The organism is Bradyrhizobium sp. PMVTL-01 (assembly GCF_051861855.1).
Lineage (GTDB): Bacteria > Pseudomonadota > Alphaproteobacteria > Rhizobiales > Xanthobacteraceae > Bradyrhizobium.
Genome location: NZ_CP193982.1, coordinates 2890868 through 2947298 on the forward strand (window position 1 = coordinate 2890868; position 56431 = coordinate 2947298).

The 56431-nt window shown below is 63.8% G+C and carries 52 protein-coding genes and 1 pseudogene (1 of these 53 only partly in view); 31 read left to right on the top strand and 22 right to left on the bottom strand.

Annotated features, from left to right (window positions below):
- Positions 1-14 precede the first annotated feature (14 nt).
- Positions 15-479: a RidA family protein gene (locus ACRQ5Q_RS13180; RefSeq protein WP_439369492.1), complete on the top strand. Its 465-nt coding sequence runs from the start codon at positions 15-17 to the stop codon at positions 477-479.
- 15 nt (positions 480-494) lie between these two features.
- Here the strand turns inward: ACRQ5Q_RS13180 and ACRQ5Q_RS13185 are convergent, their stop codons facing one another.
- Positions 495-1223: a CBS domain-containing protein gene (locus ACRQ5Q_RS13185; RefSeq protein ID WP_439375653.1), complete on the bottom strand. Its 729-nt coding sequence runs from the start codon at positions 1221-1223 to the stop codon at positions 495-497.
- 187 nt (positions 1224-1410) lie between these two features.
- On the opposite strand from ACRQ5Q_RS13185, the gene ACRQ5Q_RS13190 reads away from it, so the two are divergent.
- Positions 1411-3249, top strand: coding sequence for a PHA/PHB synthase family protein (locus tag ACRQ5Q_RS13190; RefSeq protein ID WP_439398164.1), 1839 nt, complete (start codon positions 1411-1413; stop codon positions 3247-3249).
- Here the strand turns inward: ACRQ5Q_RS13190 and ACRQ5Q_RS13195 are convergent.
- Genes ACRQ5Q_RS13195 through ACRQ5Q_RS13205 form a run of 3 tightly spaced genes read right to left on the bottom strand, consistent with a single transcriptional unit; the run spans position 3246 to position 6775 of the window.
- Entirely contained in the window at positions 3246-4220 is a 975-nt protein-coding gene (locus ACRQ5Q_RS13195) for a CHAD domain-containing protein (RefSeq protein WP_439369488.1), read from the bottom strand. The two genes, ACRQ5Q_RS13190 and ACRQ5Q_RS13195, sit on opposite strands and share 4 nt — an antisense overlap.
- A gap of 11 nt (positions 4221-4231) precedes the next feature.
- Positions 4232-5767: an AAA family ATPase gene (locus tag ACRQ5Q_RS13200; protein ID WP_439398166.1), complete on the bottom strand. Its 1536-nt coding sequence runs from the start codon at positions 5765-5767 to the stop codon at positions 4232-4234.
- A gap of 24 nt (positions 5768-5791) precedes the next feature.
- Positions 5792-6775 carry a zinc-dependent alcohol dehydrogenase family protein gene (locus tag ACRQ5Q_RS13205; RefSeq protein WP_439398168.1) on the bottom strand — a complete coding sequence of 328 codons (984 nt, stop codon included), beginning with the start codon at positions 6773-6775 and terminating at the stop codon, positions 5792-5794.
- A 175-nt stretch (positions 6776-6950) separates the two neighbouring features.
- On the opposite strand from ACRQ5Q_RS13205, the gene ACRQ5Q_RS13210 reads away from it, so the two are divergent.
- Together ACRQ5Q_RS13210 and ACRQ5Q_RS13215 are read left to right on the top strand one after the other, a co-directional pair.
- Positions 6951-7790 carry a universal stress protein gene (locus ACRQ5Q_RS13210; RefSeq protein WP_439369484.1) on the top strand — a complete coding sequence of 280 codons (840 nt, stop codon included), beginning with the start codon at positions 6951-6953 and terminating at the stop codon, positions 7788-7790.
- A 69-nt stretch (positions 7791-7859) separates the two neighbouring features.
- On the top strand, positions 7860-10553 hold the full coding sequence (locus ACRQ5Q_RS13215; RefSeq protein WP_439369482.1) for a bifunctional acetate--CoA ligase family protein/GNAT family N-acetyltransferase: 2694 nt from the start codon (positions 7860-7862) through the stop codon (positions 10551-10553).
- A gap of 9 nt (positions 10554-10562) precedes the next feature.
- On the opposite strand, the gene ACRQ5Q_RS13220 is transcribed toward ACRQ5Q_RS13215, so the two are convergent.
- Both ACRQ5Q_RS13220 and ACRQ5Q_RS13225 read right to left on the bottom strand, forming a co-directional pair.
- Positions 10563-11060 (bottom strand): phage holin family protein, encoded by a 498-nt coding sequence (locus ACRQ5Q_RS13220; RefSeq protein WP_439398170.1) that lies wholly within the window; start codon positions 11058-11060, stop codon positions 10563-10565.
- Positions 11061-11336, bottom strand: coding sequence for a hypothetical protein (locus ACRQ5Q_RS13225; protein WP_439369478.1), 276 nt, complete (start codon positions 11334-11336; stop codon positions 11061-11063).
- Between the two features lie 175 nt (positions 11337-11511).
- Here ACRQ5Q_RS13225 and ACRQ5Q_RS13230 point away from each other — a divergent pair, with 175 nt between their 5' ends.
- The 3 genes from ACRQ5Q_RS13230 to ACRQ5Q_RS13240 are packed head-to-tail and all read left to right on the top strand — an operon-like array spanning position 11512 to position 14525.
- On the top strand, positions 11512-12648 hold the full coding sequence (locus tag ACRQ5Q_RS13230; protein ID WP_439398171.1) for an ABC transporter permease: 1137 nt from the start codon (positions 11512-11514) through the stop codon (positions 12646-12648).
- A gap of 2 nt (positions 12649-12650) precedes the next feature.
- Positions 12651-13418: an ABC transporter ATP-binding protein gene (locus ACRQ5Q_RS13235; protein ID WP_439398173.1), complete on the top strand. Its 768-nt coding sequence runs from the start codon at positions 12651-12653 to the stop codon at positions 13416-13418.
- A gap of 3 nt (positions 13419-13421) precedes the next feature.
- Positions 13422-14525, top strand: a complete 1104-nt coding sequence (locus ACRQ5Q_RS13240) for an ABC-type transport auxiliary lipoprotein family protein (RefSeq protein WP_439369472.1) — start codon at positions 13422-13424, stop codon at positions 14523-14525.
- Positions 14526-14531: 6 nt separating this feature from the next.
- On the opposite strand, the gene ACRQ5Q_RS13245 is transcribed toward ACRQ5Q_RS13240, so the two are convergent.
- Positions 14532-14849 (bottom strand): c-type cytochrome, encoded by a 318-nt coding sequence (locus ACRQ5Q_RS13245; protein WP_439369471.1) that lies wholly within the window; start codon positions 14847-14849, stop codon positions 14532-14534.
- 158 nt (positions 14850-15007) lie between these two features.
- Here ACRQ5Q_RS13245 and ACRQ5Q_RS13250 point away from each other — a divergent pair, with 158 nt between their 5' ends.
- The 3 genes from ACRQ5Q_RS13250 (at position 15008) to ACRQ5Q_RS13260 (ending at position 16939) form a co-directional block, all read left to right on the top strand.
- Entirely contained in the window at positions 15008-15721 is a 714-nt protein-coding gene (locus ACRQ5Q_RS13250) for a Crp/Fnr family transcriptional regulator (RefSeq protein ID WP_439398175.1), read from the top strand.
- Positions 15722-15816: 95 nt separating this feature from the next.
- Positions 15817-15942, top strand: coding sequence for a hypothetical protein (locus ACRQ5Q_RS13255; protein ID WP_439398177.1), 126 nt, complete (start codon positions 15817-15819; stop codon positions 15940-15942).
- Positions 15943-16210: 268 nt separating this feature from the next.
- Positions 16211-16939 (top strand): Crp/Fnr family transcriptional regulator, encoded by a 729-nt coding sequence (locus tag ACRQ5Q_RS13260; RefSeq protein ID WP_183239786.1) that lies wholly within the window; start codon positions 16211-16213, stop codon positions 16937-16939.
- Between the two features lie 10 nt (positions 16940-16949).
- Here the strand turns inward: ACRQ5Q_RS13260 and ACRQ5Q_RS13265 are convergent, their stop codons facing one another.
- On the bottom strand, positions 16950-17726 hold the full coding sequence (locus tag ACRQ5Q_RS13265) for a cyclase family protein (protein ID WP_439369467.1): 777 nt from the start codon (positions 17724-17726) through the stop codon (positions 16950-16952).
- Positions 17727-18022: 296 nt separating this feature from the next.
- On the opposite strand from ACRQ5Q_RS13265, the gene ACRQ5Q_RS13270 reads away from it, so the two are divergent.
- The 4 genes from ACRQ5Q_RS13270 to ACRQ5Q_RS13285 all read left to right on the top strand — a co-directional run bounded on the left by ACRQ5Q_RS13270 (position 18023) and on the right by ACRQ5Q_RS13285 (position 21780).
- On the top strand, positions 18023-18994 hold the full coding sequence (locus tag ACRQ5Q_RS13270) for a TRAP transporter substrate-binding protein (protein WP_439369466.1): 972 nt from the start codon (positions 18023-18025) through the stop codon (positions 18992-18994).
- A gap of 66 nt (positions 18995-19060) precedes the next feature.
- The gene (locus tag ACRQ5Q_RS13275; protein WP_439369465.1) at positions 19061-19612 is read left to right on the top strand and encodes a TRAP transporter small permease; all 552 of its coding nucleotides are present in this window, start codon (positions 19061-19063) and stop codon (positions 19610-19612) included.
- Entirely contained in the window at positions 19603-20895 is a 1293-nt protein-coding gene (locus ACRQ5Q_RS13280) for a TRAP transporter large permease (protein WP_439369464.1), read from the top strand. Before ACRQ5Q_RS13275 ends, ACRQ5Q_RS13280 begins: the two co-directional genes overlap by 10 nt.
- 78 nt (positions 20896-20973) lie before the next feature.
- A complete protein-coding gene (locus tag ACRQ5Q_RS13285; RefSeq protein WP_439398179.1) occupies positions 20974-21780 on the top strand; it encodes an SDR family NAD(P)-dependent oxidoreductase in 807 nt (268 codons plus the stop codon).
- Between the two features lie 14 nt (positions 21781-21794).
- On the opposite strand, the gene ACRQ5Q_RS13290 is transcribed toward ACRQ5Q_RS13285, so the two are convergent.
- From ACRQ5Q_RS13290 to ACRQ5Q_RS13305, 4 genes are read right to left on the bottom strand one after another with little or no spacing between them, the layout of a single operon-like run.
- Positions 21795-22493, bottom strand: coding sequence for a molybdate ABC transporter substrate-binding protein (locus ACRQ5Q_RS13290; protein ID WP_439398181.1), 699 nt, complete (start codon positions 22491-22493; stop codon positions 21795-21797).
- Positions 22490-24616: a molybdopterin cofactor-binding domain-containing protein gene (locus tag ACRQ5Q_RS13295; protein WP_439398183.1), complete on the bottom strand. Its 2127-nt coding sequence runs from the start codon at positions 24614-24616 to the stop codon at positions 22490-22492. The genes ACRQ5Q_RS13290 and ACRQ5Q_RS13295 overlap by 4 nt, the downstream gene beginning before the upstream one ends.
- The gene (locus tag ACRQ5Q_RS13300; RefSeq protein ID WP_439398185.1) at positions 24613-25083 is read right to left on the bottom strand and encodes a (2Fe-2S)-binding protein; all 471 of its coding nucleotides are present in this window, start codon (positions 25081-25083) and stop codon (positions 24613-24615) included. The genes ACRQ5Q_RS13295 and ACRQ5Q_RS13300 overlap by 4 nt, the downstream gene beginning before the upstream one ends.
- Positions 25084-25096: 13 nt before the next feature.
- Positions 25097-26071, bottom strand: coding sequence for a Bug family tripartite tricarboxylate transporter substrate binding protein (locus ACRQ5Q_RS13305; RefSeq protein ID WP_439398187.1), 975 nt, complete (start codon positions 26069-26071; stop codon positions 25097-25099).
- 210 nt (positions 26072-26281) lie between these two features.
- On the opposite strand from ACRQ5Q_RS13305, the gene ACRQ5Q_RS13310 reads away from it, so the two are divergent.
- The gene (locus ACRQ5Q_RS13310; protein WP_439398188.1) at positions 26282-28369 is read left to right on the top strand and encodes a molybdopterin oxidoreductase family protein; all 2088 of its coding nucleotides are present in this window, start codon (positions 26282-26284) and stop codon (positions 28367-28369) included.
- 129 nt (positions 28370-28498) lie between these two features.
- Complete coding sequence (locus ACRQ5Q_RS13315) at positions 28499-29281, top strand: enoyl-CoA hydratase/isomerase family protein (RefSeq protein WP_439369456.1); 783 nt, start codon at positions 28499-28501, stop codon at positions 29279-29281.
- Positions 29282-29410: 129 nt separating this feature from the next.
- Here the strand turns inward: ACRQ5Q_RS13315 and ACRQ5Q_RS13320 are convergent, their stop codons facing one another.
- The 3 genes from ACRQ5Q_RS13320 to ACRQ5Q_RS13330 all read right to left on the bottom strand — a co-directional run bounded on the left by ACRQ5Q_RS13320 (position 29411) and on the right by ACRQ5Q_RS13330 (position 33657).
- Entirely contained in the window at positions 29411-29839 is a 429-nt protein-coding gene (locus ACRQ5Q_RS13320) for a GlcG/HbpS family heme-binding protein (RefSeq protein WP_439369455.1), read from the bottom strand.
- Entirely contained in the window at positions 29832-32804 is a 2973-nt protein-coding gene (locus ACRQ5Q_RS13325) for an FAD-binding and (Fe-S)-binding domain-containing protein (protein ID WP_439398190.1), read from the bottom strand. The genes ACRQ5Q_RS13320 and ACRQ5Q_RS13325 overlap by 8 nt, the downstream gene beginning before the upstream one ends.
- A 103-nt stretch (positions 32805-32907) precedes the next feature.
- The gene (locus ACRQ5Q_RS13330; RefSeq protein ID WP_439398192.1) at positions 32908-33657 is read right to left on the bottom strand and encodes a GntR family transcriptional regulator; all 750 of its coding nucleotides are present in this window, start codon (positions 33655-33657) and stop codon (positions 32908-32910) included.
- A gap of 82 nt (positions 33658-33739) precedes the next feature.
- Between ACRQ5Q_RS13330 and ACRQ5Q_RS13335 the strand changes: the two genes are divergently transcribed.
- The 8 genes from ACRQ5Q_RS13335 (at position 33740) to ACRQ5Q_RS13370 (ending at position 42099) form a co-directional block, all read left to right on the top strand.
- A complete protein-coding gene (locus tag ACRQ5Q_RS13335) occupies positions 33740-34993 on the top strand; it encodes a pyridoxal-phosphate-dependent aminotransferase family protein (protein WP_439398194.1) in 1254 nt (417 codons plus the stop codon).
- Positions 34994-35087: 94 nt separating this feature from the next.
- A complete protein-coding gene (locus ACRQ5Q_RS13340; RefSeq protein ID WP_439398196.1) occupies positions 35088-36287 on the top strand; it encodes a pyridoxal-phosphate-dependent aminotransferase family protein in 1200 nt (399 codons plus the stop codon).
- A 105-nt stretch (positions 36288-36392) separates the two neighbouring features.
- A complete protein-coding gene (locus ACRQ5Q_RS13345) occupies positions 36393-37190 on the top strand; it encodes an enoyl-CoA hydratase/isomerase family protein (RefSeq protein ID WP_439398198.1) in 798 nt (265 codons plus the stop codon).
- Positions 37191-37333: 143 nt separating this feature from the next.
- Complete coding sequence (locus ACRQ5Q_RS13350; protein ID WP_439375651.1) at positions 37334-38308, top strand: Bug family tripartite tricarboxylate transporter substrate binding protein; 975 nt, start codon at positions 37334-37336, stop codon at positions 38306-38308.
- Between the two features lie 181 nt (positions 38309-38489).
- Positions 38490-39032 (top strand): tripartite tricarboxylate transporter TctB family protein, encoded by a 543-nt coding sequence (locus ACRQ5Q_RS13355; protein ID WP_439369450.1) that lies wholly within the window; start codon positions 38490-38492, stop codon positions 39030-39032.
- Positions 39033-39044: 12 nt separating this feature from the next.
- Positions 39045-40562, top strand: coding sequence for a tripartite tricarboxylate transporter permease (locus ACRQ5Q_RS13360; RefSeq protein ID WP_439398200.1), 1518 nt, complete (start codon positions 39045-39047; stop codon positions 40560-40562).
- A gap of 258 nt (positions 40563-40820) precedes the next feature.
- Complete coding sequence (locus tag ACRQ5Q_RS13365) at positions 40821-41759, top strand: leishmanolysin-related zinc metalloendopeptidase (protein WP_439398202.1); 939 nt, start codon at positions 40821-40823, stop codon at positions 41757-41759.
- A gap of 58 nt (positions 41760-41817) precedes the next feature.
- Positions 41818-42099: a hypothetical protein gene (locus ACRQ5Q_RS13370; RefSeq protein WP_439398204.1), complete on the top strand. Its 282-nt coding sequence runs from the start codon at positions 41818-41820 to the stop codon at positions 42097-42099.
- A 90-nt stretch (positions 42100-42189) separates the two neighbouring features.
- Here ACRQ5Q_RS13370 and ACRQ5Q_RS13375 read toward each other — a convergent pair.
- From ACRQ5Q_RS13375 to ACRQ5Q_RS13385, 3 genes and pseudogenes are all read right to left on the bottom strand, one after another.
- Positions 42190-42489: pseudogene (locus tag ACRQ5Q_RS13375) on the bottom strand (CoA transferase); the annotation flags it as partial.
- Positions 42490-43242: 753 nt separating this feature from the next.
- Positions 43243-43542: a hypothetical protein gene (locus ACRQ5Q_RS13380; RefSeq protein WP_439398206.1), complete on the bottom strand. Its 300-nt coding sequence runs from the start codon at positions 43540-43542 to the stop codon at positions 43243-43245.
- A gap of 79 nt (positions 43543-43621) precedes the next feature.
- Positions 43622-44029, bottom strand: coding sequence for a hypothetical protein (locus ACRQ5Q_RS13385; protein ID WP_439398208.1), 408 nt, complete (start codon positions 44027-44029; stop codon positions 43622-43624).
- 408 nt (positions 44030-44437) lie between these two features.
- Here ACRQ5Q_RS13385 and ACRQ5Q_RS13390 point away from each other — a divergent pair, with 408 nt between their 5' ends.
- Entirely contained in the window at positions 44438-44764 is a 327-nt protein-coding gene (locus ACRQ5Q_RS13390; RefSeq protein WP_439398210.1) for a hypothetical protein, read from the top strand.
- An 11-nt stretch (positions 44765-44775) separates the two neighbouring features.
- Here ACRQ5Q_RS13390 and ACRQ5Q_RS13395 read toward each other — a convergent pair whose 3' ends face one another.
- A complete protein-coding gene (locus tag ACRQ5Q_RS13395) occupies positions 44776-45969 on the bottom strand; it encodes a CaiB/BaiF CoA transferase family protein (RefSeq protein WP_439398212.1) in 1194 nt (397 codons plus the stop codon).
- A gap of 143 nt (positions 45970-46112) precedes the next feature.
- Positions 46113-46337, bottom strand: a complete 225-nt coding sequence (locus ACRQ5Q_RS13400; protein ID WP_439398214.1) for a hypothetical protein — start codon at positions 46335-46337, stop codon at positions 46113-46115.
- 323 nt (positions 46338-46660) lie between these two features.
- Here ACRQ5Q_RS13400 and ACRQ5Q_RS13405 point away from each other — a divergent pair, with 323 nt between their 5' ends.
- Entirely contained in the window at positions 46661-49267 is a 2607-nt protein-coding gene (locus ACRQ5Q_RS13405; RefSeq protein ID WP_439398216.1) for a M10 family metallopeptidase C-terminal domain-containing protein, read from the top strand.
- A 514-nt stretch (positions 49268-49781) separates the two neighbouring features.
- Positions 49782-50117, top strand: coding sequence for a hypothetical protein (locus ACRQ5Q_RS13410; RefSeq protein ID WP_439398217.1), 336 nt, complete (start codon positions 49782-49784; stop codon positions 50115-50117).
- An 11-nt stretch (positions 50118-50128) separates the two neighbouring features.
- Here ACRQ5Q_RS13410 and ACRQ5Q_RS13415 read toward each other — a convergent pair whose 3' ends face one another.
- The gene (locus tag ACRQ5Q_RS13415) at positions 50129-50413 is read right to left on the bottom strand and encodes a hypothetical protein (RefSeq protein ID WP_439398219.1); all 285 of its coding nucleotides are present in this window, start codon (positions 50411-50413) and stop codon (positions 50129-50131) included.
- A gap of 200 nt (positions 50414-50613) precedes the next feature.
- On the opposite strand from ACRQ5Q_RS13415, the gene ACRQ5Q_RS13420 reads away from it, so the two are divergent.
- Positions 50614-51861, top strand: coding sequence for an acyltransferase family protein (locus ACRQ5Q_RS13420; RefSeq protein ID WP_439398220.1), 1248 nt, complete (start codon positions 50614-50616; stop codon positions 51859-51861).
- A gap of 637 nt (positions 51862-52498) precedes the next feature.
- A protein-coding gene (locus ACRQ5Q_RS13425; protein ID WP_439398222.1) for an IS630 family transposase occupies positions 52499-53447 on the top strand; the annotation gives its coding sequence in 2 pieces (ribosomal slippage) (positions 52499-52834 and positions 52836-53447; 948 coding nt in all).
- A 102-nt stretch (positions 53448-53549) separates the two neighbouring features.
- Here ACRQ5Q_RS13425 and ACRQ5Q_RS13430 read toward each other — a convergent pair.
- On the bottom strand, positions 53550-53804 hold the full coding sequence (locus tag ACRQ5Q_RS13430) for a hypothetical protein (protein ID WP_439398224.1): 255 nt from the start codon (positions 53802-53804) through the stop codon (positions 53550-53552).
- Positions 53805-54119: 315 nt separating this feature from the next.
- Between ACRQ5Q_RS13430 and ACRQ5Q_RS13435 the strand changes: the two genes are divergently transcribed.
- Positions 54120-54293, top strand: coding sequence for a hypothetical protein (locus ACRQ5Q_RS13435; protein ID WP_439398225.1), 174 nt, complete (start codon positions 54120-54122; stop codon positions 54291-54293).
- Between the two features lie 746 nt (positions 54294-55039).
- A protein-coding gene (locus tag ACRQ5Q_RS13440) for an oligosaccharide flippase family protein (protein ID WP_439398227.1) crosses the window boundary here: on the top strand, positions 55040-56431 show its 5' portion. 108 nt of this gene lie beyond the right edge of the window; the window shows 1392 of its 1500 coding nt (coding positions 1-1392); the start codon lies at positions 55040-55042; the stop codon falls past the right edge of the window.

The window sequence follows — 56431 nt, forward strand, 5'->3', positions numbered from 1 at the left end:
AGAAGGATAGAGAATTGTCCGTGACGCCTCCGAAAGGTCCGCAGCTCGCAGTGCTGCCGACCGCAACCGAGGACGACACTCGCCGGGGCGCGCAGGTGCTCCAGCCGTCCGGCTGGCCGATGCCGAAGGGCTATGCCAATGGCATGGCTGCCGAGGGGCGAATTGTCGTTACCGGTGGCGTGATAGGCTGGGATGCCGACGAGCGGCTCGCCGATGGATTCGTCGCGCAGGTCCACCAGGCCCTGAGCAACATCGCCGCGATCCTGAATGAGGGCGGCGCGCGCCCCGAACACCTCGTGCGGCTGACCTGGTACGTCGTCGACATCGACGAATATCTGGCGAACCTGAAGGAACTCGGCAGGGTGTACCGCACCGTCTTCGGCGCGCATTATCCGGCGATGGCCCTGGTGCAGGTCGTGCGGCTCGTCGAGAAGGCGGCTCGAGTCGAGATCGAGGCCACCGCCGTCATTCCTCGCTGAGTCGCGTCTACTGCTTCAGCTCGCCTTGGCGAGATCGCGGTCTTCAGGCGAGTTCAGATACACGCCTGACATGGTGTCGACCCAGCATAGATGGTCGTGCACTTTCTTGACGCCCTCGACGTTCTCCGCCGCGACCACCGCGGCCTGCCGTACGCGCTCTTCGGTGATGACGCCGCTGAGGTGAACGATACCGTCGCGGACGACGACGTTGAGGCCGAACGGGCACCAGTCGTTCTTCTCCATGGTATCGATGATGCGGCTGCGAACGTGATCGTCATCGGCCGTTGGATCCGGCACGTCGCGGGCGAGCCCCGCAACGGCCTGCAACAGGTTGGCGCGGGACACGATCCCGACGACCATATCGCCGCGCACCACCGGCAGGCGCTTCACGTTGTTCCGCTCCATGAGATCGACGATCTCCGCAAGCGCCGTGTCTTCGGTGATGGTCACGGGCGAGGGGGTCATCACCTCGGAAACCTTACGGCCGTGTTCCTGGACGAAGTCGCTGGCCGACGTTCCCGGACCCAGGATGAACCGCAACCAGCGCCCCCGCTTGCGCCCGGTGCCGATTTCGCCGCGGCGGATGAAATCTCCTTCCGAAACGACGCCGACCAGCCTGCCGGCGTCGTCCACCACCGTGAGGCCGCTGACGTGCCGCTTCAGCATGATGTTCGCCGCCTCGACGATGCCAGTGTCGGGGGTGACCGAGATGACCGACCGGGTCATGATCTGATGGGCGCGCATGGCAAACTCCGCTGGCATGTCGAATTCGATGCGCAAACCTAGTCCGTCCATCGAGGTGCGGTTTGACCCAGGTCAAGCGCACAAGGTCGTTGTCCGGGTCGGGGATTTGATGCAGCTCAACGCGGACCGGAAGTGCCGCCGTATCCTGCCGCAGGCGTAGAACAGCGGCCCGCAGGAACATTCAGCCATGAGCGTCGTGAAGATATTTCCACGGGCCGAAGAGCCGCTGCAAGTTCCCCTCGCCAAGCCGGTAGCAGAGGGTTCTGGCGCGATTGCCAAAAGGGCCTTAGGGACGCCGTTTACCTGCGATTGCCCGCGGGCATCAGATTCGTATCCGCTTGATCGCGCCTTTCATGCCTTGCTGGCACGATTCACCGGCGGGATTTCGCCCGTGGCCTTGTCGCTCGCCTGGCTCGATTGGAGCACGCATCTTGCCGCGGCGCCGCAGCACCAGATGGAGCTTTCCCGCAGCATTCTGCGCGATACCGGGCGATTCCTGGAAGCCGTCGCGCACGCGACGTCGCGAGAGCCGTGGTCCGTCGTCCGACCGCAGGGAAGGGACCGCCGCTTCAGGGATCGGCAATGGGAAGCCGCGCCGTTCAATCTGCTTGCGCAGGCCTTTCTGCTTACGGAGCGCTGGTGGCACGATGCGACGACCGGCATACGCGGCGTGTCCCCCGCAAATGAAGCCATCGTCGAATTCTCGATGCGCCAGATGCTCGACATGCTGGCGCCTTCGAACTTCGCGGCCACCAACCCGCAGGTTCTGGAAAAGGCGTTCCAGAGCGGCGGAGAGAATTTCGTGTTTGGCTGGCAAAACTGGTGCAGCGATCTGATGCGCCTGCTCTCCGTATCGAACCCGGTTGGCGACGATCAGTTTGTCGTCGGCAAGACGGTGGCGGCCTCGCCCGGCAAGGTCGTCTATCGGAACGATCTGATCGAGCTGATCCAATACCATCCGACGACCACGCAAGTGCGGCCGGAGCCCATCCTCATGGTGCCGGCCTGGATCATGAAGTATTACATCCTCGATCTGTCGCCGCAGAATTCCCTGGTCAAATATCTGACTGCTCAAGGTTTCACCGTGTTCGCGATCTCCTGGCGCAATCCGGATGAGAACGACCGCGATGTGGCCTTCGACGACTATCGCAAGCTGGGCGTGATGGCCGCACTGGACAAGATCGGTCAGATCCTGCCGGGCCGGAAGATCCATGCGCTCGGCTACTGTCTGGGGGGCACTTTGCTGTCGATCGCCGCTGCCGCCATGGGACGCGACGGCGATGGCCGTCTCGCCACCATCACGCTCCTCGCCGCGCAAACCGATTTCACGGAGGCAGGCGAATTGACGCTCTTCATCAACGAGAGCCAGGTTGCCTTCCTGGAAGACATGATGTGGCAGCGCGGCTATCTCGACACGACACAGATGGCCGGCGCGTTCCAGCTCTTGCGCTCCAACGAGCTGATCTGGTCGCGGCTGTCGCGCGACTATCTGATGGGCGAGGGCTCACCGTCGAGCGACCTGATGGCGTGGAACGCCGATGCCACGCGGCTGCCCTATCGCATGCACTCGGAGTATCTGCGCAAGCTGTTCCTGGATAACGATCTGGCCGAAGGTCGTTATCGCGTCGAATGCAGGAGCGTCTCGCTGTCCGACATTCACACGCCGATGTTCGTGGTCGGCACGCTCACGGACCATGTCGCACCGTGGCGATCGGTCTACAAGATTCACTACCAGGTCGATGCCGACGTGACGTTCGTCTTGGCCAGCGGCGGTCACAATGCCGGTGTGGTCGCGCCTCCTGACGAGTCCTGGCACAACTACCAGGTCAAGACCAAGGCCGCGGACGCGCCCTATGTCGGTCCGGAGGAGTGGCTGAAGCTGGCGCCCCATGTCGAGGGATCGTGGTGGCCGGAATGGACCGAATGGCTGGCGGCGCGCTCGGGGGCGCCTTGCGACCCACCGTCGATCGGGGGCGGAGACATTGACGGCCTGCCCGACGCGCCGGGCGACTACGTTCACACTTAATCGTCAGGCGTAGAATTCGGCGCAAGATCTGACGAGCGGAACGGCTTTGCCTTGTCCAGTTTCCGGTACGCTTTCGAGGCGGTCCGCAACAGCTTCTTTTCCCGTTTGGGGTCGAGGAAACGAATGCCGGCCTCGGGGCCGGCGCCGTTCAACGAGGCGGCCAGCGCCTGCCCACGCGCGTCGTCGTTCAATTGTCCAAGAGATCTTTGCGCCTTCCTCAATTGCTTGAGGATCGATTTCTGCTTCGTCAAGGATTCGTCAGCGAAAAGGTCCGCGAGCGACTCGACAGAATAGGTCATCCGCTTGTTGAGAAGCCGCAGCTTGTGACGCTTTTCGACGTCGAGCTTGCGCAGCTTCCGGGCCTTCCTGAGCAGCGTCGCCTCCCACTCGGTCAGGCGGGCCGTCGCATGGTCGGCAAGCGGGCACCGGCGCAACCTGACTGCCTCCTTGCTGCGCCGGGTCGACCAGGGGCCGCTCTCGATCCAGGCCGAGGTCTGCTCGATCAGGCGCCGAAAGCGCGCGGACTGCAGCGCGCGCGCGAGCAAGCGGTGGCTCTCGGCGCGTTTCTCGTCCCAGTGCTGGAGCTCGGCGGCCACGGCGAGCTTTTCGCCGCTTTCGGCGACGACCCGCTCGATCGCGACATCGAGGTCCCGGACCATGCCGAGCTGGCTATTCAGCCATTTCAGCTCGGCCCAGACGTTCGGTCGCAGCGCGTCATCGACCATCGGTGAGAAGAAGCGGATGGCCGTGCGCAGATGAGTCAGCGCGATGCGGATCTGATGCAGCGCGTCGGGATCGCCGCGACACGTGCCGTCGTGCTGGGCAAGGACGGCATCGAGGTTACGGCGGGCGATGATGCGGAAGGCGGTATCGCAGGCCATGCCGGGGCTGAGGCGGCCGGGCAGGACATTGCGCCGCGTCGCCCGCTTGGCGGGCGCGGTCGCCGTCGAACTCGTGGTGGGTCCCGACATCCTTGCCCGCGTCAATCAGATTGCCTTGCTTGCCTCGCGATCGCGTCCAGGCAGCTCTGGAGCGTCTGCTCCGGCGGACCGGATGCATCGATGGTCGCCCACCAGAGGTGACCGATATTATAGTGCTCTTGCTGTGCAGCAACCTCCTGCGTGGCGTCGGAGGCATCGCAGTGGCGGCTGCCGATGCGGGCCTGCCGGGTCGCGAGGTCGGCGACGAGGAAGAGCCCGCTCATCGGCACGTTGCATTCGCGCCCCAGAGCGGCCAATTCGTCCCGTTCGGATTCGCGCGCAAAGACGGCGTCGACGATGACGGAATGGCCTTGTAGCAGCGCCTGTCGGGCGCGCTGCACCAGTGTCTCGTAGACGCGTGCCGTGACGTCGGGCCGGTACGTGGACGGCGGCAGGCGGTCGGTATGTCCCACCTGAAACAGCTGCTTGCGAACGACGTCGCTGCGCAGCACGACGGCCCCCGGCAGCGGCGCGACGTGGGGCGCCAGGGTGCGGGCGAGGACGGACTTGCCGGTGCCCGATAGTCCGCCGACCGCAATCAGGCGCGGGGCGGGGGGAGCGATCAGAGCCCGGGCGAGATCGAAATAGCGCCGTACTTCGTCGAGAATTCCGCTCCGGTCGGCATCCGGCCGCGTCAGCCGCGCCAGTGCCACCTGCGCACGGATGGCCGCGCGAATCGACATGAACAGCGGCAGAGCGGACAGCGCGTCGAGAGTTTCGACGGGCGCGGTGGTCAGATACTGGTTCAGCACGATGTTGGCTGCCGCGGCCTGGTCATGGCTGAGCAGGTCCATCAAGGCGAATGCGAGATCGTAGAGCACATCGACGGTGGCCATCTGCGCATCGAACTCGACGGCATCGAACAGCACGGGCTGTTCGCCGATCAAGACGATGTTCGCAAGATGCAGGTCGCCATGGCAGCGGCGCACGAAGCCCTGCCGGCCGCGCTCCTCGAGCAGCGTTCGCAGGCGCAGGAACATCGCGTGCGAGGCCTCGCCGAGCCGCTCGATCTTCTCGGCTGCGAGATGGTTGCCCTTTCGGAGGCCGTTGCTGTTTGCATCGATGAGGCGGGAGATGGAGGCAACCCATGCCTTGCCGTCGGCGCGGGACGCCGCCGCATGCGAAGCCGCGATGGCGTCGGCGATCGCCGAGGCGAGGTTCGCATCGAGCGGGCCGGCCTTCGCCAGATGATCCAGCGTCCGGCTTTCGTCGAAGCGGGACATATCGACCGCATACTCGACCGGCCGGCCGCTGCCGTCGACCTTCAGCGATCCATCCGTCTCCTCTGTAATCGCCACGACGCGATGATAGATCTGCGGCGCCAGCGGCCGGTTGATCCTGATCTCTTCCTCGCAGGCGCTCTTGCGTTTCTCGAGCGTCGAATAGTCGAGGAACGGAAACCGCACCGCCCGCTTGATCTTCAGCGCGCGCGGTCCGTCGAGAAAGACCGAAGCGGCATGCGTATCGATCCGCCTCACGCCGGCATGCGCGCAGAGTGTCGCGAAGATCCGTTCCTGGGCAGCCGTTTCGCCTGTCATCGAAGCTGGGGTTCCAAGATGCGGTCAGGGCTTCAGCACGGCTGCGCCGAGAATTTGTCCATTCCGCAGCATGTCCAGCACTTCATTGGCCTGATCGAGCGGGAATGCGGTCGTTTCGGTGCGTACGCCAGCCTGCGGGGCGATGCTCAGAAAATCGAGGCCGTCCTGTCGGGTGAGATTGGCAACGGAGATCAACTGCCGTTCCTGCCAGAGCAGATCATACGCGAAGCTCGGAATGTCGCTCATATGGATTCCGGCGCAAACCACGCGCCCGCCCTTGCGAATGGCGCGCAATGCGGCCGGCACGAGCTCGCCGGCAGGGGCGTAGATGATCGCCGCGTCGAGCGGCGTGTCCGGCATCTCGTCCGAAGCGCCGGCCCAGACGACGCCGAGCCGGCGGGCGAGGTCCTGTGCGGCCAGATCGCCGCGCCGTGTAAACGCATGGACAGAGCGTCCCTGCCAGACTGCGACTTGCGCGACGATGTGGCCAGCGGCGCCGAAACCGTAGATGCCGAGCCGCTCGGCCTCGCCGGCCAGCACCAGCGAACGCCAGCCGATCAGGCCTGCACACAGCAGAGGAGCAAGAGCCACGTCGTCGCCGGTCTCGCCGAGCGGAAAGGCGTAGCGCGCGTCGGCCACCACGTGCGTTGCATAGCCGCCGTCCCTTGTATAGCCGGTGAAGAGCGGGCGGTCGCAGAGGTTCTCCATGCCCTCGCGGCAAAACCGGCAGTTTCCGCAGGTGAACCCAAGCCAGGGAATGCCGACCCGATCGCCCGGCACATGCGTTGCGACATCGGGGCCGATGAGATCGACGCGGCCGACGATTTCATGGCCGGGCACGATGGGATAGCGGATGTCGGGCAGTTCGGCATCGACGACATGAAGATCGGTCCGGCAGACGCCGCAAGCGCTGACCCCGACCCGGATCTCGCCTTCGCCGGGGATTGGATCGGGGCGCTCCTCCATCCGGAGCCGCGCTCGCGGGGCCCCCAACACCATCGCACGCATCAATTGTCTCCGGGGCGGACCGCTCCGATCGAACCATCCATAGAATGGCAGCGCGCGGTCAGTCCTTGACTTCCGTCAATGCCCGCCTTGCCCGCTCGGTCAGTTCCCGAGGCTTGACGAGGATCAAGCACCCTCCCGAAAGCCGGGCCTATTCTGGCAGTTAAGGAGAATTCCGATGCCCATCAAGGACGTCTTTCTGCCGCTTGTCGGCCAGCCGCGTGGACCGGCCCTCGCAGCAATCGAGAAATGCGTTTCTGTCGCCGCCGACCTCGGCGCCAGAATCACCGCGCTTGCGCTGGAGGAAGATCTCTTCCTGCGACCGAAGGTGCTGCTCCCCGACGCCTCCGATGCCGTCGAGGCAAAGGGTGCTCCTGGAGCGGTCGAGATGCAACGTCTGCTGGATGCCTTCACCGGTGCGGCGTCTCGCGCCAACATTCGGGCCCAAAGCCGATCGGGCAAGGTGCCGGCGGACCAGATCGCGCAGATCCTGGCTGAACATGCCCGTTTCAGCGATCTCACCCTTGTCCCCGTGCAGCCGCATGACAGCCGAACGGAGCACATCATCGAGACGCTTCTGTTTGAATCCGGGCGACCGCTACTGCTGTGTCCGGAACAACACGTCGACGTTCTGCGACCGGAATTCGAGAACGTCATGATCGCCTGGGATCACTCCGCGCGCGTGGCGCGCGCCGTCGGCGACGCGATGCCTATCCTCCAGGCTGCGGCCTCGGTCCGCGTGGTGACCGTGACGGACGACAAGACTGACGAGATCCTGCAGTCCGGAACCTCGCTCGTCGACCATTTGAGGGAACACGGTGTCCAAGCCTCGTTCGAAACGGCAGTGGGCGGCGGCAGCTCGATCGGGAAGGTGCTCGGAAGCTGGGCGAATTCCAATGCCGTCGATGCGATCGTTATGGGAGCCTACCATCATTCACGCCTCAACGAGATCGTTTGGGGCGGTGTGACGAAGACCGTCATTGGCCAGCCACCGTGCTGGGTTATGATCTCTCACTAGGCTGGCCACCCGTTTCGGGCCTGATCTTTGGACCACCGGAACCACCACCGACCGGGCGCATTTGCTTTAATGTCCACCTATCGCCTGAAGAACCTGCTGTCACCGCGTTCGGTCGCGCTCGTCGGGGCGAGCGCCCGTCCCGTCTCCGTGGGCCGCGCCGTTCTGGAAAACATTCGTAAGGCCGAGTTCACGGGACAGTTCGGCCTGGTGAATCCGCGCCATGCGGAGATCGCCGGCGTTGCCTCGGTCAAGAGCCTGGACCGGCTGGACTTCGTGCCCGAGCTGGTGGTCATCACCGCGCCGGCGCGCGAAGTTCCGGGCATCATCGACCAGGCCGGGCGGCGCGGCTCGGCCGGCGCTCTGATCGTCTCGGCTGGACTAGGCCATGGGCCGGGATCGCTGCAGGAGGCCACAATCACCGCAGCGCGCAAATACGGCATGCGGCTGATCGGGCCGAACTGCCTCGGCATCATGATGCCCGGCGTGAGCCTCAATGCCACTTTTGCCGCGCACATGCCCGGCGCAGGAAATCTCGCGCTGATTTCGCAATCCGGCGCGATCGCTGCCGGCATGGTTGATTGGGCCGCGCAGCGTGGCGTCGGCTTCTCCGGCATCGTCTCGATCGGTGATCAGATCGACGTCGACATTGCCGACCTGCTCGACTATTTCGCGTTGGATCACAAGACCCGCGCGATCCTGCTCTATATCGAGGCCATCAAGGACGCGCGCAAGTTCATGTCGGCGGCGCGCGCTGCGGCGCGCGTCAAGCCGGTCGTCGTGGTGAAGTCCGGCCGCATGGCGCAGGGGGCGAGGGCGGCCGCGACCCATACCGGTGCGCTCGCGGGCGCCGATGCCGTCTATGACGCGGCGTTCCGCCGTGCGGGTGTCCTGCGGGTCTCCGATCTGCGCGAGCTGTTCGACTGCGCCGAGACGCTCGGCCGCGTCGAATCGCCGGCCGGAAAGCGGCTGGCCATCCTCACCAATGGCGGCGGCATCGGTGTCCTCGCCGTCGATCGGTTGGTCGAGCTCGGCGGGATTCCCGCGTCGATCTCGGCGGACGTCCGCAAGAAACTCGACGACGAGCTGCCGTCGACCTGGTCCGGCGGAAATCCTGTCGACATCGTCGGCGATGCCGATGCATCGCGCTATGCGGCTGCACTCGAGGCGCTGTTGGCCGACTCCGACAATGACGCCGTTCTCGTCCTCAATGTGCAGACAGCGATCGCTTCGGCTGCCGACATCGCGACGACCGTGACGGAGCTCGTCGGCACATATCGCAAGCAGCACGGCCGATGGTCGAAGCCTGTCCTGGCCGCCTGGGTTGGAGCCGACCAGAAGATCGTTCAGGCACTGTCCGATGCCGGCATGCCGAATTATCCGACCGAAGATGACGCCGTGCGCGGCTTCATGCACCTCGTTCGACACCGCGAAGTGGTGGAGGAGCTGAGCCAGGTTCCTCCCGCGATGCCTGATACATTTGTGCCGGATGCTCGCGCTGCGCGCCTGATCGTCGCCGGTGCGATCGCCGACGGCCGCAAATGGCTCGAGCCTGTCGAAATCAAGCACCTGCTCGAAGCCTACGACATCGCGATGGTGCCGACCTATGCCGCCGGTGATGTCGAGCAGGCGGTGATCTGTGCCAACGAGATATTTGCACAAGGCGGGACCGTCGTGCTGAAGATCATGTCGCGCGACATCGTGCACAAATCCGATGTCGGCGGCGTGGTGCTCAATCTGACGACGCCGGAGGCGGTGCGTGCGGCCGCGACCGATATTCTCGCCCGGGCCAGGAAGCTGCGGCCCGAGGCCCGCATCGGCGGCGTCATCGTCCAGGCAATGGTCATCAAGGCGAAGGCGCGCGAGCTGATCCTCGGCCTTGCCGACGATCCCACCTTCGGCACCGTCGTGGTCTTCGGCCGGGGCGGGACGGCGGTTGAGATCATCAATGACAAGGCGCTGGCGCTGCCGCCGCTCGATCTGCAGCTCGCCCGTGATGTAATCGATCGCACGCGGGTCTCGCGGCTGTTGCGCGCCTATCGGGACGTGCCTGCCGTCAAGCAGGACGCCGTCGCCATGGTGCTGGTCAAGCTTGTGCAGATGGCAGCCGACATTCCGGAGATTCGCGAGTTCGACATCAACCCGCTGCTTGCGGATGAGACCGGCGTGACGGCGGTCGACGCCCGTGTCGCGGTCGGGCCGCCGCAGCGGAAGTTCGCGGGCTCAGGACCCGCCAATTTCGCCGTTCGCGCCTACCCGTCGCAGTGGGAGCGGCGCCTCAAGCTCAAGGACGATTGGCGGATTTTCGTGCGGCCGTTGCGTCCCGAGGACGAGCCGACCATCCATGAGTTCCTGCGCCATGTGACGCCTCACGACCTTCGCCTGCGCTTCTTCGCGCCGATGAAGGAGTTCACCCATGAATTCATCGCACGGCTGACCCAGCTCGACTATGCCCGCGCCATGGCCTTCATCGCTTTCGACGAGGCGACCGGCGAGATGGTCGGCGTCGTCCGGCTGCATTCGGACTCGATCTACGAGAGCGGCGAATATGCGATCCTGCTGCGGTCTGATCTCAAGGGCAGGGGGCTGGGATGGGCCCTGATGCAGTTGATCATCGACTATGCGAGGTCGGAAGGCCTGAAGGCGATTTCGGGCGACGTGCTTCGGGAGAACACCGTGATGCTCGAGATGTGCCGGCAGCTCGGTTTCGAGGTCAAGCCGAATCCGACCGAGCCTGATATCTGCGATGTCCGGCTGAAGCTCTGAGCGCCCCCGCTAGGAGGGCGCCTCACCATTTGCAGCGGCGGATGTCTTGGCGGATGTCTTCGCAGTGCTTCGCAACGACTTGACGATAATCGCGATCAGGGGCACCAGCATCGGTACAATCGAGCCCAGCGGATGATGCACCGCGCCCGACACCTGGGCCTGAAGCGCGCGAGCCTCGAGCTGAAGGGCCTCGATGGAGGCGCCGTGAATTTCATTGGCGAGCTCGATGTCGCGGCCGGACGGAGCACGGCCGGCGATGACGAAGAGAAGCGCCGCGATGGCAAAATTGACGGCGCCGAGAATGGCGGCTGCGGCAATCGCGCTCCAGACCTGGACCAGCGCGAAATAGGCCGACAGCTCCAGCATCAGGAGCCCGAACGCCGCGATCAGCGCCGCAAAGGCGCGCAGACCGAGGCCCATCAGGAGGTGGCGCAGCCTGATGTCCGCGATGATCCTGTCAGTACGCCACAAGAGGCGCAGGTGTTTGACGACATTTTCGCTATTCACCTAGTGTCTCCTCAGCATGAAGCCGACGACGACGCCGAGTGCGAAGGCCGAGGCGAGCGAGGTGATCGGGCGATACGCGATGAGGCCCTGAAGCTGCTCCTGCTCGTCGCTGACGGTTTCACCGAGTTCGGCCAGCGCGGCCTTGATCTGATCGGCCAGCGCCTCGGCACGCTCTTTCGAGCTGTCGAACATCTCTTCGCCGGCGGTGCTCAAAAGGCGCGTGACGTCCACTTTCAAGGTCCGCAGTTCTTCGCTCAACGCGTCGCTGTCGAACATGGATTTGATGTCTCCATTGAATGAAGCGAACCCTAGGGCCCGCGGGCACGACCGCGCTTGACTTGCGTCAAGACGTGGGCCGGTCCTGCTCTTGAGACAGATCAAACCGGCCGCCACACGCTCGGCCTAGAAGTAGCGGCTGAATGGGGATCAATCGTCCCGATGAGGTGGAAGCGTGAACTCCGAACCGCTGTTGCTGGCAACGCCCTCTGGCGACGCGCTGAAATTGCGTCCGGAAGGGCCCTGGACCGCGGCGAACGTAACGGCGCTCGAAACGCTTTCCCGCTCGGTCGGAGCCGAGGTCGATCGGTCGCGAGTTGTGACCCTGGACATGTCGGGCGTCAGCGCACTGGATACGCTCGGCGCCTGGGTTCTGGAGAAATTGTCGCGCCGGGCCGCCTCGTCCGGCAGACCGGCCGAATTCGTCGGCGTCGCCGACCATTTCAGCGGTCTCATGGAGGAGGTGCGGCAGGTCAACCGCCATCCGCCAGCGCCGACGTCCGCGGCCAATCCGGTTCTGCTCAGGTTGAACGATCTCGGCAAGGCCACGGTCGGTGCGCGCGAAGACGTCACCATCTTCCTGCAAATGCTCGGCGCTTTGTTCGTGGCCGTCGCGGGCGTGCTGCGCCGGCCGCGAACGCTGCGGCTGACGTCGGTGGTCTACCAGCTCTACCGCATCGGGTGGCAGGCGATCCCCATCGTCGTCCTGATCACGTTCCTGATCGGCGCCATCATCGCCCAGCAGGGATTCTTCCACTTCCGCAGGTTCGGCGCGGAATCCTACACCGTCGACATGGTCGGCATCCTGGTGCTGCGCGAGCTCGGCGTGTTGATCGTCGCCATCATGGTCGCGGGACGTTCGGGAAGCGCCTACACCGCCGAGCTCGGCTCGATGAAGATGCGCGAGGAGATCGACGCGCTCTCGACCATGGGGCTCGATCCCGTCGACGTCCTGATCCTGCCCCGCGTCGCGGCTCTCGTCATCGCGCTGCCGATCCTGGCCTTCATCGGATCGATTGCGGCGCTCTATGGCGGCGGCTTGGTTGCGCAGTTCTATGGCGACATGGGACCGGCGATCTACATTGCACGGCTGCATGAGGCGATTTCCGTCACCCATTTCGAGGTCGGCATCCTGAAGGCGCCGTTCATGGCGCTGGTGATCGGCATCGTTGCCTGCAGCGAGGGCCTGCGGGTCAAGGGCAGCGCCGAGTCGCTTGGGCGGCAGACCACGACGTCGGTGGTGAAGTCGATCTTCCTGGTGATCGTGCTCGACGGCCTGTTCGCGATCTTCTTCGCTTCGATCGGAATGTGACGATGAACGCCCAGCAGGAAGAGTTCGCGATCAGGGTTCGCGACCTCGTGGTAGGCTTCGGCCGCCAGACCGTACTCGACCACCTGTCGCTCGACGTCCGCCGCGGCGAGATCATCGGGCTGGTGGGTGCGTCCGGCGGCGGCAAGTCGGTGCTGATGCGGACCATCATCGGCCTGATCCAGCGCCGCAGCGGCGCCATCGAGGTCATGGGACAGCCGATCGGTGGCGGCGCGCAAGGCGCGGCCACCGCCTGGGGCATCCTGTTCCAGCAGGGCGCGCTGTTCTCCTCGTTGACAGTCCGTCAGAACGTCCAGTTTCCGCTGCGCGAAAATCTCGTCCTGTCGCAGGAGTTGATGGACGAGATCGCGATCGCCAAGCTCGAGATGGTTGGACTGCGGGCGCAGGACGCCGACAAATATCCGGCGGAGCTGTCGGGCGGCATGACCAAGCGCGTGGCGCTGGCGCGCGCGCTTGCGCTGGATCCGCCGATCCTGTTCCTGGACGAGCCGACTTCCGGCCTCGATCCGATCGCCGCCGGCGATTTCGACGCGCTGATCAGGACCCTGCAAATGACCCTGGGGCTGACCGTGTTCATGGTCACCCACGATCTTGCCAGCCTAACCACGGTCTGCGACCGCGTCGCCGCGCTCGCCGACGGCAAGATCGTCGCGATCGGGCCGATGCGCGAACTGCTGCAATCCGAGCATCCCTGGGTGCGCGCCTATTTCCACGGCAAGCGCTCGCAGATGCTGCAACACGAGATGAGATGAGACATGGAAACCCGCGCTCCCTACGTGCTGATCGGCAGCTTCGTGCTGGCCGCGATTGTCGCGGTGTTCGGCTTCGTCTATTGGCTGAACAACACCGGCGGCATCGGGCCGCGGACGAACTATCACGTGCAATTCCAGGGACCGGTGCCGGGGCTGCTGGTCGGCGCCGGCGTGCTGTTCAATGGCATCCGCGTCGGCGAGGTGACCCAGCTCGGACTGGCGCCGGATAGTCCGCGCTTCGTCAACGCGACGATCTCGGTTGCCTCGGCAACGCCCGTGCGCGCCGACACCAGGGTCGGGCTCGATTTCCAGGGGCTCACCGGCGTGCCCGTGGTGACGCTGGAGGGCGGCACGATCGTCGCCAAATCCGGCGAGCCCCTGACCCTGATTGCCGAGGCCGGCGCAGGTCAGAGCATGACTCAGGCCGCGCGCGACGCGCTGCGGCGGGTCGACACCGTGCTGGAGGATAACTCCGGTCCGCTGAAGGACACCATCGCCAATCTCAAGACTTTCTCCGACGGGCTCGCGCGCAACACCGGCAAGATCGACGGCATCCTGGCTGGCCTCGAGAAGATGACGGGCGGCGGGGCACCGGCGCAGAAGATCACCTACGACCTGCGCGCGCCGCAGAACCTCGGCCCTCCCGGCAAGACGTTCTCTGCGTCGCTGGCCATTCCCGAGCCGACCGCCGTTGCAATGCTCCAGACCCAGCGCATGCTCTTCTCTCCCGTCGGTGACAATCCAGGCTTTGCCGAATTTATCTGGGCCGACAGCATTCCAAAACTGGTGCAGGCGCGACTGATCGACAGCTTCGAGAACTACGACATCGCGCATGCGCCGCTGCGCACGAGCGATCTCGGACAGGCAGACTACCAGCTTCTGATCGACATCAGGCGCTTCCGGATTGCCACGGAGGGCGAGACAAGGGCCGAGATCGCCCTGTCGGCGCGGATCGTCGACAAGAACGGCAAGGTGGTCGCGTCCCGCATCATTGCGGCCAGCGAGAAGCTCGACAAGGTCGAGCCAGCGGCTGCCGTCGCGGCGTTCGATGCGGCTTTCGCCCGCATCGCCAGGGAACTGATCGGCTGGACGGTGCAGGCGGTCTAAAGCCGTCTATTCCAGCGTCTTCAGGTAGGACAGCAAATCGTGGATCTGGTCCGGACTGAGCTCGAAGGCGGGCATGTCGGCGTGACCGGTGTAGATGCCTTCCGCCAGTGCCTCGCCAAGGGTCTCGACCGGATAGCGCCGGTGCAGGGTGCGTAGCGGGGGCGCGATCTTGAGCGGGCTCTCGGACACGCGGTCGATCGCGTGACAGCGGGCGCAATTGGTCCGTGCAAAGGCTTTGCCGCGTTGTTCGGCGGTGGGGACGGCCAGGACCGGCGTTATCAGAAGCAGGCCAATCAGTCCTTGGCGGAGCGCGTGCTGAAACATGGAAGGAGGATCCCGTCGAACTCTCGATGCAGAATAAAGGGGAGCGGGAGGCCAAAATTGATCTGGGTCAATCGCGTTTGTGGCGGCGCAGTAAAATGCAAGCCGCGCGTGGCGGACTCGGCCGGGGGCGGAGCTGGACCCCGCGCTTGGAGCGGTGGATGAAGCCTTCCGGGGTCACGATTGAGCCGAACGGACATTTCTGCAGCGATTGCGCCGTACGTGGATCGGCGGTTTGTTCGTCGTTGGATGCGGCCGAGCTCAGGGAGTTCGAGCATCTCGGACGGCGTGTCCATTTTTCCTCGGGCGAGACCGTGTTCTCCGAGGAGGACATCACGACCTCGTTCTGCAACGTCCTCGAGGGCGTGATGCGGCTGTACAAGCTGCTGCCGGACGGCCGGCGGCAGATCGTGGGTTTCGCGTTGCCCGGTGATTTCCTCGGGATGAACCTTTCAGGCCGTCACAATTTTTCGGCCGATGCAATCGGCGCGGTGATCGTCTGCCAGTTCGCAAAAGCGCCCTTCAGCCGTTTCATCGAGGACCGTCCGCAGCTGCTGAGGCGCATCAACGAGCTGGCCGTTCGCGAGTTGAGCCAGGCACGCGACCACATGGTCCTGCTCGGCCGCCGCTCGCCGGACGAGAAGGTCGCCGCTTTCCTGCTCGGCTGGCGCGAACGGCTGTTGGCACTCGAGGAGCCGTCGGACACGGTTTCGCTTCCGATGAGCCGCCAGGACATCGCCGACTATCTCGGCCTCACCATCGAAACCGTCAGCCGCACCTTCACCAAGCTCGAACGCCACGGTGCGATCGAGATCGTTCACGGCGGAATCAGCGTGCGCGACCCGGCGCGCGTCGAGGCTCTCGCCGCAGCCTGAGACACTTTCCGCGACGCTCCCGAATTTTTGATCCCGATCAATGACGCCGAGGAGCGGTCGCGCATAGTGCCCTCAAACAATCCGGGAGGAGCACGATGCCCACAGACGCGTTGCTGATGACCATTGTCGTCGTCGCGATCTTCGTCACTTTCGCCGCAGCTCTGGCGTGGGCGGATCGGCAAACCGGCGCAGGCCGGATCGACCTCGATTCCAGGCGTTGATGCTCTCAATCGTAGATTCCGGTCCAATGTGCCAGCCGCCCACCCGCGCGCAGTCGGCGGCGCCTCGACACAACAACGACCTGCAGGGGCCCCACAACTCTGCATCGATGTGGTGCATTGGTGCATCCTTTGGATGCGGGCTTCGGGCCGGGCGGAGGCCTTTTCGCCGCATTTGCCTCAAGCGGTGGGCATGCTTTCCGGTTGAAAAGCCGGACAACACTGACTACGCAGGAACTCCAGTGCCTCGCAGCCTTAGGAGCCCAGCGGCGTGCCTCAGGACAAGACCGGCGACCCCCGACAATCGGCGGGCAACAAATTATCGGTCCTGCGCAAGCACCCGATCTTCGCGGATCTGGAGCCGGAAGCGCTCGATCAGCTTTGCCGCTACGCCAAGCACACGACCGTAAAGCGCGGCGCGACGATCGCCGCCAAGGGCGATCCCGGCAATAACCTGTTCGCGGTGATCACGGGGACTGTGAAGATATCCTCTTCATCGCCCGACGGGCGGAATGCGATTCTCAACCTGATCGGCCCCGGCGAGATCTTTGGCGAGATCGCGGTTCTCGACGGTGCGCCGCGATCCGCGGATGCGACCGCCAACACCAATTGCGAGCTCTACATCATCGACCGCCGCGACTTCCTGCCGTTCGTGAAGAGTCAGCCGGCGCTGGCAATGAAGTTTATCGAACTGCTCTGCGCGCGCCTGCGCTGGACCAGCCAGCAGGTCGAGCAGGTGATCCTGCAAAATCTGCCGGGCCGGCTCGCAAGCGCGCTGCTCGGCCTCACCGAGGAGCGCAAGCTCGACTCCGGCAGTGGCACGCTCGCCATCACCCAGCAGGAGATCAGCGAGATGGTGGGGATGACGCGCGAGAGCATCAACAAGCAACTGCGCGCCTGGGCCGGTCGCGGCTGGGTTCGTCTCGAGCATGGTGCCATCGTGGTGCTCGACACCGATGCGCTGCGCGAGCTCGCCGAGAGCGGCCTCGACGGCGAGTAATGCGTCGCGCCTAATCGTCGATAATGGCGACCGCGCGGGTCCAACCCGCCGAGGCGCGCTCGATCTTCACGGGGAAGCATGAGACCGTGAATCCGGTCGAGGGCAATCGATCGAGATTATGCAGCTTCTCGAGATGGCAATAACCAATGTGCCGGCCCGCCTTGTGGCCTTCCCAGATCAGGCCGGCGTCTTTTGTTTCGGCATATTTCTGCGCGGTGAAGACGAACGGCGCGTCCCAGCTCCAGCCATCGGTGCCGGTCAGCCGCACGCCGCGTTCGAGCAGATACATCGTCGCCTCATAGCCCATGCCGCAACCGGAGTTGACGTAACTGGCCTCGCCGAATTTGGCGCCGGCACTGGTGTTGACGACCACGATCTCCAGCGGGGATAGCGTGTGTCCGATGCGCTTGAGCTCCGTCTCGACGTCGCCGGCAGTCACGACATAGCCGTCAGCCAGATGCCGGAAGTCGAGCTTCACGCCGGGCTGAAAGCACCATTCCAGCGGCACTTCGTCGATGGTCCATGACCGCTCGCCGCGGTTCATGGTCGGATGAAAGTGCCAGGGCGCATCAAGATGCGTACCGTTATGGGTCGACAGCGAGACCTGCTCGACGGCCCAGCCCTGGCCGTCCGGCAGGTCTTCCGCCTTGAGGCCGTCGAAGAACTGCAGCATGCGCGGCAGGCCCTGCTGGTGGTCGATATAGGTGATGGTCGGGTGATTGCCGGGCGGATCGGATGTCACGTCGTTTCGGAGCGGCACGGAAATATCGATCAGCTTCCGCGGCATGGGCATTCCTTCGCGACAGTCCGGTGTTTGGGACATCTTGAGGGGCCTCGATTGGAGGCGTCAAGTCACGTGCCGGCGACGTCGAGCCAGCCCGCCATACCCACCATAATGCGAACTGCGCCAGAAATCGATCGATGCAACTCTTGCATCGATCGATGCCGGATTTGGCTTGGACAGGGAATGCCGCCCGCCCTAGGGACGACATTGGCGCTTGACTTCGCACCTGAAGTGGAGCGACCCAAGACGGCCTGCAGCCTGCCCGACAACGACATAATCACCTCAGGAGGAAGCCCCAGATGAAGACACTGACCGGTATCATCGCAGCCGCTGTGCTGGCTGTCTCAGCGCCGCTGGCGACTGCACGCGATTTCCGCTCCGCCGACATCCATCCCGCCGATTATCCCACCGTCGAGGCCGTCAAGTTCATGGGCAAGCAGCTCGCGACGGCGAGCGGCGGCAAGCTCGGCGTGAAGGTGTTTCCGAACGGCGCCCTGGGCTCGGAAAAGGACACCATCGAGCAGCTCAAGATCGGCGCGCTGGATATGATGCGGATCAACGCATCGCCGCTCAACAACTTCGTGCCCGAAACCATCGCCCTGTGCCTGCCCTTCGTGTTCCGCGACACGCAGCACATGCGCACCGTCCTTGATGGGCCAATCGGCGACGAGATCCTGGCGGCCATGGAGCCCGCGGGCCTGGTCGGCCTTGCCTATTACGACAGCGGCGCCCGGTCCATCTACACCGTCAAGGCTCCGGTCAAGTCGCTTGCCGACGTCAAGGGCCTCAAGATCCGCGTCCAGCAATCCGACCTCTGGGTCGGCATGATCCAGAGCCTCGGCGCCAACCCCACGCCCATGCCCTATGGCGAGGTCTATACCGCTCTCAAGACCGGTCTCGTGGACGCCGCCGAGAACAACTGGCCCTCCTACGAGTCTTCGCGCCATTTCGAGGCGGCCAAGTTCTACAACGTCACCGAGCACTCGCTCGCCCCCGAAGTTCTCGTGATGTCCAAAAAGGTCTGGGACACGCTGAGCAAGGAGGATCAGGCGTTGGTGCGCAAGGCGGCAAAGGAATCGGTGCCCGTCATGCGCAAGCTCTGGGACGAGCGCGAGCAGGCCTCCCGCAAGACCGTCGAGGCGGCCGGCGTTCAGGTGGTGACCGTCGGCAACAAGCAGGAGTTCGTCGACGCGATGAAGCCGGTGTACCAGAAGTTCGCCGGTGACGAGAAGCTGCAGAGCCTCGTCAGGCGTATCCAGGACACGAAGTAAGCGCACGCGGATCGGGTCCGGCGTCGCCGCCAGGTGACACCGGACCCTTCGCAAGGGAGGCGCGGGATGACAGACCCACACGTTGCAGATAACGAGCAGGAGGCGGTCACCGGACGCCCGTCCACCGGCCTGCTGTCGCGGATCAATGCACCCATCGCGCGCCTCGGCATGTACCTGTCGGTGACCGGACTGCTCGTCATCGTCACCATCGTCTTCTACCAGGTGTTCGGACGCTACGTGCTCAACTCCAGCCCGACGTGGACAGAGAATCTCGCGCTGGTCCTCATTCTATACGTCACACTCATCGGTGCTGCCGTCGGCGTCCGCGATGCCGGCCACATCGGCATGGACAGTCTGCTGGTCATGCTTCCGGATCGCGCGCGGGAAAAGATCGAGATCGTCATCCACGTTCTGGTCGCCGTGTTCGGCATCGCGATGGCCTATAACGGCTGGATTCTCGGCGCATCGGTTGGAACCGTGAAAATCCCCAATCTCGGCTTGCCTGAAGTGATCCGCTACGTGCCGCTGATCGCCTCGGGCATCCTCATCGTTTCCTTTTCCATCGAGCACATCGTTGCTCTCCTGCGCGGCGAAGAGGTCGTCCCCTCATGGAACTGATCATCCTCGGCGCCACCTTCTTCGGCTTCCTGATCCTCGGCGTCCCGGTAGCCTTCGCGATCGGCCTCTCCGCAATCTGCACCATCCTCTACGAAGGCCTGCCGGTCGCCGTCATCTTCCAGCAGATGATGTCGGGGATGAACATCTTCTCCTTCCTGGCCATCCCGTTCTTCGTCTTCAGCGGCGAGCTGATGCTGCATGGCGGCGTCGCCGACAAGATCGTGAAGCTCGCCAAGAATCTCGTCGGACACATCCGCGGCGGCCTCGGCATGTCGAACGTGGTCGCTTGCACGCTGTTCGGCGGCGTCTCCGGCTCGCCCGTGGCCGACGTGTCGGCGATGGGCGCGGTGATGATCCCGATGATGAAAAAGGAAGGGTTCGACACCGACTACGCCGTCAACGTCACCACCCACGCCTCGCTGGTGGGCGCGCTGATGCCGACCAGCCACAACATGATCATCTATGCGCTGGCCGCCGGCGGCAAGGTCTCGATCGGTGCGCTGATCGCCGCGGGCCTCCTCCCGGCGCTGGTGCTGATGGTGTGCATGCTGGTCGCTGCCTACGCTGTCGCGGTGAAGCGCGGCTATCCGGCCGGCAAGTTCCCGGGCTGGGCCGAAGTGTTCCGTTCGCTCGCCGCCGCACTGCCTGGCCTTTTGATCGTCGGGATCATTCTGGCCGGCATCCTGTCCGGCGTCTTCACGGCAACTGAATCGGCGGCCGTCGCGGTCACCTATACGATCCTGCTGACCTTCTTCATCTACCGCACCATGACCCTGCAGAACTTCCTGCGGGCCGCGGCCAAGGCGGTGAAGACGACGGGCGTGGTGCTGCTGCTGATCGGCGTCTCCACCATGTTCCAGTACCTGATGGGACTCTACGAGGTGGCCGATTTCGCCGGCGATCTCATGAGCAAGGTCTCGACGGAGCCCTGGATGATCTTCCTGCTCATCAACGTCATCCTGTTCGTGCTCGGCACGTTCATGGACATGGCCGCGACCATCCTGATCTGCACGCCGATCTTCCTGCCGATCGCGATGAAGGCCGGTATGGATCCGGTGCAGTTCGGCATGCTGATGCTGATCAACTGCGCACTCGGTCTGAACACCCCGCCGGTCGGAACGACGCAGTTCGTCGGCTGCGCCATCGGCGGCATTTCGGTGGGCGCGGTGATGCGCACCATCCTGCCGTTCTACGCCGCGCTGATCGCGGCGCTGATGTTCGTGACCTACGTTCCCGCCTTCTCGCTGTGGCTGCCGCGTCTCTTGATGGGATACAAGGGATAGCTGCCGTGCTTGCGCCGGCCCTTGGCCGGCGGGCCGCCCTTTCGTAGTTTGCGTCACGACAACAGGGAGAATCCGTCCGTGACCGACTATCGCAAGCTCTTCGATCTCACCGGCAAGACGGCCGTGGTGCTCGGCGCGGCCTCAGGAATCGGCAAATCGTCGGCCGAGGCATTGGCGGGGCTCGGCGCCCGCGTCGTCTGCGCCGATCGCGCTCTTGACGCGGCGGACGCGACTGCCGGCGGCATTCGCGACAAGGGCGGCTGGGCGGAAGCAGCCAGCTGTGACGCTGCGAGCGCTGCGGACGTCAATGCGCTCGCCAAAACCGTGATGCAGAAATTTCCGCGGCTCGACATCGCCGTGACCACGCCCGGACTGAATATCCGAAAGACCATTCTCGACTACACAGAGGAGGATCTCGACCGCGTCCTCAACCTCAACGTCAAGGGCACGGTCTGGTTCTTCCAGGCCTTCGGTCGCATCATGGTCGCGCAGAAGGGCGGCAGCATCATTACCTGCTCCTCGGTGCGCGCGGTGACCATCGAGCCTGGCCTTGGCGTCTACGGCTCCACCAAGGCGGCGATCGGGCTGTTGGTGAAGGGCTTTGCCTCCGAGGTCGGCCATGCCGGTGTTCGTGTCAACGCGATCGCGCCGAGCATCGCCGAGACCGCGCTGACCGGCCCGTTCAAGCAGCGTCCCGACATCTACAATCTCTACGCCGGCCACACCGTGTTCAACCGCTGGAGCAGTGCCGACGAGGTCGCCACCGCCGTTGCCTATCTGGCCTCGGACGCCGCAAGCTATGTCAGCGGCAGCACGCTGTTCGTCGACGGCGGCTGGACCGCCGTCGACGGTCCTCCCACCGGTCTCACCCAGTTGCACAAATAGCGGGTCAGCCGCGTCTAGCCGGCAAAGCCTAGGCGCTGGCGCAGTTCCTTGTGACCGGCGCCGGTCAGCAACGCGACCAGCGCGGCTGCTTCTTTCGGGTGTGCGGCCCGCGCGGTCACGCCGGCCGTGTACATCGTCACGAGCTCGTAGCCCGGCGGCAGCGCCCCCGACAGCGCGATGCCGTCGGTGGCGATGATCTCAGTCGCCTGGGTGCATCCGATCGGCCGTTTCGCAGTTGAAGCTGCAAGCTTCCGCATAGCCGTCGCACCGTTGGCAAAAATCCTGAGGCGCGAGGCCACCTCGTAGGCGATGCCGAGCTGATCCAGCACCTTTACGACGTGCTGTCCCGCGGTCGACGCCTTCGTGTCCGGGACGTAGATGGCGTCGGCGGAACGCAGCACGTCGCGCAAATCGGCTTCGGTCTTCACCATCGGCCTGGGATCGCGGCTGCGGACCGCCAGCGCGGTCTCCACCCGGCCGACATCCGCGATTGAGGTGGGGGTAACGAGCTTCTCCTCGGCAAGCTTCGCAAGCAAGGCCTGCGTCAGGATCACGAGATCGGCCGGCGTACCTGCGCGCAGCTTGTCGGCCATGATACCAACGGCGCCGAATTCGCCGTCAATGCTACAGCCGGTCTGCGCCTTGAAGGCATCAGTGAGGTCGCGCACCAGGCCTTGCGCCGCGCCGCCGCTCAAGATGTTCACTGTCGTCACGATGCGGGCTCCATGGCTGCAATGATCCTGTCGCGCGTGATCGGCAGGTCACGCACGCGCACGCCGAGAGAATCAAACACGGCATTCGCGATCGCCGCCGTCACCGGTCCGTGCGCGGCTTCGCCGGCGCCGACCGGCTCGATCTCCCGCCGCTGGATGATCTCGACATCCACCGCCGGCGCTTCGCGGAAGGTCAGGATCGGATAATCCGTCCACGAAGTCGAGGTGATGCGTGTACGGTCGAAACGAACGCGCTCCTTCAGTACCCAGCTCGTCGCCTGGATCGCGCCGCCTTCGATCTGGTTGATGACGCCGTCCGGATTGATGGCCTCGCCGACATCGACCGCGAGCGTCAGCCGTTTTACGCGGATGTCGTCGGCGCCTTCGATCTCTGCAATCGCGGCGCAATAGGCGCCCGTGTTCTTGTAGCGCGCAAAGCCGACGCCGTGGCCGATGCCGGCCTGCTTCTCAGATTTCCATTGCGCGCGTCGGGCTGCAGCGCGGATGACGTCGCGCGCCCGCTCGTCGCGGAGATGACGCAGGCGGAATGCGACCGGGTCCTCGCCGCGCAAAGCGGCGATCTCATCGAGCAGGGACTCGATGGCGAACACATTGCCTTGTCCGCCCAGCGTCCGCAGCGCCGAGGTGCGCACCGGCATCGTCAGCAGCCGGTGGCTCGTGATCGTCCAGGCCGGGAGGTCATAGAGGGGAACAGAGTTGCGATCGCCACCGCCGCCATTGGCGACGGGCGGATTGGTCGAGATCGTGCGCAGGTGGGGGTTCGCGATCTCGGTTGCCGCAAGCAACGCGGGATGCGCCGCACGCCCCGGCCGCGCGGCGTGGCCGTTGCTCCAGATCGCATGGCGCCAGCCGACGATTTCATGGTTCGCGTCGAGATCGGCCTCGATCTCGATGGCCATCGCCGCACCAAACGGCGCATGCGACATCTCGTCGTGGCGCGACCACTGCACCCGGACGGGTCGGCCGCCGGCGGCTTTTGCCAGCAGCACGGCATCGAGCGCGACGTCGTCGGCCGCGTTGTGTCCGTAGCAGCCGGCGCCCTCCATGTGCTCAACGACGATGTTCTCGGCCGGCAGCTTGAGCACGATGGCGAGATCGGCGCGGAGCAGATAGACGCCCTGGCTGTGCGTCCAGACGTGGACACGATCGCCGTCCCAGCGGGCCATGGCGCAGGACGGCGCGATCGAGGCATGGGCAATGTAGGGGCGGGTGTATTGCCTGCGGAGGGTTTGGGCAGGCGCGCGCGGCGACGACGGCCGCCGGGTGTCGATCACGGTGGTCTCGACCGGTTGGCTCTTCAGGAAGCTCGCGAGATCATCTTCATCGGGCAACGGCTCGCCGGCCGACCATGCCGCGCCCTTGCGCAAGGCTTTCAGCGCAGAGTCCGCCGCTGCCTCATGGTCAGCGACCACGCCGGCAAAGCCGCCATCGCGGGCGATCGCAAGGAGGCCCGGGACCGCACGTGCGGCTGTGTCGTCCAGCGCGATTAGCCTTGCGCCCGAGATGTCCGGCCGCAGCACGCGTCCGTGCAGCAAACCAGGCAACGCCCGGTCATGAATGAAGCGCGGCTGAGCGAACACCTTGTCGGGAATGTCCGCACGCTGGACGGAATATCCGGCGACGGCGCGCCTCGTGGCGAGCTTCGCTGTCGCGCCTGGGGTGGCGTCGTGGTCGAGCGAAACATCGCCCGCCAGCTCCCAATAACTGGTCCTGACATTGCCAGGACCCGAGATGGTGCCGTCATCGACAGCGAGCAACGCTGCGCCGACGCCGAGACGCTCGGAGGCCGCAAACACGAAACGCTGCCGCACCTCGGCACAGACGTGGCGGAGCGCGCGGCCGGATTGCTGGATCGAAAGGCTGCCTGAAGTGACGCCTTCGTTCGGGCTGGCTGCCGTCGAGGCACGGATCATCTCGATCCTTGATATCTCGACGTCGAGCTCGTCCGCTGCGATCTGCGCCAGCGCCGTGACGATGCCCTGGCCGATCTCGACCTTGCCCGGCGAGATCGCCACGCGTCCGTCCGCGGTAAATTTCACCCAGGACGACAGCCTTGGATTGGCCACTAGGCTGACCGGCAGCTTCGGGGCAGGGGAGCTCATGACGCCGCCATCTCCGACGCCGCGCGCAACACCGCACGCACCATGCGGTTATGCGATCCGCAGCGGCACAGATTGCGATCGAGTGCCTCTCTCACGTCGGCCTCGGTCGGCGATGCATTGCGCTTCAGCAGTGCCGCTGCGCTGATCAGGATGCCCGAAACGCAATAGCCGCATTGCATCGCCTGTTCGGCGATGAAGGCGCGTTGCAGCGGATGCGGCTGCCCTGCCGTGCCGAGGCCCTCCAGGGTTACGACGTCCTGGTCCGCGACCGCCCACATCGGCATGTCGCATGAGGTCATTGCGCGGTCATCGACCATGACATGGCAGGCGCCGCACTCTCCGGCGCCGCAGCCGAAATGCGCTCCGGTGATGCCGAGCCGGCTGCGCAGTACGTCGAGCAGCATCTGGTCGGGATCAGAATCCACGGCGATCGCAGCGCCGTTGAGTCGGAATTGAAGGGCGGGCATGAGCGGAACGGCCTCAGGACTTGTCGAACTTCTTGACGACATCGGCCCATTTCTCGATGTCGCCACGCAGGAATTTTTCGAATTCCTGCGGTGTCATTGACATGGGCAGGGCGCCCTGCTCGGTCCAGATTTTTATGATGTCCGGCCTCTTCACCATTGCGTTCACGGCGGCATTGAGCTTGTCGATGACGGGCTTGGGCGTGCCGGCCGGCGCCATCAGGCCAAGCCAGATGGTGGCTTCATAGCCGGGAACGCCGGCTTCGATCGTGGTCGGCACGTTCGGCAGCACCGCGGAGCGCTGCTTGCCTGTGGTTGCGAGCGGGCGAACCTGGTTTTCGGAAATGTTCGGCGTCATTGCCGGCACCGCGTCGATCATCATCTGCACCTGTCCGCCGATCACGCCGCTGCGCGCTTCGCCGCTGTTGCGGTAGGGAACGTGGACGATGTCGATGCCCGTTATCGCTTTGAACAGCTCGCCTGCCATGTGGTACGGCGTACCCTGGCCGGAGGAGGCATAGTTCAGGTTTCCGGGCTGCGCCTTTGCGAGCGCGATGAACTCGGCAAGCGTCTTCACCGGGACTTGCGGATTCACGACGATCACGAGATCGGAATAGTTCACCGGCGCGATCGGCGCGAGGTCGCGCATCAGCTCGTATTTGCGCTTGTCCGGTGTCAGCAGCGATTCATTCGCGGTCTGGGTGTTGGACATCATCAGCAGGGTGTAGCCGTCGGGCGGCGACTTTGCCGCTTCGACCGTGCCGATGACGCCGCCGGCGCCGGTGCGGTTCTCGATCACGAACGGCTGGCCAAAGCTCTCCTGGAAGATGTTGCCGATCAGCCGGGCCGCTACATCTGCCGGCCCGCCGGCCCCGAACGGGACGACGATCCGCACCGCGTGCGTGGGATAGTCCTGTGCCAATGAGGAGGATGCGGCGAATGCGCCGAGCAGGCCGGCGGCCAGCGCAAGCATGAAGCTTCGGGCTGTCATGCCCACCTCCCTGATGTCGTGCTTGTTGGCCGGCACTCTAACGGCCGGGAAGGCGGACTGTCGACGCCTCACAACGCCGATCCGGCCGGGAACACACGGTTTTCGCGGTCGCGGCAGGAACCGCTGGCGCGCGCCGTTTGAGCAAATCGCATGGGCATTGCCGGCAAAATGCACTCGGCTGGCTGGTATTTTGGTGTTACGAACTGGAACATGAACCACCACGCCAAGATCGAAATCCGCCATTCCACCTGTCCGCATGATTGCCCCTCGGCCTGTGCCCTCGATGTCGAGGTGGTCGAGGGCCGCAGCATCGGCCGCGTCCGCGGCTCGAAGAAACAGACCTATACGGCCGGCGTCGTCTGCGCCAAGGTCGCCCGCTACGCCGAGCGCATCCATCACCCTGAGCGGGTGAAATTCCCGATGCGCCGGATCGGGCCGAAGGGCTCGGGCCAGTTTGCGCGGATCTCGTGGGACGAGGCGCTGGACGAGATCGCGGAGCGCTTCAACCGGGCGGAGCGCGAGTTCGGCGCGGAATCGATCTGGCCCTATTACTACGCCGGCACGATGGGCCTCGTGATGCGCGACGGGCTCAACCGTCTCACGCATGTGAAAAAGTATTCGCGCTTCTATCAGACCATCTGCGCCAATGTGGGGCGCATCGGCTATGCGATCGGCACCGGCAAGATCGCCGGCGTCGATCCCCGCGAGATGGCGTTGTCCGATCTCGTGGTGATCTGGGGCACCAATCCGGTCAACACCCAGGTCAACGTGATGACGCACGCCTCGCGGGCCCGCAAAGAGCGCGGCGCCAGAATCGCCGCGGTCGATATCTACGACAACGAGACGATGAAGCAGGCTGATATCAAGATCCTCCTGCGTCCGGGCACCGACGGCGCGTTCGCCTGCGGCGTCATGCATGTCCTGTTCCGCGACGGCTATGCCGACCGTGCCTACATGGACAAATACACGGACTGCCCTGCCGAGCTCGAGGCGCATCTGAAGACGCGCACGCCGGAATGGGCTTCGTCCATCTGCGGCGTGCCGGTGGCGGAGATCGAGGCGTTTGCCAAGGCCGTCGGCGAAACCAAGCGGACGTTCTTCCGTTATGGCTACGGCTTTACGCGCAGCCGCAACGGCGCCGTGCAGATGCACGCGGCGAATTGCATTCCCGCGGTGACCGGCGCCTGGCAATATGAAGGCGGTGGCGCTTTCTTCAACAATTACGCGCTGTGGCACTTCAACGAATCCATCATCGAGGGGCACGACGCGATCGATCACAGCGTCCGCGCGCTCGACCAGTCCAAGATCGGCCGCATCCTCACCGGCGACGCCGAGGCGCTGCGCGGCAAGGGGCCGGTCAAGGCGATGCTGATCCAGAACACCAACCCGATGACGGTGGCGCCGGAGCAGGCGCTGGTCCGGCAGGGCTTTGCGCGCGAGGATCTGTTCGTGGCGGTGCACGAGCAGTTCATGACCGAGACGGCGCAGATGGCCGACATCGTGCTGCCGGCAACCATGTTCATGGAGCACGACGACCTCTATTACGGCGGCGGCCACCAGCACATCTCGGTCGGGCCGAAGCTGATCGATCCGCCCGGCGAATGCCGCTCCAATCATGAGGTCCTGCAGGCGCTGGCGCCGCGGCTTGGCGCGAAACATCAGGGCTTCGAGATGACGCCGCGCGAATTGATCGATGCGACGCTGAAGCTCAGCGACCACGGCGATATCGCTGCTCTTGAAGCGGATCTGTGGCGCGACCTGCAGCCGGATTTCCGCACCTCGCATTTTCTCGACGGCTTTGCCCATGCCGACAAGAAATTCCACTTCAGGGCGGATTGGGCGCACCCGCCGTTCGGCGTGACGATGGGCGATTTCGACAAGATGCCCGGATTGCCGGACCATTGGGCGGTGATCGAGCACGCCGATCAGGCCCATCCGTTCCGGCTCGCCACCAGCCCCTCGCGCAGCTTTCTCAACACCACCTTCAACGAGACGCCGTCTTCGCGGGCGCGCGAGGGCAAGGCGAGCGTGATGATTCATCCGCTCGATGCCGCCGCGCTCGATATCGCCGATGGCGACGCGGTGACGCTTGGCAATGCTCGCGGCGAAACCACGCTGACTGCGACGCTGTTCGAGGGCGTGAGACGCGGCGTGCTGATTGCGGAGTCCGTTCACCCGAACAAGAACCATATCGGCGGCCGCGGCATCAACATGCTGACCGGCGCGGACACCATCGCGCCGATCGGCGGGGCCGCATTCCACGACAACAAGGTCTGGATCAGGAGAGCGGTCGCCTGAGCGCGCCCGGCGATCGCCGCACGATTTGTGTCGAGGCGCTAAAGCGGCGCCGCGCCACAGTTTGCGCTTGCACCTCTCGCCCGAGCTGCCGCAAATAGCGGCAAGCGGGAGCAAGGAAGCGAGCGTGCCATGACCGACACCACAGCCGTCATCACCGAAAAGCGCGGGCAGGCGTTCTGGATCACGATCAACCGGCCGGAGAAGCGCAACGCGCTGAACGGCGACGTGATCGCCGGCATCAGCAAGGGTTATCGCGACGCGCATGAGGACAAGGACGTCCGTGTCATCGTGCTGACGGGCGCGGGCGACAAGGCATTCTGCGCGGGCGCGGACCTGCAGAACTCCGGTGCCGCCTTCGCGATGGATCATTCCAAGCCGAATGTCGACTATGCCGATCTTCTGCGCCTGTCGCAGAACGCGACCAAGCCAGCGATTGCGCGGGTCGGCGGCGTCTGCATGGCCGGCGGGATGGGCCTGCTCTGCATGACCGACATGGCTGTTGCGGCCGATCACGTCGTCTTCGGCCTGCCCGAGGTGAAGGTCGGCGTATTCCCGATGCAGGTTCTGAGCCTGATGCAGAGGATCGCGCCGCCGCGGCTCGTCAACGAATGGGCGCTCACGGGCGAGCCGTTCGATGCGAAGGCCGCACAAGGGGCGGGCCTGCTCAACTACGTCGTGCCGGCGGCCGAGCTCGACGCCAAGGTCGACTGGCTGATCGGTCGCATCGTCGACAAATCCCCGACCGCGATCCGTCGCGGCAAATACGCCATGCGCGCCATCGCCGCGATGTCGTTCGACGAGAGCATCGCATACACCGAAAGCCAGATCGCGCTGCTGGCGATGACCGAGGACGCCAAGGAAGGGCTGAAGGCGTTCAGCGAGAAGCGCAAGCCGGTCTGGACGGGGAGGTGAGGGTCGGTGCGACGCAATCAGCATCGCACCGGGAGCCTCGAAGGATGCACGGCCGAGATGCAGCTCGGCCATCGCCCTTCGAGGCCTCCACTTCGCTCCGGCGCTTCGGGGTGACGGGGATGGCGCCGTCTACCCCGCGTTCGGCTTCAGCCCCGCCGCCTGAATGCCCGCCACCGCACAGGCTTCGTCATTGTCCGACGTATCGCCGGACACACCCACCGCGCCGAGCAAGGTCGTGCCGTCCATGATCAGCACGCCGCCGGGGACCGGCACCAGGGCGCCCTTGGCGATGGTGTTCACTGCATCGATGAAATAGGCCTGCTCCTGCGCGCGCTGAAACAGCGCGCGCGAGCCCATGCCCATCGCGAGGGCGCCATAGGCCTTGCCGTGCGCGATCTCGGCGCGCATCAGGCTGGTGCCGTCCTGCGCCGCCGCGAGCTTGAGCACGCCGCGGGCGTCGAGGATGGTGACGACCAGCGGCTTGAGCTTCAGCTCGCCGGCCTTCGCGAAGGCGGCGTCGAGGATCTTGCGAGCCGTGTCGAGGGTGAGTTCAGCCATGACTTGTTTCCTTTGTAACGGGAGTGGAATCGGTTTCAGCGCGATCGAGGCTCATCGCCAGCACGCGCGCGACGTGAAGCGCCTCGCGCTGTGCGCCGTCGTGGATTTGATGCCGGCAGGAGGTGCCGTCGGCAACGACAAGCGTATCTGGAGCCGCGCGCCGCACGGCCGGCAGCAGCGAGAGCTCGGCCATCTCGATCGATGCATCGTAAGTGTCCACGCCGTAGCCGAAGGCGCCGGCCATGCCGCAGCAACTGGACTCGATCGTTTCGACCTTGAGGCCGGGGACGAGACGCAGCACCTGCTCGACCGGCTTGAAGGCGCCGAAGGATTTTTGATGGCAATGGCCGTGCACCACGGCCTTGTCGGCGACGGTGCCGAGCGGCAGCTGCAGCCGTCCGGCCTCGGCCTCGCGCACCAGAAATTCCTCGAACGTCAGCGCATGGGCGCCGACGGCCTTGGCGTCGTCGTCCTTGCGCAGAGATGCGAGCTCGTCGCGCAGCGTCATGAGACAGCTCGGCTCCAGGCCGACGATCGGCACGCCGCTCGCCGCGAACGGCGCGAAGGCGGAGACCAGCCGGTCGAGCTCGGCTTCGGCTTCGTCGACGAGGCCGGCCGAGAGGAAGGTTCGGCCGCAGCACAGCGGCCGGCGGCCACTCGCAGGCTTTGGCAGGTGCACGCGATAGCCGCCCGCGGTGAGCACGCGCAGCGCAGCGTCGAGGTTCTCGCGCTCATAGACGCGATTGAAAGTATCTGTAAAGAGCACGACCTCGCGGCCGCTCTCCGGGCCGACACTGTCAGCTGGCGGCACGAACACATCGCTGCGGAAGGCCGGTAGCGCACGGCGCGCGCTGATGCCGGCAAACCGCTCGAACAGCTTTCGCAGCAGCGGACTGCGGTTGCGCAGGTTCGCCAGCGGCGCAAAGCGGGAGGCGAGGCCGGCATAGCGCGGCAGGTAGCCGACCAGGCGATCGCGCAGCGTCAGGCCGTGGGAGGTGGCGCGCGCGGCCAACACCTCGATCTTCATCTTGGCCATGTCGACGCCCGTCGGGCATTCATGGCGGCAGGCCTTGCAGGAGACGCAGAGTTTGAGCGTCTCCATCATCTCGTCGGAGGCGAGCGCGTCGGGGCCGAGCTGGCCGGAGATCGCCAGGCGCAAGGTGTTGGCGCGGCCGCGCGTGACGTCCTTCTCGTTGCGCGTCGCGCGATAGGACGGGCACATCACGCCGCCCTCGAGCTTGCGGCAGGCGCCGTTGTTGTTGCACATCTCGACCGCGCCCTGGAAACCGCCGCCGGCGCCGGGGTAGGCGGACCAATCGAGCTTCGTCTTGAGATCGCCGACGCGGTAGTCGGGCTTGAAGCGGAACAGCGTGCGGTCGTCCATCCTGGGCGCATCAACGATCTTGCCGGGATTGAGCACGCCCTCGGGATCGAAGCGCTGCTTCACCTCCCTGAAGTCGGCGACCAGGCGCTCGCCGAACATGGTCTCGTGGAATTCGGAGCGCACCAGGCCGTCGCCATGCTCGCCGGAATGCGAGCCCTTGTACTCGCGCACCAAGGCGAAGGCCTCCTCGGCGATGGCGCGCATCGCCTTGACGTCTTTCTCGAGCTTCAGGTTCAGCACCGGGCGCACATGCAGGCAGCCTTCGGAGGCGTGGGCGTACATCGTGCCGCTGGTGCCGTGCTTCGCAAACACCTCGTTCAGCCGCGCGGTGTAGTCGGCGAGGTGCGGCAGCGGCACGGCGCAGTCCTCGACGAAGGAGACCGGCTTGCCCTCCTGCTTCATCGACATCATGACATTGAGGCCGGCCGCGCGGAAATCGGCGATGCCGCTCTGCAGCGCGGGCTCTGATATCTCGACCACGCCGCCCCATTTGCGCGGCTCGTTGTTCCATCCGAAGCCGAGATCGCCCATCAGCTCGCCGAGCTGCTTGAGACGCACCAGATTGTCGGCCTGATCTTCTTCGGCGAACTCGACCACCAGCACGGCGTCCGGATCGCCCTTGATCGCCGCGGAGATGATCGGGCGGAACATCGTGATATCACGGCCGAGCGCGATCATGGTTCGGTCCACCAGCTCGACCGCAATCGGCTTCAGCTTGACGAGGTGCTGGGCCGCGTCCATCGCCTCGTAGAAGCTGCCGAAATGGCAGACGCCGAGCGCCTTGTTGCGGATCACGGGCCAGAGCTTGAGCTCGACCCTGGTGCTGAAGGCGAGGGTGCCTTCCGAGCCGACCAGCAGATGCGCCATGTTGTTGGGCGCGTTGCGCGGCACCAGCGCATCGAGATTGTAGCCTCCGACCCGGCGCTGCACTTTCGGAAAGCGCGCCGCGATCTCGTCAGCCTCGCGCGTGCCGAGATCGAGCATGTCGCGGAACAGGGCGCGGGTGCTGTCGGGTGCCTCAAGCTCGGAGAGGTCGCGCGAGACCTCGCCGAACCGACTCAGCGTGCCGTCGGCGAGCGATGCCTCCATCGACAGCGTGTTGTCGCGCATGGTGCCATAGCGAAGCGAGCGGCCGCCGCAGGAATTGTTGCCGGCCATCCCGCCGATGGTGGCGCGCGAGGCGGTGGAGACGTCGACGGGAAACCACAGGCCGTGCTTTTTCAGCTGTCGGTTGAGCTCGTCGAGCACGATGCCGGGCTCTACCACGCAGGTGCGGCCCTCGACGTCGAGCGACAGGATGCGGTTGAGGTGCTTGGAGAGATCGATCACCAGGCCGTCATTGACGGTCTGGCCACACTGCGAGGTGCCGCCTCCGCGCGGGGTGACCGTCACCCCCTCGTCGCGGGCGATCGCCAGCGCCCTCAAGGCCTCGTCCATGGTCTTCGGCACCACCACGCCCGCCGGCATGATCTGGTAGAACGAGGCGTCGGTGGCGTAGCGACCGCGGCTAAAGCCGTCGAACAGGACGTCACCGGTCAATTCCGACCGCAGGCGCCGTTCGAGCGAGGAGGCGTTTGTCATCCCTGATCCCGGACTGACCCAGTAAGGCTCAGCCTTGCTGAGTTATTCATTATTGTTCCTGACCGATTATATTATGAATTCAAAATGAGCAAGCCGGCCGCTCTCAAACCGGGGGCGGCGCGTCCTCTTGCGGCTCGGTCAGGTGCTCGATCGCCGCCGTCCGCTTGTTGCGCAGGTGCTGGAACAGGATGTCGCTGAGTTCGCTACCGGCGCGGCGGCGCAGCGCATCGAGGATGGCCTCATGCTCGCGCATCGCTTCCGCCCAGCGCTGCCGCTTGCGGGCGAAATTGGCGGAGTAGCGGACGCGGCGAATGCGGCCGGCGAAGTTGGCGTAGGCGGTTTTAAGTGTCTCGTTGCGCGCGGCCGCGACGATGCTCTCGTGGATGCGCTGGTTGGTCTGGAAATAGCCGTGCATGTCGCGGTGCAGATAGTGGCCGTACATCTCGTAGTGCAGCTGCTCGATCGCGGTGATTTCGGCGTCCGTAATCGCCTCGCAGGCGAGGCGCCCGGCCAGGCTTTCCAGCCCCGCCATCACGTCGAACAGTTCTTCGAGGTCGCGCTGGCTGAGCTGGCGGACGCGTGCGCCGCGGTTGGGCAATAGTTCGATGAGGCCGTCGGCCGCGAGCACTTTCAGGGCCTCGCGCAGCGGCGTGCGGGAGATGCCGAGCATCTCGCAGAGTTGCCGCTCAGGAACGCGGCCGCCCTCGGGGATGTTGCCTTCGACCACGTAGTCGCGCAGCCGCAGCAGGATTTCGCCGTGGAGCGAGGCCTCGTGACGGTTTTCCTGGCTGTCGCCGCCATTGCCGGCGGACAGAGTGATCGGAACGCCGTTGTCCGGAATCGTGGATTTCATTTGCAGCACAGTAGTTTGCCCGGTTGGTCGCGTCGACGTCCGCAATTGAATACCAAATATCGATTGAAAGTACAAAAAATGAATGCAAAATGGCAGGCAGAGCCGGCCAGGATACGCCGACAAGGAGATTCTCGTGCACCAGGGACGCCATTTCCTTCAGATTCCGGGCCCCAGCCCGGTCCCCGAGCGCGTTCTGCGCGCCATGGACATGCCTGTCATCGACCATCGCAGCGCGGAGTTCGGCGACCTCGGCCGCACCGTGCTCGAAGGCAGCCAGAAGATTTTCCAGACCAAGGGGCCGGTCATCATCTTCCCCTCGTCGGGGACTGGCGCCTGGGAGGCCGCGATCGTCAACACGCTGTCGCCGGGCGACAGGGTGCTGATGGTCGAGACCGGCCATTTCGCCACACTGTGGCGGCAGATGGCCGGCCGCTTCGGCATCGAGGTCGACTTCGTGCCCGGCGACTGGCGCCGCGGCGCCGATCCCGCGGTGATCGAGGCCAAGCTCACCGAGGACAAGGCGCATACGATCAAGGCCGTCATGGTCGTGCACAACGAGACCTCGACCGGCGCGACCAGCCGCATCGCCGAGATCCGGGCCGCGCTAGACCGTGCCTCGCATCCGGCGCTGCTGATGGTCGACACCATCTCCTCGCTCGGCTCGGTCGACTATCGCCACGACGAGTGGAAGGTCGACGTCAGCGTCAGCTGCTCGCAAAAGGGCTTTATGCTGCCGCCCGGCCTCGGCTTCAACGCGATCTCGGAGAAGGCGCTGGCTGCGTCCAAGAGCAACAAGATGCCGCGCTCCTATTTCGACTGGGAGGAGATGCTCAAGCCCAACGCCAAGGGCTTCTTCCCCTACACGCCGGCGACCAATCTGCTCTACGGCCTGCGCGAGGCGATCGCGATGCTGCTCGATGAGGGGCTCGCCAACGTTTTCGCCAGGCATCAGCGGCTTGCCGCCGCGACCCGCGCCGCCGTCAATCATTGGGGCCTCGAAGTGCTCTGCCAGGAGCCTTCGGAGTTCTCGCCGGTGCTGACGGCCGTGCTGATGCCGCCCGGCCATGATGCTGATCAGTTCCGGAAAGTCGTGCTCGACAACTACAACATGTCGCTCGGCTCGGGCCTGTCGAAGGTCGCCGGAAAAGTCTTCCGCATCGGCCATCTCGGCGAATGCAATGCGCTCACGTTGCTCGGCGCGCTCACTGGCGTGGAGATGGGCCTCTCGGTCGCGGGCGTGCCGCATCGCTCCGGCGGCGTCGATGTCGCGATGAAGCTCTTGGAGCAGCGTCCGCAAGGCAACACATCGCCGCACCTGAAAGTGGTCGGCACCTAAAATCGCGCGGGGCGTCTTTAGGAGAGGGGACAAGCCGGTCAAATGGTGCTATTCGGCGGCCATCAAAACCAAGGCTAGACCGGGAAGGGCGCCTATGACCGTGCATACTGGAAGGCATTTCCTACAGATTCCAGGGCCGACCAACGTGCCCGACCGCGTGCTGCGGGCGATGGACATGCCGACGCTGGACCATCGCGGTCCGGAGTTCGCCGAGCTCGGTTTCGCGGTCCTCGCCTCGATGCAGCGCGTGTTCCGCACCAAGCAGCCCGTGATCATCTTCCCCTCGTCCGGCACCGGCGCCTGGGAAGCGGCGATGGTCAATGTGTTCTCGCCCGGCGACAAGGTTTTGATGTGCGAGACCGGCCAGTTCGCCGTGCTGTGGCGCGGCATTGCCGACAAGTTCAAGCTCGACGTCGACTTCATTCCGAGCGACTGGCGCCATGGCGCCGATCTCGTCGAGATCGAGGCGCGCCTTGCCGCCGACAAGCAGCACACGATCAAGGCGGTCTGCGTCGTCCACAACGAGACCTCGACCGGCTGCGTCACGCCGCCCGCCGAGGTGCGCAAGATCCTCGACCGCACGAAGCATCCGGCGCTGCTGATGGTCGACACCATCTCCGGCCTCGGCTCGATGGAATACGAGCACGATGCCTGGGGCATCGACGTCTCGGTCGCCGGCTCGCAGAAGGGCTTGATGCTGCCGCCGGGCCTCGGCTTCAACGCCGTCTCGGAGAAGGCGCTCGCCGTTGCCAAGGCGAATCCGGGCATGCGCTCCTATTGGGACTGGCAGGAAGTGATCAGCTTCAACAAGCTCGGCACCTTCCCCTATACGCCCGCGACCAACCTGCTCTACGGGTTGCGCGAAGCGGTGAAGATGCTGGAGGAGGAGGGGCTGGAGAACGTCTGGTCCCGCCACAAGCGCCACAGCGCGGCGACGCGCGCCGCGGTCAAGGTCTGGGGCCTCGAGACGCAGTGCGCCGATCCCGCCGCGCATTCGCCGGCGCTGACCGGCGTGCGCGTGCCCGAGGGCCACGACGCCGATGCCTTCCGGAAGGTCGTGCTGGACAACTTCGACATGTCGCTCGGCACCGGCCTGAACAAGGTCAAGGGCAAGGTGTTCCGCATCGGCCATATCGGCCATTTCAACGATCTGATGCTGATGGGCACGCTCGCCGGCGTCGAGATGGGCCTCGATCTTGCAAAGATTCCGCACCGGAGCGGTGGCGTGCTGGCGGCCATGGACGTCCTGAAGGGACGCGACGTGGTGCCGATGGCCAAAGCCCAAGTCGCTTGAGAACCAAGTCGCTTGAGAACCAAGTCGCTTGGGGACCAAGTCGCTTAACGACCAGGTCGCTCAAGGGCGGCCTGACCGAACTGAAGTGAAGAAAGTGAGCGCGCGATGAACGCACCGACGGCTGCCAACGAAGACCTGCTCTACTCCGTCACGGACGGCATCGCGCGGATCACCTTCAACCGCCCTCAGGCGCGCAACGCCATGACCTTCGCCATGTATGACCGCATGGCGGAGATCTGCCAGGAGATCAACGCCGACCGTTCGATCAAGGCGCTGATCCTCACCGGCGCGGGCGACAAGGCCTTTGCCTCCGGCACCGACATTTCCCAGTTCCTTGCATTCAAGACCGCGCAGGACGCGCTTGACTACGAGGCGCGGATCGACCGCGTGCTCGGCACGCTTGAGCAGTGCCGCGTGCCGGTGATCGCCGCTATCGCCGGCGCCTGCACCGGCGGCGGCGCCGGCATCGCGGCCTGCTGCGACATCCGCATCGGCACCGAGACGACGCGGATCGGCTTTCCGATCGCGCGCACGCTCGGCAATTGCCTGTCGATGTCGAACATCAGCCGTGTCGTCGCGCTGGTGGGACCTGCCCGCACCAAGGATCTGATCTTCAAGGCGCGCCTGGTCGAGGCGCAGGAAGCGTTGTCGCTCGGCCTGCTCAACGAGATCGTGCCCGACGTCGAGACGCTGCAGCGCCGTGCCGACGAGACCGCAAAGCTCGTCGCCAGCCACGCGCCGCTCACGCTGGAAGCGACCAAGGAAGCGGTGCGCCGTATCCGCCGCACGCTGTCGCGCGAGGAAGGCGAGGATTTGATCCTCAAGGCCTATATGAGCGAAGATTTCCGCGAGGGCATGGACGCCTTCCTCAACAAGCGTGCGCCTGTCTGGAAGGGCAAGTAGCACGCTTGTCAGCCGAAAGTCATATGCGGCGGAATGTCCGCCGGCTTGAACTCACAACCTTTAATCCGCACAATGCATCGATAAGATTTCCCGGCGTCACAAAGCCAATAATAAACCAGGGGACGAAACTCGTGCGAATTCCAGTGAAAGCCGTCGGGGCTGCGACGGCCTTGTTGTTGAGCACGCCTTCCTTTGCCGGCTGGGAGCCAACCAAGCCCGTCGAGATCGTCGTCGCGGCGGGTGCGGGCGGTGCCTCCGATCAGATGGCCCGGATGATGCAGGCTGCGATCCAGAAGAACAATCTGATGAAGCAGCCCATGGTGGTCTCGCTCAAGGGCGGCGCCTCGGGCGCGGAAGCGCTGATGTACATGAAGTCCAGCGAGGGCGACCCGAACAAGGTGCTGATCGCCTATTCGCTGATCTACATGCTGCCGCTGTCTGCGAAGATCCCGTTCAACTGGCGCGAGCTCACGCCGGTCTCGGTGATCGCGCTCGACCAGTTCGTGCTGTGGGACAACAGCGCCGGCCCCAAGACGGTGAAGGAATTCATCGAGGCCGCGAAGGCGGCGAGTTCGCCGTTCAAGATGGGCGGCACCGGCTCCAAGCGCGAGGATCACGTCCTCACCGTGTTCCTGGAGCAGAAGACCGGCGCCAAATTTTCCTATCTGCCCTACAAGTCCGGCGGCGAGGCCGCGACCCAGCTCGTCGGCAACCACACCGAAGCCAACGTCAACAATCCATCCGAAAATCTCGAGGTCTGGCGCGCCGGCCAGGTCCGGCCGCTCTGCGTGTTCGACAAGGAGCGCATCTCCTACACCAGCAAGGTGACGGAGACCCAGTCCTGGGCCGACATCCCGACTTGCAAGGAGCAGGGTGTCGACGTGCAGTATCAGATGCTGCGCGCGATGTTCCTGCCCGGCAAGGTCACGGCCGAGCAGCAGGCATTCTACGTCGAGCTGTTCCACAAGGTGACGCAGACCGCCGAATACAAGGACTACATGGAGAAGCAGGCCCTGAAGCCGATCTTCCTCACCGGCAAGGACATGGTGCAATTCCTCGAGGAGGACGATGCCATCAACAAGGCGCTGATGACGGAAGCCGGATTCGTCGCGAAGTAACCGTCTTCTTCATCTCTCCCCGCTTGCGGGGAGAGGTCGGATTGCATCGAAGATGCAATCCGGGTGAGGGGGACTCTCCGCCAGCTCAACTCTCACCGTCCTCGTGGAGACTCCCCTCACCCCCGACCCTCTGCCCGCTAGCGGGGAGGGGGAATCGGCCGCACTCCGTCCTTGGCAGAGCATGTCCCAAACCGATCTTGAAATCGTCGTCGACGATCCGACCGCCCCCGAAGACGACTCGCCCTCCGTCGTCTCCTCCGGCACGATCGAGATCGTCGTCTGTCTCCTTCTGCTCGCGCTCGCCGTCACGCTCGGCTACGACAATTGGCTCACCGGCGCATCCTGGGATGCGACGGGGCCTGAGCCCGGCTATTTCCCGTTCTATCTGTCCGTCATCCTCGGCGGCGGCAGCCTCTATGGCCTGATCGTGGCGCTGCTGGCGCGGCGAGCGGCATCCGGGACGTTTGTCACCCGCGCCCAGGCCCGCCGCGTGATGGCAGTGTTCGTGCCGACGCTGCTGTTCTGCCTGGTGACGCAGTTCCTCGGCCTCTATGTCGCGAGCTTCCTCTTGATCGCGGGCTTCATGCGCCTCGTCGGCAAGATCCCATTGTGGAAGTCGCTGCTCACCGCGCTGGTGTTCACGGCGATCATGTTCGTCACCTTCGACGTCGCCTTCGACGTCATCATGCCGAAAGGGCCGCTCGAAGCGGCCTTCGGCCGCTAGGGCGAGCCAGCGATGGAAGCACTCGGTCTCCTGCTCCACGGCTTCGCCGTCCTGCTCACCTGGAAGACGATCCTGCTGATGATGGTCGGGCTGGTGCTCGGCATCTTCGTCGGTGTGCTGCCCGGGCTCGGCGGCCCCAACGGCGTCGCCATCCTGCTGCCGCTGACCTTCACGATGGACCCGACCTCGGCCATCGTGATGCTGTCCTGTATCTACTGGGGAGCACTGTTCGGCGGTGCCATCACCTCGATCCTGTTCAACATTCCCGGTGAAGCCTGGTCGGTCGCAACCACCTTTGACGGCTATCCGATGGCCCAGCAGGGCAGGGCAGCGGAGGCGCTGACGGCAGCGTTCACGTCCTCCTTCGTCGGCTCCCTGGTCGCGGTGCTGCTGATCACATTCCTCGCGCCGATGATCTCGTCCTTTGCGCTGAAGTTCGGGCCGCCCGAGTTCTTCGCGGTCTACCTGCTGACCTTCTGCTCCTTCGTCGGCCTCGGGCGCGAAGCCAAGCACAAGACGGTCATCTCGATGTCGCTCGGCCTTCTGCTTGCCGGCGTCGGCATGGACACCGTGTCAGGCAATCTGCGCATGACCTTCGGCTCGGCCGAGCTGCTCCGCGGCATCAACTTCCTGGTCGCGGTCATCGGCCTGTTCGGGATCAGCGAGATCCTGCTGACGATGGAAGAGCGCCTCGCGCTGCGCGGACATGCGGCGAGCATCTCGCTTCGCGTCGTGCTGGGCGTCTGGAAGGACCTGCCGAAATATTGGGTGACGCTGCTGCGCTCCTCCTTCATCGGCTGCTGGCTCGGCATCACGCCGGGCGGTGCGATCGCTGCCTCCTTCATGGGCTACAATCTGGCCAAGCGCTTCGCCAAGGATCCCGAGAGTTTTGGCACGGGCCGCATCGAAGGTGTGTTCGCGCCTGAGACGGCGGCGCATGCCTCCGGCACCTCGGCGCTACTGCCGATGCTGGCGCTCGGTATTCCCGGCTCCGGCACCGCGGCGATCCTGCTCGGCGGCCTGATGGTGTGGGGGCTCAATCCGGGGCCGCTGCTGTTCGTCGAACACAAGGATTTCGTCTGGGGCCTGATCGCCTCGATGTATCTCGGCAATGTCGTCGGCCTCGTGCTGGTGCTGACGACGGTGCCGGTCTTCGCCTCGATCCTGCGCGTGCCGTTCGCGGCGGTGGCGCCGATGATCGTGGTGTCCTGCGCGATCGGTGCCTATGCGATCCAGAACGCGATGTTCGACATCTGGCTGATGCTGGGCTTCGGCGTGGTTGGCTACGTCTTCAAGAAGATCGGCATTCCCCTGGCGCCGTTCACGCTGGCGCTCGTGCTCGGCAACCGCGCCGAGGATGCCTTCCGGCTTTCGATGATCGGCTCCGGCGGGAAGCTCGGGGTGTTCTGGTCGAACGGCCTGGTCGGGTCGATCACGACGCTGGCGTTCATGCTGCTGTTCTGGCCGGTTATCGACGGACTGCTGGGCCGGGCCGGACTGACGCAGCGGAGTAGCGCGACACCGCGTTAGCGCTGTCAACCAGCATTGTTTCAAATCAATGACGTAGGGGAGGCGGTGGCGCTTCGGCATCAGTTGTTGGTCGCCGCGACGCCTGTCATCGCACTCAGCGGTGCAGCACAGCTCGTCGGTTATCGCTCGCACCGCTGAAGCGGTAGTTCAACGCCAAGGCGGCACCTGAGCGACGTGCTCACAGGAAGCGCCAGCGAGTCGAATGCCCGGCGGCCGCGTCTGGCTTTCGTGCTTTTCTGGTGAAAACCGTCAGGCCCCATGACGCATTCTCTCCTTGCCAGCGACGCTAATCAGGGTCAAAATACAAGCTTAGATAGAAGTTTATTGATCTCATTTTTTTTGGAGAATGTCATGGCTATTGAACGCTATCGAGCTCGCAAAGGCGCTGAGATTTCAGCCCCGGTCGCGGCCGCCGGAGGCTACACGATCGAGGTTCACTTCCTGGGCGGACTGACCGATAAGCAAAAGGCCGCTTTCAAGCTCGCGGCAAACCGGTGGACACACGCCATCATCGGGGATTTGCCTGACGTCAGGGTCGGCGGCGAAAGGATCAGCAATCTCCGTATCACGGCGCAAGGCACCGACATCGACGGGCCCGGCAATGTTCTCGGCCAGGCGGGGCCGAACCGCCTGCGTCCGAAGAATGCCGGGGCCGCCGCGTTCCTGCCGGCGACCGGCGACATGCAATTCGACACGGCCGATCTCGCCGCCATGGAAGCCGACGGCACCCTGAACGACGTCATCACGCACGAGATGGGACACGTGATCGGCATCGGAACGATCTGGACGAACAAGAAATTGCTGAAAGGCGCCCATACCCACAATCCCACGTTCCACGGTGCGAACGCCATGCGCGAATACGCCAAGCTCCGCGGCTCCGCGACGCCACTGCCCGTACCGGTCGAAAACACGGGCGGTGAAGGGACGGTGGACTCGCATTGGCGCGACTCTGTGTTCGGCGCGGAGATGATGACCGGCTTCGTCAATGAAGGCGGCAATCCGATGAGCCGGATGACGATCGCGAGCCTGCAGGATCTCGGCTATCAGGTGAACTTGGACGCCGCTGAGCCCTATCACCTGCCCAATCACCTCCGTATGGCCGAAGCAGGAATAGTTGCGGCGCATGCCGACAACACAAGAGGCATCGTGCTCCGGCGGATTCCGATCACGTTGCCCGAGGACAGCCTCGGCTCTTGAGTCAGGACTCCTAAGCCGGCGCGCTGCCAAGCCTCGCGTAGTTCAGGGATTAGGGATCATGGAAGGCATGAAGCGACCGGAAGTGATCGTGCTGCCGGATTCATCATTGATCCCGTCGGACTGTCTGATCTCGCCGCCGCCCAACCAGTTCACTCACGAGGTGGCGAGATCGCAGCCGTTCTACGCCTCGCGCGGTCTGCCGAGCGGGCCGCCGGCCGGGCAATTCGAAGCGGGCGCCAAGGTCGTTCTGCTTTACCATGACGGCGGAGAGCTTTGCCGGGTTGTCGATGCAGCTGGCCACTATGTCGATACGCGGTTCGACGGTTTGCGCAAGCTTTAGAGGCTAGCGCAAGCCGTCGGCGCGCCGGGCCGATCGTGATGCCGTGACGAGCTCGATCGGAGAGGCGGGTGCGCGAGCGCCGCCGCTCTGTCAGACCACCTTGCGCTGGCGCAGCTCCGCGATCTCGTCCGCACTGAAGCCGAATTCCTTCAGCACCTCGTCGGTTTGCTCTCCGAACTCCGGCGGTCGCGCCACCATCCTGCTCGGCGTGCGCGACAGCGACACGGGCTGGCCGACCAGGCGGATAGGCCGGCCCTCGTCGTTCGGCACGTCCTGAGCGATGCCGAGATGCTTGACCTGCGCGTCCTCGAACATCTGGTCGATGGCGTAGATCGGCCCGCAGGGCACGCCGGCCTCGTTCAGCTCACGGACCCAGGTCTCGGTCGACCTTGCGCCGGAGGATCTGTGATTTGCTTGCGGGGCTAAGTCCAGAACAGCGGCTGAACCTGCCTGCATCCGATAGAAACATCCAATAAAGGAAGCGCATTATGGCGCCTTCTTCTTAAAGGCGAAATCTATCTAAGGTTCGCGCGGGGCAGCACCCAAGAATACAGGACAAGGACGCGAGGGTGTTTCCATGTTGTGGTGGATCGCGGATACCTCTTGGTAAACTTCGAGCCCGAGTGCAAGTGAGCATCCGTCTCTATGAAGTAAGTGTAGGGCTCTGAGGAAGCGAGCGTTCTGTTCCAGAGCAACACAAAGCGACTTGATCAACACGATTTGCCAGCTTCGAACTGAAGCCACAACAAAGGGTGCCAACTAAGCAGGTGTCGCTCTGAAACCGCTAATCCACAGACTTGGTTGCGGGCTGTGATTGAGCAGGCGAGCAGATGCCGAGTGTTGCCCACACGGAGGCGGCGTGGCAGGTCGTGCTTTGCGCGTCAACGACGACGCCCAGGGTGACCGTCGCCGCAGCCAATGCAGCTAGGAGAGCTATCCAATTCATAACCCACCTTATGACCGATGGCCAATTGAGCCAAGCAAACTGAACTCGTTGTGGTGTGATATTGCTGACGCAGACACTCCATCCTAGGAGAACAAAAAGTAAACTTCCTTCACGAATAGTGCCGTCAACAAGGATCGCCTAGCATCCAACCGTTCGGAAGGTGGAGCACCTTCCTGAGGCGCGGACTCAACGAAGGTTCACAGAACACAGATTCGGCGACCGCGGCGGATCCAGAATGCGGTTTCGGCATCTGGCTGATGCTGGGTTACGTGGCTGATAAAGACCGGCACTCCGCTGGCACGGTCGATGCTGGCAATCGAACTCGAATAGGGCTGGATACGCGCGAGTGCGCCATGAAGGCCGAAATACGCAATATGCTGCCACGCGATCGCTCCGCGTCCTTGCTGGAATATCTTCAGAAGAAGCTTGAAATCAAGTGAGACCGGGAAGCAACGGGCGACGGCATCGATGGGCGGAGGTTTCAGTTCTCGTCGCAATCGTTGCCACGCCCGTCGTGGCGCGGGGAGCATATTTTGCAGTCCAATATTCTGCTTCCTGCTAGGGGCTTTTCCGCTGCTATCGCTTTCTGCGATTCGCGCTTGGGAGCTGTTGCTGTGGAGCCGAGCTCGTTTCAGCTCGCGATGATCCAAGCGAGTCAACCCGCGAACTCAAGGCGCTAAGTTGATCAGAAAGGAGCTTGCGCTCTCCTTGATCTGTCGCCGTCGCGCGCTGCAGCTGACCCATCTGCTCCTCTAGCTTCTGCTGGGAGGTTTGGATCTCGGCGATAGCTTGTTTGATCGCGGTGATGGCCTGCTGAGTTTCGGCGGCCCCGCTCTCTTGGCGCGGAGCCGCTGCGGCCTGTACTGCATCGATTTTCTGGTTCAACCAAAATGCGGCGCCTGCAGCGAAGATCGCTACCAAGATCAAAGCCAACCACTGATAGAGTGAACGGCTGCGGGAGTTAGATGGCAAAGACGCGTCCATGCTGAGGTACCTGAGTCCTCAAAGGAGGAATTAACGTCCACGTGTCGGCATGGTTTCAGGGACAGTGGTCAAGTATGGTTCAGCGATTTCCGGCAGCCATCACGCTCTACTGCGAACCCCGACCATGTTGATGAGTCTGCCTTTCGCGCGCTAAGATTGTCAAGTGACAAGTGCGTCACGGTTGCCGGCGCGGGTAGGATCTAAGTCAACCAGTTTCATTTCTTTCTTCGCTTATGACTCAATTGGGATCTTTCCTCGGACGGCTGCGTCGCTTCGGACGTGACGCGATACCTGAGCGAATTCTCACAGCTCGCATCATGCTGCTTGATCCATCGTTTTGCTAAGAGCGTTGCCATCGTGCGCTGCCCAACGCCGGTTGGAATATTGTGCTGGCGAACGATTGCGTCGATGGCCGATCTTTCCAAGAAGCTTGGAACGTCGGACGGCCTTCGCTCTAAGGGGATCTTTTTCGGCTGCAGACTTGCTGCCGCCTGCCGACTGTTTCAGCTTCAAATCAGCCTCATCACCTCAGGCCCGTTGCCATTCGAGTTCTCCTTCCAGCCTCAGGCAAACAAACGCATTCAGTTTCGACTGGCGGTTTACCTATCGTTCGAAAGGTTTCGGCGCAAAGGCCCGCTCCATGACCCGTTGGTGCTCTTATGCGCCAAACGGCGCGCTCAACAGCGTAGAAGCCAGCATGACACGCGCCCGATCTGTCAAGAAGTGCTCAAATGAGGCCGAGTGCCTTAGATGACACGGGCTTCTTTGAGGCGTTCGATCTCGTCCAAACCAAAGCCGAACTCCTCAAGCACCTCGTCCGTCTGCTCCCCAAATTCCGGCGGCCGCGCCACCATCCTGCTCGGCGTGCGCGAGAGGGTCACGGGCTGGCCGACCAGACAGATATGGCGACCTTCGTCGTTCGGCACGTCCTGCGCAATGCCGAGATGCTTGACCTGCGCGTCCTCGAACATCTGGTCGATGGCGTAGATCGGGCCGCAGGGCACGCCGGCCTCGTTGAACTCGCGGACCCAGGCCTCGGTCGACTTTGTCACAGTGCGCTTCTCGATCTCGGCGTTGAGCGCATCGCGGTTCCTGGAACGGGCAGGGGCCGTCGCATAGTCGGGATGGGCATAGAGCTCCGGTGCGCCGATCGCCTGCGCGCAGCGCTCCCAGATCCGTCCGCCAGTGGTGGCGATGTTGATGTAGCCGTCCAAGGTCTTGAACACGCCGGTCGGAATGCTGGTCGGGTGGTTGTTGCCGGCTTGCTTGGCGACCTCCTTCTCCATCAGCCAGCGCGCGGCCTGGAAGTCGAGCATGAAGATCTGCGCCTGCAGCAGCGAGGTCTGTACCCACTGGCCCTTGCCCGAGACCTCGCGCTCGAGCAGCGCGGTGAGGATGCCCATGGCGCAGAACAGGCCCGCGGTGAGGTCGGCGACGGGAATGCCCACCCGCATCGGTCCTTCGCCCGGCGCGCCGGTGATCGACATCAGCCCGCCCATGCCTTGCGCGATCTGATCGAAGCCCGGCCGCTTGTGATAGGGGCCGTCCTGGCCGAAGCCGGAGATGCTGCCATAGACGATGCGCGGATTGATCGCGGCGAGGCTCTCATAGTCGATACCGAGCTTCTTCTTCACGTCGGGACGGAAATTCTCGACCACGACGTCGGCCTTGGCGGCGAGGCGCTTGAACACGGCGAGCCCGCGCTCGTCCTTCAGGTTCAGCGTCATGGCCCGCTTGTTGCGATGCAAATTCTGGAAGTCGGAACCGCGGCGTGGCCCGCCCGGCTGCTCGCCGCCGGCATCCTCGGTCAGCGCGTCGATCTTGATGACGTTGGCGCCCCAATCGGCGAGCTGGCGCACGCAGGTGGGCCCGGACCGGACTCGTGTCAGATCGAGCACGGTGAAGCGCGACAGGGCTTCCGAGGCATGCGGAAAAGGCATCTTGAAAGGCTCCAGGACAGATTGCGGAGCCACCATAGTGCCGAAACGTCGGGCGGCAAGACGGCCGCGACGCGGATGCCGCCTGTCGAAATGCAAGGCCTGACCGGGGCAGCCTGACGCGGCGGGCCGCTCCGCGCAAGTGATCAGCGCGACAGGCGCTTCAGCTCGGCGCGCGCCTGCTCGGCTAATGGGTCATCGCCGTGGCGCGCGATGAAGAGCTCGAAGGCCTGCCGCGTTCCCGTGCGACGGGCGGCTTCGAATTCCTCGGCGACCGCGGCGGAAGGATCACGGGCCATTGGCATGGAGGGAGCGTGTCCCCCCTTGGTGTTCCCCTTGCTGCTTTCGTCCGCATTGGCTTTCGAGGCCATGACAGGCTGTTCCCCGATGGTCAGACGGCCAGGCCCGGCGAGCATCGCCAAGGCTCCAATAAAGGCTCCAATCAAGGCTCCAATCAAGCCTACAGCCAGGCCGGCCGAAAGTGGGCTCGTTTTCATAGTTTCCTTTACGGAACTCGCCAGACGCGCTACTGATGCCGTCGCTGCTCCGTATCATTGCGGGAGTTGATGGCTAACACGGCGTTACGGTTCGACTGACGGCCCGACGCCCAAATTAAACGAAAGGTATAACTCTCTAGCTAGAATCATGCCCCTGCGCCGCGAATCGCGTGCGATGCATTGCTTCGGAGAGTTCATTGGCTACCTCGGTTTCAATCAGTGCCACCAACAACGCCGAGATCGACGGCCTGCTGTCGGGCTATAGATGGACCGGCACGATCAGCTACAGCTTTCCGGATTCGCCTAGCGACTACTCCAATCCTTACAGCGGCGGCAGCAGCGAACCGACCTCGTCGGGTTTCGCCTCGGCGCCCACTCAGATGCAGGCGGCGATCAACTACGCGATCGGTCTGATCCTCGGCTATACCAACGCCGCGATCCAGTACAACGGGACGGGAAGCGCCGACATCATGATCGCGCAGTCCCCGTCGGCCAATCCGACCTCTTACGCCTACTATCCCGGCAACTACGCGTCCGGCGGCGACATCTGGTTCGGGACCCAATACAACTACTCGCTGGCCAAGCTCGGCAACTACTATTTCACGACGGCGCTGCACGAGCTCGGCCACGCCTTCGGTCTCAAGCACAGCCAGGAGGCGGGTGGCCCTGCCAACGTCGCGGTGCCGAGCGCGCATGACGACAGCGAATACACCGTCATGAGCTATCGCAGCTATGTCGGTGCGTCGACGACCAGCGGCTACACCAACGAGTCGTATGGATATCCGCAGACCTATATGGCCAACGACATCCTCGCGCTGCAGACGATGTACGGCGCGAACTACACGACCCAGAGCGGCAGCACGGTCTACACCTGGAATCCGACGACGGGGCAGGAGTTCATCAACGGCGTCGGGCAGCTCGCGCCGGGCGGCGGCGCCGGCGGCTCGGCCAACCGCATCTACGAAACGGTGTGGGACGGCGGCGGCGTCGATACCTACGACCTGTCGAACTACACGACCAATCTGAGCATCAACCTCAATCCCGGCGCATCATCGCTGTTCTCTGCGACGCAGCTCGCCAATCTCGGCGACGGCCATTACGCCTCGGGCAACGTCTACAACGCCTACCTCTACAACAACGACGCGCGCTCCTACATCGACAACGCGATCGGCGGGTCCGGCAACGACACCATCATCGGGAACGCCATCGCCAACACGCTGAACGGCGGCTCCGGCAACGATACGATCAGCGGCGGTGGCGGCAACGACACCATCATCGGCGGAGCGGACACGGACACGTCGGTGTATTCCGGCAACTACGCGAACTACAGCTTCGCCTACAATTCCGGCTCACAGACCTTTACGGTCACCGACCAGCGTTCCGGCTCGCCTGACGGCACCGATACTCTCACCGGCATCGAGTTTTTCCAGTTTGCAGACCAGACGGTCTCGAGCGCGGATCTTATAAGTCAGCTCTCCCCCGTCGTGATCGAATCCATCGGCGCAACCAGCTTGGTGGTGGCGAACAACAACTACTACCTGAATCCCAGTTCGGGTGGGACCGGTCCCGTGCTGAAATATTTCGGTCCGATAGTGACAGTCGGCCAGTTCGGCAGTTGGACGTTCATCGGCGCGGAACAGAAAGGTAGCGGTTTCGAAGTCGCGCTTCATCTGCCCGGAACCGACCAGTACACGGTCTGGGACACCGATGCGACCGGCGACGTGGTTGGCAATGCCGTGGGAGGAATCGTTTCGGGCAGCAGTCAGGTCTTCGAAGCGCTCGAGACAAGCTTCCATCAGGATCTCAACGGCGACGGCACGATCGGCGTGCGCGCCATCAGTGGCACCACGATCGAGGCGTTCGGTTCGACCAGCTTGGTGGTGGCGAACAACAACTACTACCTGATTCCCAGTTCGGGTGGGACCGGTCCCGTGCTGAAATATTTCGGTCCGATAGTGACAGTCGGCCAGTTCGGCAGTTGGACGTTCATCGGCGCGGAACAGAAAGGTAGCGGTTTCGAAGTCGCGCTTCATCTGCCCGGAACCGACCAGTACACGGTCTGGGACACCGATGCGACCGGCAACGTGGTTGGCAATGCCGTGGGAGGAATCGTTTCGGGCAGCAGTCAGGTCTTCGAAGCGCTCGAGACAAGCTTCCATCAGGATCTCAACGGCGACGGCACGATCGGCGTGCGCGCCATCAGTGGCACCACGATCGAGGCGTTCGGTTCGACCAGCTTGGTGGTGGCGAACAACAACTACTACCTGATTCCCAGTTCGGGTGGGACCGGTCCCGTGCTGAAATATTTCGGTCCGATAGTGACAGTCGGCCAGTTCGGCAGTTGGACGTTCATCGGCGCGGAACAGAAAGGTAGCGGTTTCGAAGTCGCGCTTCATCTGCCCGGAACCGACCAGTACACGGTCTGGGACACCGATGCGACCGGCAACGTGGTTGGCAATGCCGTGGGAGGAATCGTTTCGGGCAGCAGTCAGGTCTTCGAAGCGCTCGAGACAAGCTTCCATCAGGATCTCAACGGCGACGGCGCCGTGGGCGCAGCACCGCCCGCGGTTGCGGGGCTCGGGATCGCCGGCGAAAACTTCGTCTTCAATTCCGCCCCGAATCCCGCCCACTTCGGCGCCACACTCCCGTCTGAGTTGCCGGACCCCATGCCCGCGCCCGCCAATGCGCAGACCGCGGGGCAGTGGGCCCTCGCCGAACCGGCGGGATTCCACGACACGGCCGTGATCCACAGTCCCATTGACTTTCTCCACAGCCTGCACAGCGCCGGCTTCATCCTCGGCTGACGGCGTGGGCCTCGTCGCGTCGAATCGACGCAGAGCGGCGCGGCCGTTTCTACCACAGCTTGCGTGTGGCGCCGCGACGGTGGGACATACACGACGTTTGAGCCGTCCGCAGTCGCGATCGATGACCGACGTCGTCTGCGAGGTGACAAAGGCAACTTTCAAGGATAAAAAAAACCCGTCAAAATTGAACCTCGCCTGATCCGACGCGAAGAAAGCTATCGCGCAGCAGTTGCGCGAGGCGAATGTGCCAAGAAGCCCGTTTCCGTTCTGTCAGGTAGCGTTGCGTAACCAATCATTTAAACACCAAGGTGTTCGAGCGCCGAAGGCGGCGGGGGAAGCTTCCGCGAAATTCGGAAAGGCTGCGCGACGCGCAGGCCGCGGCGAAGATTTGTGTATGGCAACAAGCTGGGATCTCAGCTTCATCTCAGGAGGAAGAAAGACGTTCCCCGGCCCGATCTCGAAGACGGCGGCGGGCGGCGAGATCACTTGTCTCGATTAGGCTGGCTTCGGCACCGTGACCATCACCAAGGCGATCTCGATCTACTGCGAAGGTGTCGTGGGCGGCGTCCTGGCGTCCGGCGTCAACGGCATCATCGTCAATGCGGCGGCGTCCGTTCTCCAGGCTGCCTCGGTTGTCATCGCGCATAGCTTTATCAGGAATTTCAATGCCGCCGGTAGCGCCGGTGTCTCTCTCACCCTTTCGAACGCGAACGGACTGCTGGTCATTCGCGCAGCATCATCTCGCATACCGGTTCGGCGTCCGATGGGATCGGCGTCATCATCGACCCCAGCGGAAGCGCCAGGGCGCTCATCAACAATTCTTCCATCAACAGGAATTTTTTCGGTCTGAATGCCCAGGGCTCATCCAACGTTCAGGTCAACAATAGCGACATCTTCGGCAGCGCCGGCACCGGGGTTGGTCAGGGTGGTGCCGCGAACATCCGCATCGGCCGCTCCATGATCCTCAACAATTTCGGATCTGCCACCGTGGGCAACGTACTGTCCTATGGCGATCTCAGCGGCAAGGGTACGGACACCACGCCAGATCGTCGGCGGGCGGCTATAAGTAATCTTCTTGATCCATCGACTGATGCAGGGGCTCTGGGCGACGTCCGCCCGGAGCCTTTTCCCGTTGTCGGGGTCCATGTTCGGATGGCACGATCTGTCGATTGCCGCCGCGGCGCCACTGTCGTGCGAGGCCCCGGCCCCGGTCCGCCAAGAGGACCGATCGCCAGGGCGCGCTTCCGCCAGCGTTGGAACTGGCCAGCCGCAAGCGCTGGGCTAGCATGGGGCGACGTCTTTGTTTAGGCTTGGTCGGGGCGTCAAGGCCCCTGCCAGATGCCTGGGTGCGCATTCGCTCGAACATCTGCATCAACAAGCTTGGTCTGGTGCCATGGCGTTCCTCTGTAGCGCGTGGCTGCCGCCCTCGGCGGGGATTGAAACCCGGCAAGCAAAACTGGCTTCGAGAGCGGCGCCGCTACGGTGAGGGAATAGACGTTTTCATGTTTAGCTTGGACCAGGCGAAAAATGACACCTCCGTCATCCTGAATCTCCTAAGAGCAGTTGCCGCGCAAGTGGTTTGCATCGGTCATGCCTGGAACTTTGGAGGACTTGGGAGGACGTACGCTCCCACTGATGGGGTCTTGTTGTTTTTTGTTCTGTCCGGTTTCCTCATTGCCTATACTCTTGATAGCAAGTCGAGGTCGCCATCCTATGGTCTCATCGACTTCGGCATAGAGCGGTTTTCGAGGATCTATACGGCCTACCTGCCGGCCATTTTGGCCATCGGCCTCGCAACTTTAGTTCTCCGTTGGAGCGGCATTGAAATTGCCGCAGATCCGGTCAACTTGAAGACGTTCATAGGCAATTTGCTGATGCAGCAGAACGTGCCTTGCTGTCTGAGTGTGGGTACGTTTGGAACGGCTGGGCAACTGACGTCAGTTGCGGTTGAATTTCACATCTACTTCTTCGTGGGCGCGATGTACTTTCTGCTCCGCGGCAAGACCGTTGTGCTGTGCTGCCTTGTTGCCGCGCCATTTTCCTTCATGCCGCTCGCCTATTTCTCCAATATCCCGGGCACCGACCGGGCGCTATTCGTGCTCTGGCTCATGGCCTTCGCCTCCTACTACGTCGCGAGACGCGTGATCGAATACCGGCCGAATATACCGTTCTGGTGCCTCGCCTTCGTCGTCACCCTGACCACGTGGCTGATCGAGCGTACGCCGGGCGACGATGCCAACCTGCGGCAGTACCCCATGCTGGTCTTGTGGTTCTTCAGCCTGGTCCTAGTGTCGCAACATGTTCGCGTGATACCGCCTCGGCTGGCTAAGCTGATTACTGTCGCCGCAGATTACTCCTTCTCGCTCTTCCTCGTCCATCTCACGATACTGCGGGTGATTTTCACTGTCTGGCCGGGCTACACCGTCTGGCGGGCGTTGTTCGCAATCATCGTGGCGAACGTCCTCGCATTTGTTTTCGCGCTGCTTTTTGAACGGCATTATCATCGCGTGTCGGACCTGATAAAGGCGGCTCTCGGTCGGCCGTTGCGGGGGTGGCGCACTGGGTCCGCGGCGAAAGCGTCTGCTGGAGACTAGCAGTCGCGGTCTGGATTCAATCACGCGATCCGAATAATCTGCCGCGGGGCTGTTGATGGACACCGGATGAAGAGTGAGAGACGTCCCCGTGTGGATTAATCGTTGGGTCCGGTCGCTGCGGCTTGCGGCTCTGGGCCTCGCGACGCGGCACCGGTGCCGCGGCGCTTGGCACCGTTACCGCTCAATCCCTCCGTCAGGGTGTCTCCGCATTCCAGTGCCAGGACTATGCGGAGCCTCCCGCATCTTCATTCCGCTCGCCGAGCGCGGCAATGCGGCGGCGCAGACCTATCTCGGCTTCCTCTTCGAGACCGGGCGCGGCGTGCCGCAGGACATCGTGGAGGCCTCCAAATGGCTCAACCTGTCGACCGCTGCAGCGCCCCCCGCCGGCGCGCGAGGCGCGGGCCCGGATTCGCGATGCCGTCACCACCAAGATGACACGTGGAGAGGTCGCCCAAGCCCGCCTGCGGGCGCTGGAATGGGCGCCGAGCCGCGAGCACTGACGGCCTTGTCACCGCGCCTTAGCCGGGCCAGCCGCCAAGCCAGTTAGAGCGGTTCACGGATTTATTGAATCGGAAGGGATTCCGGGTCTGGGACGAATATGATTCAAGATGCTGGCTGGGCTGGAGGCCAGCATCCGATGGTCCGACCAATTTCCAACGATTTGCGTAAGCGTGCGGTATCCGCTGTTGCCAAAGGTGAGAGCTGCCGATCTGTGGCGGAACGGTTTGGCGTTGCTGTCTCGTCAGTTGTGAAGTGGTCACAGCGTTATCGAACGACCGGCTCGGTAGCGCCTGGCAAGATGGGTGGTCACCGCAAGCCTGTGCTTGATCCGCACCGCGCCTTCATCGTCGAGCGGATCACTCAGACGCCGCACCTGACGCTGCATGGTCTGAAGGCGGAACTGGCAGCCCGTGGGGTCAAGGTCTCACACAATGCGGTCTGGCTGTTCCTGCGCCGGGAAGGGCTGCGGTTCAAAAAAAACACTGTTCGCCCTCGAACAGGCTCGCGCCGACGTCTCTCGTAGGCGCTTGCGTTGGCGAGCCTGGCAGGCCGGGCTCGATCCGGGCCGGCTCGTCTTCATCGATGAGACCTGGATCAAGACCAACATGGCCCCTTTGCGAGGCTGGGGACCCAAAGGGGCGCGCCTGCGCGGCTTTGCTCCGCACGGTCACTGGCGTACCCTCACATTCCTCGGCGCGCTCCGCCATGACCAACTCACGGCACCCTGCGTCTTCGATGGCCCGATCAACGGTGAATGCTTCCGTGGTTACGTAAAGCACATTCTCCTGCCAACCCTGCGTGAAGGCGACATCGTCATTCTCGACAATCTCGGAAGCCATAAGTCGAAAGCCGTCAGGCAAATGATCAAGGCTGCTGGCGCCAGACTCTGGTACCTGCCGCCATACTCGCCCGACCCCAACCCAATCGAACAGGCCTTCTCCAAGATCAAACACTGGATGCGGCAAGCTCAGAAGCGCTCAATCGAGGAGACTTGGCGCCATATCGGTCACCTCGTCCAAGACATCCAGCCTCGCGAATGCGCCAACTACTTCGCCAGCGCCGGTTATGCTTCAATCAAAATGTGAAACGCTCTAGTGTACCAGGTCTCGCCCAGCCAACCGAGCCAGATCGCCGGGCGATTGTGACCACGTCGGCCTGCGCAGTGTTCGTGAACTGCACCGTGCCAATCACGACAACGTCGTTATTGTTGATGCTCGCGCTGCCTGTGTTCGTGAAGGTCGCGGTTCCGTCCGGTCGCTCGGATTGGATGACCAGTTGGTCGGATCGGTCCAGTCGGTGCTGGCGCCGGTCCAGGTGCCGTCCACGGCATGCGCGGTGACGACGCCGAGCGCGGTGGTGGCCAGCAGGGTCGCCAGCGAATGGCGCGTCACCGACCGCAGCCGGTGTCCGATCCTCTTGCGCGCCATTTCCAGTCCGGACATCGTGCTCTCAAGTCAAAAAAGATCAAGGCAAACACGCAACTCGGCCGTGCAGCGCGGCTCGCGCGCCATGGTTTCATGGCCTTACATGGACTCGCAAATGAACGGAGGTTTGATAGTGCAGGGTTCCTGCCTGTTTCGGCCGCAGCGAACGTGGCTGCTGGGCAACATTTTACGCGTTGCAATCCAGGAGGGACCCGGATTGCTGCTGTCCGCCGCAGTTGGGGTGGACACGAGGCGGTTGATGGGCGGGCCCATCGGGCCTACGTTTGGCCTGCGGAAGGGGACCGGCAAGGAAATTCCCTGCAAGGAAATTAGGTGGGATTGGCTGCGCTGTGGACCGTGCTGGGCAGTGCCGCGAGTTGGGCCGCCACCTCCTCGCGCATCGATCTCCTGCCCGACGACGCCGGCAGTCCCGCCGAGAGCGTCGATGTCGGCGCGGTGAAGCCGATCGCGCGGCCCGCGCAGACTGCTGCGGCCAGATTTGCCTGACAACTCACGCCAGTGACGTTTGCCACAATTGTGGATTATCGAATCTAGGGGAAGGTATTGAAACGACCGGAGCCACGCAGGGTCATTGCCCAGAAAAGAAAATAACCCCGCAGGGGCATTTCCAAGAGCGAGGAAACTCATTTTGCAAATCCCTCTGCGCGAAATACCTACCTTCGTCTGCGATCCGCAGAGCCTCCCTTGTTAGGGGAGACGACGCCGCCGTCTTTCATCACGGTCGGCATAGGGCTTACCTCCGTAAAGTTTCAATAAGGTCTCATCTGACACTCTTGTTAAAAAATATCTTTCTGGATCAATTACTTACGCGAATGAGAAGGTTGGATGTTACGTATAAGTTTTTTGACCCGTAGGCATTTTAGACGCACCAGGGGCCCGGGTTCCCTTTCCCGGAGCGATTTAGTCAAGGAATGCAACCGAAGAGGGCCGTTTGTTCGACGCTCTGATCTTTCTTGGGGTTCCAAATCAAAACAGGCCATTCCAAAATCAACTAGGCCACTGAGCTCGGAAACAGGCCAGCGCCACTTGCCGGGCGACCGGGACAGGCGGACGGAACTGGCCTTCCGCAAGCTATCGACAATTTGTGCACTGACTGCTAGCCCGAATTCGCGCTGTTTGGGGGAACCCTGATTGACGAGGTGGCAAAGGCTTGGTGGGGGTGCGGCCGGGTGGCTGGCATGACTTCGAGAAAAGGACCACCCGATCTGTTGGGGAACTCCGCCTGGAATGCGATGGCCTTCCTGGTGGCCGTGGTGCTGAACCTGGCGATCCTGCCTTTCGTGATCGTTCACCTCGGCCTCGCTGCCTTCGGTGTGGCGGGTCTCGTCACCGCCTGCATTGCACCGGCGCTGGTGTTCAGCAACGCGCTGGGGCTTTCGACGGCGCGCGAGCTTGCGCAGCGGTTGGAGCCATCCGATCGTGACGATGCGCGACGCCTGTTCGCGACCGCGGTGATGCTCGCGATCGGCGCCGGTGGCCCGATCAGCGCTTTCTTTCTGGTTGCTGGGGCCCCCCTTGCGCGTCTCGGATTTCATCTGGCCGGTCCGGCTGCCGATGACCTCGGATGGGCGTTCGTTGTGGCCGGCATTGGCTGGCTATGTCAGTGCGTATCGGCAGTCTTCATCGCCCTGTTTACTGCGCGCCAGGACTATCGCCGGATTGCCTCGGTCGGCATTGCCAGCACCGTCGTCTCGACTTTCTCGATGCTCGTGCTGATCCCCGTTTGGCCCCATGCGTCGACGTTTCTTGGCTGTCAGGCGCTGGGATTTGCGACCGGTCTGCTGATCGCCGTGGCCTGGGCCCTCGGCGCAATCGGTCAATGGCTCGCACCGCCGGCTTTGCATCGCCATGCCTTCGCGAGGCTCGCCGGGTTCGGCATCTGGCAGGTGGCCGCACAGGGCGGCGCGTTGCTTGCGGGGCAGGCCGATCGATATCTGCTTGGCGCGCTGCTGCAACCGCAATTTGTCGGTTTCTATGGCGTGGCGCAGCGCCTGCAGGAGGCAACTTATATCGGCATCCTCAAGGTCGGTGAGATCCTGTTTCCATTCTTCAGCACGCTGCAAAAGGAGAGCGAAGATCGCAAGGTCGATCTGCTGTTCCGATCGTCATGGATATTGAACGTCCTTGCCGCAACCGCCCTCGGCGCATTGATCCCGGTGGCAGGTCCCCTGCTGCATGTCTGGACCGGCGCGGAGGTCGCGGCCGAGGCCGCGCGGGTGCTTGTCGTCCTGTCGATCGCCGGCATCCTCGGATCGAGCGCGAACGTGTTCAGCTTTTACCTGCTGGCGGAGGGACGTTCGCGCTACAACGCGCTCATCGCGTTGGTCACGGGCATCGCCACGCTGGCTGCCAGCGCGGTCGTATTGCCACGTTTCGGATGGCACGCCGCAGGCTGGAGCACGTGCGCCGGCATGGTCGCGCAGCTGGTGACCATCGTCTTCCTGCTGCGCCGCAGTTCCGACTTCGCGGACATGGGGTCGCGCGTCGTGCATTGCGTGCTGATGCCGCTCGGCGTCGGGATCGCGACGGCGCTGGCGGTGCGGTATGGCCTCGATCGTGCTCCGCTGCGCCTCGCGCCGTCCTGGTGGTCTGTGGGCGTGGTCTCCGCACTGACGGCCGCGATC

Coding starts and splice junctions, on each gene's coding strand:
- ACRQ5Q_RS13265 (WP_439369467.1), bottom strand. CDS start 17,726: ATGCCGCGGAAGCTGATCGATATTTCCGTGCCGCTCCGAAACGACGTG.
- ACRQ5Q_RS13385 (WP_439398208.1), bottom strand. CDS start 44,029: ATGGACGCGTCTTTGCCATCTAACTCCCGCAGCCGTTCACTCTATCAG.
- ACRQ5Q_RS13205 (WP_439398168.1), bottom strand. CDS start 6,775: ATGCGTGCGATGGTGTTGGGGGCCCCGCGAGCGCGGCTCCGGATGGAG.
- ACRQ5Q_RS13355 (WP_439369450.1), top strand. CDS start 38,490: ATGTCCCAAACCGATCTTGAAATCGTCGTCGACGATCCGACCGCCCCC.
- ACRQ5Q_RS13415 (WP_439398219.1), bottom strand. CDS start 50,413: ATGGACCCCGACAACGGGAAAAGGCTCCGGGCGGACGTCGCCCAGAGC.
- ACRQ5Q_RS13255 (WP_439398177.1), top strand. CDS start 15,817: ATGCCCACAGACGCGTTGCTGATGACCATTGTCGTCGTCGCGATCTTC.
- ACRQ5Q_RS13270 (WP_439369466.1), top strand. CDS start 18,023: ATGAAGACACTGACCGGTATCATCGCAGCCGCTGTGCTGGCTGTCTCA.
- ACRQ5Q_RS13225 (WP_439369478.1), bottom strand. CDS start 11,336: ATGTTCGACAGCGACGCGTTGAGCGAAGAACTGCGGACCTTGAAAGTG.
- ACRQ5Q_RS13330 (WP_439398192.1), bottom strand. CDS start 33,657: ATGAAATCCACGATTCCGGACAACGGCGTTCCGATCACTCTGTCCGCC.
- ACRQ5Q_RS13295 (WP_439398183.1), bottom strand. CDS start 24,616: ATGAGCTCCCCTGCCCCGAAGCTGCCGGTCAGCCTAGTGGCCAATCCA.
- ACRQ5Q_RS13370 (WP_439398204.1), top strand. CDS start 41,818: ATGGAAGGCATGAAGCGACCGGAAGTGATCGTGCTGCCGGATTCATCA.
- ACRQ5Q_RS13390 (WP_439398210.1), top strand. CDS start 44,438: ATGGCCGATCTTTCCAAGAAGCTTGGAACGTCGGACGGCCTTCGCTCT.
- ACRQ5Q_RS13245 (WP_439369471.1), bottom strand. CDS start 14,849: ATGTTTCAGCACGCGCTCCGCCAAGGACTGATTGGCCTGCTTCTGATA.
- ACRQ5Q_RS13195 (WP_439369488.1), bottom strand. CDS start 4,220: ATGTCGGGACCCACCACGAGTTCGACGGCGACCGCGCCCGCCAAGCGG.
- ACRQ5Q_RS13340 (WP_439398196.1), top strand. CDS start 35,088: ATGACCGTGCATACTGGAAGGCATTTCCTACAGATTCCAGGGCCGACC.
- ACRQ5Q_RS13185 (WP_439375653.1), bottom strand. CDS start 1,223: ATGCGCGCCCATCAGATCATGACCCGGTCGGTCATCTCGGTCACCCCC.
- ACRQ5Q_RS13275 (WP_439369465.1), top strand. CDS start 19,061: ATGACAGACCCACACGTTGCAGATAACGAGCAGGAGGCGGTCACCGGA.
- ACRQ5Q_RS13365 (WP_439398202.1), top strand. CDS start 40,821: ATGACGCATTCTCTCCTTGCCAGCGACGCTAATCAGGGTCAAAATACA.
- ACRQ5Q_RS13190 (WP_439398164.1), top strand. CDS start 1,411: ATGAGCGTCGTGAAGATATTTCCACGGGCCGAAGAGCCGCTGCAAGTT.
- ACRQ5Q_RS13360 (WP_439398200.1), top strand. CDS start 39,045: ATGGAAGCACTCGGTCTCCTGCTCCACGGCTTCGCCGTCCTGCTCACC.
- ACRQ5Q_RS13250 (WP_439398175.1), top strand. CDS start 15,008: ATGAAGCCTTCCGGGGTCACGATTGAGCCGAACGGACATTTCTGCAGC.
- ACRQ5Q_RS13315 (WP_439369456.1), top strand. CDS start 28,499: ATGACCGACACCACAGCCGTCATCACCGAAAAGCGCGGGCAGGCGTTC.
- ACRQ5Q_RS13235 (WP_439398173.1), top strand. CDS start 12,651: ATGAACGCCCAGCAGGAAGAGTTCGCGATCAGGGTTCGCGACCTCGTG.
- ACRQ5Q_RS13240 (WP_439369472.1), top strand. CDS start 13,422: ATGGAAACCCGCGCTCCCTACGTGCTGATCGGCAGCTTCGTGCTGGCC.
- ACRQ5Q_RS13300 (WP_439398185.1), bottom strand. CDS start 25,083: ATGCCCGCCCTTCAATTCCGACTCAACGGCGCTGCGATCGCCGTGGAT.
- ACRQ5Q_RS13200 (WP_439398166.1), bottom strand. CDS start 5,767: ATGACAGGCGAAACGGCTGCCCAGGAACGGATCTTCGCGACACTCTGC.
- ACRQ5Q_RS13310 (WP_439398188.1), top strand. CDS start 26,282: ATGAACCACCACGCCAAGATCGAAATCCGCCATTCCACCTGTCCGCAT.
- ACRQ5Q_RS13345 (WP_439398198.1), top strand. CDS start 36,393: ATGAACGCACCGACGGCTGCCAACGAAGACCTGCTCTACTCCGTCACG.
- ACRQ5Q_RS13280 (WP_439369464.1), top strand. CDS start 19,603: ATGGAACTGATCATCCTCGGCGCCACCTTCTTCGGCTTCCTGATCCTC.
- ACRQ5Q_RS13430 (WP_439398224.1), bottom strand. CDS start 53,804: ATGTCCGGACTGGAAATGGCGCGCAAGAGGATCGGACACCGGCTGCGG.
- ACRQ5Q_RS13325 (WP_439398190.1), bottom strand. CDS start 32,804: ATGACAAACGCCTCCTCGCTCGAACGGCGCCTGCGGTCGGAATTGACC.
- ACRQ5Q_RS13320 (WP_439369455.1), bottom strand. CDS start 29,839: ATGGCTGAACTCACCCTCGACACGGCTCGCAAGATCCTCGACGCCGCC.
- ACRQ5Q_RS13400 (WP_439398214.1), bottom strand. CDS start 46,337: ATGGCCTCGAAAGCCAATGCGGACGAAAGCAGCAAGGGGAACACCAAG.
- ACRQ5Q_RS13395 (WP_439398212.1), bottom strand. CDS start 45,969: ATGCCTTTTCCGCATGCCTCGGAAGCCCTGTCGCGCTTCACCGTGCTC.
- ACRQ5Q_RS13215 (WP_439369482.1), top strand. CDS start 7,860: ATGTCCACCTATCGCCTGAAGAACCTGCTGTCACCGCGTTCGGTCGCG.
- ACRQ5Q_RS13335 (WP_439398194.1), top strand. CDS start 33,740: ATGCAAAATGGCAGGCAGAGCCGGCCAGGATACGCCGACAAGGAGATT.
- ACRQ5Q_RS13210 (WP_439369484.1), top strand. CDS start 6,951: ATGCCCATCAAGGACGTCTTTCTGCCGCTTGTCGGCCAGCCGCGTGGA.
- ACRQ5Q_RS13305 (WP_439398187.1), bottom strand. CDS start 26,071: ATGACAGCCCGAAGCTTCATGCTTGCGCTGGCCGCCGGCCTGCTCGGC.